This is a genomic window from Brevibacillus sp. TJ4, from assembly GCF_044627595.2.
Taxonomy (GTDB): Bacteria; Bacillota; Bacilli; order Brevibacillales; family Brevibacillaceae; genus Brevibacillus.
Genome location: NZ_CP185865.1, coordinates 3,822,501 through 3,879,657 on the forward strand (window position 1 = coordinate 3,822,501; position 57,157 = coordinate 3,879,657).

The following is a 57,157-nucleotide window of genomic DNA, read 5'->3' on the forward strand; positions in this document are numbered from 1 at the left end:
CTTTTTCCATTTCGCCAGGCACAACTGCAGCATCTCTTGGTCCTTCGCCCGCACGTGCGGCGGCAGCGAGCACAACCTCTCCGGCATAGTTCGATCAACAAAAACAGAATGAATACCAGCCGCATTGGCAAGTTGCACGTCATGGTCCAGCCGATCGCCCACATGTGCTACCACCTCACCGGGCAGCAGGCGGAGAATGGCAGGGTCTGGTTTCCCCGTTCCCGCCATCTCCGGCGTTATCACCTCATCAAAGCATCGCTCCAGCCCCAACGTCCGCATGACAGGAGCCTGATATTTGAAAAAGCCATTCGTCACCGCCGCCAAAGAGTAGCCACACGCCCTGAGCCTTTGCAAGACAAGAGGGATGTCCGGCTCCAACAGATACACCTTTGGCGGAAAATTGTGCTCGTGAACCACATCCTCCACATCTACCGGCTTCTCAATCCCCAGCTTTTCACACAGTCGCTCGAGCATCTCGTCCCAATCGTACGCCTCCACATACCTGCCCTCGCTCATCCGCCGCTCATGTTCTGCTATCAAAGCGGATATAGCGTCGTACGCCATTCCGAGCTTGCCGGAGACTGCAGCCGCAACCTCCGGGAAGACCCATTTGCCAAACGGGTTTTGCATCAACGTGCCGTCCAAATCAAACGTGATCCATCTCTGTTTCATTTAATCGCCCCCGACGTAAGACCTTCAATAAACTGTCTCGATGCAAACAAAAACGCCACAATCATCGGCAAGGAAGAAATCGTCAGACTCGCAAACAACAGATTCCACTCCGTATCGTACTCCCCAAACAAGGTCAATACGCCCAGCGGAATCGTGCTCAATTCTTCACTCTTTAAAAAGATAAGCGGATAGAAAAAGTCGTTCCATACCCCGATCAACTGCACGATGGCGACCGTACCGAGGGCAGGCTTCATCAACGGCAGAATGATCTTGTAGTACACTTGAAAACTGTTGCATCCGTCCAGCCTCGCTGACTGATCCAGCTCGGTCGGCAGCGTGCGGAAAAAGCCGTAGAACACGAACACAGCGAACGGAATTCCTCCAGCCACGTACAAAATGACCAGCGACGTCAACGTATCCAGCAAATGAAGCTGGAGCATGATCATATAGAGAGGCAAAATTGCCAGTTTCATCGGCAGCATCAGCCCGATCATAAAGAAAAACAGCACAAAGGAATTCCAGCGAAACGTAAAGCGTGACAAATAAAACGCTGCCAGGGACGAGATAAACAAAATCAGAAAAACAGAAAGCCCGCTTACATAAATGCTATTCCATACGTATTTGCCGAAGCTCACCTTTTCCCAGACGAGCGCGTAGTTCTCCAGCGAAAAACCGGACGGCAAGCCAAGCGGAGAAGTGAGAATCTCCAAATTGCTTTTCAGCGACGAAGTGATCATCAGAAAAAACGGATACAGCACGGATAGTGACACGAGCGACAAGATCAGGTATTTGGCAAACTGTCCAAGACGTCCCGCCATGTTCTCCTCCTATTGTTCGAATTCCTTTCTTTTGAAGAAAAACAACAGCACCGCCGTGGCGCTGGAAATCATCAAAAAGAGTACGACTGCCAAAGCAGAACCGAGGCCAATCGACTCTCCGCCATCGACAGAACCAAATGCCAAGCGGTAAAAGTAGGTGGCCAATACATCGGTAGAGAAATACGGGCCTGCCTGGGAGCCCTGCATGGCGAAGATCAGCTCGAACGTCTCAAACGCCCCGATAAAGGTAAGGATCGTCATCACCATGATCGAGGGCATCGCCAGCGGAACCGTAATTTTCAACAGCATCGTCAGGCCGGATGCCCCGTCCATCTTGGCCGCGTCGTATATTTCCTGGGGGATGGCCTGCAGGCCGGCGAGGAAGATCAGCATCGCAAATCCAAGGCCGTACCAGCTATTGACGAGGATAATGGTATACAAGGCCGTATCCGGACTCCCGAGCCAGGGACGCGCCCACTCCTCCAGACCGATAAACCGCAGTACCGTATTGAGCGCACCGTAGGTCGGGTTGAGGATCAAGCTGAACAAGAAGCCAACCACGATCACCGACAGCAGCTTGGGCAGAAAAATCACCGTTTTGAAAAATTCCTTGCCGCGAATCTTGCTGTTAATCAACAGCGCGAGCAAAAAGGCAGCAATCATCTTGAAGATGACGGTACCGATAAAAAAGATGACGTTGTGCCCAAAGGCGCGGGTAAATGTCTCCTTGAACGGAGATTCCGTAAACAGGCGAACGAAATTTTCCAGTCCGACAAATTCTCCTCGGCGCATTCCCTGGAAGGAGTAAAAGCTGTTCAGGAAAGCGGAGAGAATCGGGTATACCTGAAACCAGATGAACAAAACGAGCGCAGGCAGCAAAAACAGATGGACGAGCTGTTTCTTCCAGATGATTCGTTTTTTCCTTACTGTCGCAGGCGCTTTTTCTGTCTCCTTTTGCAAAACGGCCATTTTCGTGGCTACCTCCCATGCAAGCAAATTTGTGATCCGCCATCACAACGAAGCAGGGAAAACAGGTACAGCCCAGTGCATCCTGGACTGTACCTCGATGTCCAACGCGTTTTCCTCCCTGCTACTGCGGCTGAAACCACTTGTCGGCGGATGCCTGTGTATCCTCTGCGACTTTGTCGACCGTCAGTTGCCCGATGTACATGCCTTGCAGCGAATCCTCGAACGTCGTCTTCGTAGTCGGTGTGCCTTCGCTGAAGTGAACGAGCATCATGTAGCTGGTCATGCTTTCTTCACTCAGTTCCGCCATTTTTTGCAGCAACGGATGCTTCGGCACCACACCAGGAATCGCGCTTAATCGATTCAGCTCGTCGCTGAACATCTGTCCAAACTCCTTGGAGGCGAGGAACTGCATGAACGCTTTCGCTTCCTCCGGATGCTTGGTCGCCTTGGCAATGCCGTAGGAGCCGTCCACCCAGTTGATCATCGGAGTCGCTCCGCCTTTTTCCTTGGCCAATGCCGGCAGGATGTCCAATGACAGATCAGGGTTGAGGTTTTCAAAGGTCTCCAGACGATGGCTGCCGTTGATGTACATCGCCGCTTTTCCGGTGTAGAAGAGCGCTTGCGCATCCTTGTCGTCGATCGCCACAAAATCGGGCGGGAAGTACGGCACGAGATCATTCATCCGTTTGATCGACTCTTTGAATGCGGGATCGGTAAAGTTGACTTCGCCGGAGAGCAGCTTCTGCACGTACTCCTCACCGCCAAACGCACTCGTTCCGATGACGTTGTGGGTGTAAGAGAGCAGGTACGCTGCCTTGCCTGCCTGCGCCACCGGGATAATGCCTTTTTGCTGGAGCGCTTCGCATACTTGCAGGAACTCTTCCCACGTTTGCGGCGGTTGCAAGCCGTTTTCCTCAAACAGCTTCGGGTTGTAGAAAATGACCGCAGAGTTGATGAAGAGCGGCACCCCGTATACTTTGCCGTCAGCACCGCGAGCAGCGTCCAGGTACGCCTCCGGGATGTCCGAGACGCCCGGAACATCGTCGATCGGCAGCAAGTATCCGGCATCCGCGATCGAGGCAGCACCGGAGTACGGGCGAAGCTGCAGAATGTCCACGCCTGTGCCCGCTGTCAGCGAGTTGGTCAGGATCGTGTTGTACTCCGTAGATTTAAAGGAACGGAAATTGATCTTGATGTGAGGATGTTGCTTTTGGAATTCGGCGATAAATCCTTCATACGCTTCCTTGTCCTCAGGCCGCCAACTGTACATGACCAGCTCGACCTCTTCTTTTCCCCCTTCTGTAGCTGCTGGTTGGGAACTCGTATCACCTGATGGCGGAGCAGACGTCCCCCCGCCGCTGCACGCTGACAGCGCAAGCATCAATACCACGCAAAACAACCAGACTTTCCGCACGCTCACAAACATCGCCTCCATGGAATTTATCAGCTCATGTAGAAATATTTTATAATATTTTGTATATTCAGGAAACATTCTTTCAAAAATTTATCTATCTTTTCTGATAATTTATTTATAAACTCTATCTTCGCCAAAAGCTCCTGTTGCAAAAGTGAACAGCAAAAAGAGGCAGACCTATGTCTGCCTCTCAGATTGCAGACAAACTCCCTCGCTGAACGAACAGCAGAGGGAGTTTGTTTAATAATTTGATGAAAATACCGAAGGTGTTTTGATCGTTCACCTTTTGGCGACCTGATTTCCATAGCCAGGTCGCCATTTTTTTCAAGTTCATGGCAGCGAAAACAAGCATCGCCTGCATCGTGACCTTCTCCAGTCCTCGTAAGGTCGTCCAACGCATGCCATGCTTTTCCTTCATATCAGCGAATACACGTTCAATCGTTTCTTTCCGTTTGCTATAGATTTGTTTGTTTTCCTCGGTATGCCGGAGGTGGTCTACCTCTTCGAGGTAATCAGCCCAGATGTGGCGACTCACTCTCTTTGTGTAGTCTTTACTTTCCGTGCATTGTTTCAAGAACGGACAACTTCGGCAAACTTGAGAATTTGATCGATAGATACGGTACCCATCCTTGTTTGTTGTCTCATATGTTAAGATTTGCTCGTTCGGGCAGATGTAGCAGTCGAAATATTCATCATACACATATTCGTGCTTTTTAAAAAAACCTTCTTTGGTGCGTGGTCTTGTGTAGGGCATAACGGGGCGAATCTGGTCATCAAGGAGTGTTTTACTGATGTAAGGCGTCTTGTATCCCGAGTCCACTGCCACAGCTTGAGGCTGTGCAAACGTCTTTCGCACTTGATTCAAAACATCCTCAAAAACCTGACTGTCATGCACATTGCCTGGCGTTACCTTGGCACCAAGCACAAATCCATTTCGATCACATGCTGTATGAAAACTATAAGCAAATACACGTTCCTTTTCCCCTTTTACAAACAATCCGCAATCCGGGTCAGTTGTGCTGACTTTCACCTCCTTCTTCGAAGTTTCTGTCTTTTTTTCAAGGGGCTTCTTTCCATGTGCAATACGATCCTGATTGATTTCTTCGTCCAGCAGCTCTTGATATTTCTTCGCTTGTTCTTCAACGATTTCTTTCACGTATTTATGCTTATTCGCACTGGCTTTTACATGCGTAGCATCAATGAAAAGCACATCAGGCTTCACGAATCCATGATGAACCGCCTCCTCCAATATTCGAAGGAAGATCGACTCGAAGAGTTGAGTATCCCGAAAACGGCGAACATAGTTCTTGCCTAGGGTCGTGAAATGGGGAATGGGCTGACTGAAATCATAGCCAATAAACCACCGATAGGCAACATTGGTTTCGATCTCTTTAATCGTTTGTCGCATGGAACGAATTCCAAAAATATATTGGATGAAAGCAATTTTAACTAAGACTACAGGGTCAACACTGGGTCTGCCATTGTCATGACAGTAGAGGCTTTCCACCAAGTCATAGATGAACGAAAAGTCGATTGCATTTTCAATTTTTCTTACGAGATGATCTTCTGGCACCAACTCATCTAGCGAGAATGCAGATATCTGATAACGCCCTTCGGCCTCTTGCTTATTAAGCATAATGCCACCTCTAAAAAATAACTTTTGAAAACGTAACATGTTCTATATTCAACAAAAAAGCCTGCAGACCCTGTTCCTTACGGAACTTTGTCTACAGGCTGAGAGGCAGACCTATGTCTGCCTCTTCGTCGAAACGGTTTGGGGAAACCGTTTCTTACATCATTCCCATGCCGCCCATGCCGCCCATGTCTGGCATGCCTGCACCAGCTTTGTTTTCTTCCGGTTTGTCGGCAATGACTGCTTCTGTAGTCAGGAACATAGCAGCTACAGATGCAGCGTTGGACAGTGCGGAGCGAGTTACTTTCGCAGCGTCAACGATACCCGCTTCGAGCATGTTTACATACTCTTCGGTAGCTGCGTTGAAACCGATGCCTACCGCTTCTTTTTTCAGGCGCTCAACGATAACAGAGCCTTCCAGACCAGCGTTGGCCGCGATTTGGCGAACTGGCTCTTCCAGGGAGCGGAGTACGATTTGTACACCTACTGCCTCTTCGCCTTCTGCTTTAACAGCTTCAACCGCTTTGATTGCGTTGATCAGCGTAGTACCGCCACCAGGTACGATACCCTCTTCTACCGCAGCGCGAGTAGAGTTGAGTGCGTCCTCGATGCGCAGCTTTTTCTCTTTCAGTTCGGTTTCGGTAGCAGCACCGACTTTGATTACCGCTACGCCGCCAGCCAGTTTCGCCAGGCGCTCTTGCAGTTTTTCGCGGTCGAACTCGGAAGTCGTATCTTCGATTTGTTGACGGATTTGCGCTACGCGGCTTTCGATGGAAGCCTTGTCGCCAGCGCCTTCCACAACAGTCGTGTTTTCTTTGGTAACAACAACTTTGCCAGCGCGGCCGAGTTGTTCCAGCTTGGTGGATTTCAGATCCAGACCCAGCTCTTCTGTGATCACTTCACCGCCAGTGAGTACAGCGATGTCTTGCAGCATTGCTTTGCGGCGATCGCCAAAGCCAGGAGCTTTTACAGCTACTGCAGTGAAGGTACCGCGCAGTTTGTTTACCACGAGGGTAGCCAGCGCTTCGCCTTCTACGTCTTCCGCGATGATCAGCAGCGGTTTGCCGCTTTGTACCACTTGCTCCAGTACAGGCAGGATCTCCTGGATGTTGGAGATTTTCTTATCGGTGATCAAGATGTACGGGTTGTTCAGAACCGCTTCCATCTTGTCAGTGTCTGTGATCATGTACGGGGAAGCGTAGCCGCGGTCAAACTGCATACCTTCTACTACTTCCAGTTCAGTCAGGAAGCCTTTGGACTCTTCAACGGTGATTACGCCGTCTTTGCCCACTTTTTCCATCGCTTCTGCGATCAGGTTACCTACTTCTTGATCGTCAGCGGAGATGGATGCTACTTGCGCGATCGAGGATTTGTTCTCCACCGGCTTCGCGATCGATTTGATTTCTTCTACAGCAGCGCGAACTGCTTTTTCCATACCGCGGCGGATCACCATCGGGTTGGCGCCAGCGGTTACGTTTTTCAGACCTTCGCGGATCATCGCAGCAGCCAGAACGGTAGCAGTGGTTGTACCGTCACCCGCGATGTCGTTTGTTTTGGTCGCAACTTCTTTAACCAGTTGCGCACCCATGTTTTCGTAAGCATCTTCCAGTTCGATTTCTTTTGCGATGGTTACACCGTCATTGGTGATCAGCGGAGAACCGAACTTTTTCTCCAGTACCACATTGCGTCCTTTTGGACCAAGCGTTACTTTCACCGCGTTGGCCAGTGTTTCCACACCACGGAGCATCGAACGGCGAGCGTCTTCAGAGAACTTGATTTGTTTAGCCATCAATCTCTACCTCCAGCGTTATGTTTAGTAAAACGGATTCTTACTTATGTGAAGAGCTTATCCGACGATCGCGAGGATATCGGATTCACGAAGCACAAGATATTCTTTGTTATCGACTTTTACTTCAGTACCGGCGTACTTGGAGAAGATCACCTTGTCGCCTTCTTTTACTTCCAACGCGATACGCTCGCCGTTGTCAGCTACACGACCGGAGCCGACAGCGATAACGCGGCCTTCTTGCGGTTTTTCCTTCGCCGTGTCAGGCAGAACGATACCGCTAGCGGTCGTTTCGTCTTTGGAGATAGCTTCAATTACCACACGGTCACCCAATGGCTTCAGCACGAAAAACACCCTCCTCAAAAATGTAGGTACGAAATGTTTTTTGTTGTTAGCACTCAGTCTAATCGAGTGCTAACACCCAATTCCTATAATAATCAATCGCTCTCTACATTGCAAGTAGTTTCCCTCACATTTTTCCATTTGCCTGTCACGCTTTTCTTTCATCTAGCAATCTTTTTCTAGCAGGCAGTTCTATCAATCCGTCAACCACATATAATGATACTAGAACAAGAGACAGAGCAAGCCGATCAAGGAGGGAACGAAGATGCGCAAATGGTTCTTGTTGGCTATGGCGGTCGCCGTGATTCTGGGGGCCAATCACTTTTTCAAAGCGGAACACAATTCTCTCGTCCGTGCTTATCCTACTCCGACGACGATCTATTGGGACGGCAGGGAGATTGGTGATAGCATAGATGCAGCGACAGGCGACAAGGCGGGACAAACACTGCCCACGGCACTGGAATACGAAGGCAACCTCTATGTACCACTCTCTCTGATCGGAGAGCAACTGAACAAACCGGTCGGCTGGGATCGCTCCGCTGCGGTCGCCTGGCTGGGGCAGGCTCCGGCTGAGGCGCTGCAGGCCGCAGAGGAAAAAACGGATGCGACACAAATCCCCGGCGGACAATCGCCTTTCGGAATTCCCGGGCAAGCTACGGCAGAGCAGCAGGCAGCCGAACCGAAAACGGCTGCTGCATCCTCCACCGGCAAAGCCCGGCAAGCATCCACTCCCGTCTATGAACTGTTCGGGCTGCGACTGGGGATGACTTCCCAGCAGGTGCTGGATGTCCACGGGAAACCGGCGCGGGTCGAACCGAGCGGACTCGGCTACGAATGGTGGATCTACAACCAGGAACCTGCCCGGTACTTGCAAGTGGGCATCGCCCAGGATCGCGTCGTCGATCTCTACTCCAACGCTCCTTCAGCCAAGCTGGGAAACACGGGTATCGGAGCAAGCCTGCAATCCTTGCAAAGTCAGCATCCCTTGCAAGACGTCCTGTCGCTGCGCTACATGGGCGCTCACATCCAGATTACGAACCAGAAGCAACAGCGTCCCCTCGTGATCGAGGCCGGGACGCCTCTCATCTACTATCTGGACCTCCAAAACGACAACAAGGTGACGGCCCTGCGGATGATAGACATCCAAATGCTTTTGCGCGGCGGCTTCTACGAAATGAAGTGGACCTATCAAGGAAAAGCTCCCGACTTTGATCCACCTTCTCTGAGTGTCAAAGAACGGGAACTGGTCAATGCCGCGTATGAACGGCAAGTCCTCGATCTGGTCAACGTCGTCCGCTACCGCTACAAGCTGCCCCCGCTCACCTGGCATGAGGGCGCCGCAGAAGTGGCACGCGGACACAGCCTGGACATGAAGACAAACCAGTTTTTTGACCACGTGTCAGCGACGAGCGGACTGGACCCTTTTGAACGACTGAAAGCGGCCGATATCCGCTACATCATGGCGGGTGAAAACATCGCCGCCGGATACCCGGATGCGATCGAAGTCCACGAAGGCTGGATGAACAGCCCCGGCCACCGCAAAAACGTGCTGGAAAAAGACTTTGCCCTGCTCGGCGTAGGGGTCGTCAGCGATTACTACACGCAAGCCTTCCTCACCCTGCCCGACGAATAGGCAGTTGCACAACAGCGTCGAATACGGGAGCAGCCTGATCAGGAAAGCCGAAGCTGCTTGCGCAAGGCATCGACTTTCCGGGAAAATTCCATGATTACGGTCTCGTGCTCTTTCGTAATCAGGATCAGCCACGGCGGGCGGCTCCCCTTTTTCGGCATGACCACAAACATCTCGGCGATTTCCACATCGAGCCCTGTCCCCTTGTGCACCATCCTTTGCGGCGGCGCCAGGGGGATTTTTGCGATCATCGCGTTTTCCAGAGACGGGCTGAGCTCCTGCACCCGTCCGCTTACACTGTCCAGAATCTCCTTCGCCTGCTTTTGAAACAGCGAGGAATTGGCAAATGTCTGGACGACCTTTTGCTTGTTCGTATCAAACAGTTCGACCTGTGCCGCTCCGGGCAGCTCTGTTTCCGCATGTACCGTCTGCGCACCGGAGAAAAGCAGCGCCAGGCATACAATCAGCCACATCTTTCCACCTCCCGCTCTACCGTAGTAGTATGTCCCGGAGATCTGGAAGCAAGTAGAAAAATATGGCGTACGGATTGCCGGACATGCAAAAAAGTCTCCCCGCCTTTTGCAGGGAGACCTCTTTTCTTCCTATTGTATGGCTTCTTCTGAATCCATACCGTATTGTCGTTCCCACTCTTCGTCTTCTTTCAACTGCTTTCGGTAGATGATGCGCGACAGCCAGACGCTGATCTCGTACAAGACGAGAAGCGGAATCGTCACCATGATGTCGCTGATGATTTCCGGCGGGGTCAGCGTCACGGCGATGACCACCAGCACGAAGTATGCGTAGCGGCGCATTTTTGCCAGCCGCATCGGATTGAGGATGCGCAGCCGCGTCAAAAACATCACCACGATCGGCAGTTGAAACAGGACGCCAAACGGGATTACCGTATTAAAGAGGAAACCGAAGTATTCGCCAATTCCGTAGTTGGGCTCTGCCCCGATACTGCCTGTCAGATTGGTCATAAACAGCATCAGCATCGGAAAAACGACGTAGTACCCAAAAACAATCCCGATGACGAACAAGAAAAAAGCGAACGGGATAAAGTACAGCGTCCCGCGCCGCTCGTTTTCCCGCAAGCCAGGGGAGACGAACCGCCAGAGATGGTACAGTGCCACCGGGAGTACGACGGTAATGGCAATGAGAACAGCTACCTGCATGTAGACGCGCAGCGCGTCAGACGGATGCAGCGATATGATCGGCACTCCTTCGGCCATCGGTTCCTGCTTCAAGTATTCGATAAGCGGACCGGCGAAGTAAAACCCGCCGATCAGCGCGACAACAAATACGACCAGCACCCAGATAACCCGCTTTCGCAGTTCTGTAAGATGCTCAACCACTGTCATTTCCTGTTCGGTCATGGCAACCACCTTAGCGAGTTATGCTTTGGGCTGTTCCTGCTGGAGTTGCAGACGCTCCTGCTCCAGCTTCTCCCGGATTTCTTTCTCCAGACGCTCGCGCTCCAGCTTTTCGCGAATCTCACGCTCCAGCTTTTCGCGTTCGGACTCTTCCTTTGCTGCGGTTGCCGTGGCTGTCGTAGCCGCGGCAGTAGAAGCAGCCGCTTTGGTCGGGAGTTCTTTGGCCTTGGACTTTTCGCGCTCGTCGTCGTCTTCGTCCAGATCGCTTGTCAGATCGCGAGTGGCGACCTTGAACTCCTTCAGGGTGCGCCCTACGGCACGCCCCAGTTCAGGCAGCTTCTTTGGTCCGAACAACACGAGTGCCAAAATAAGAATCAATATCAGACCAGGAATACCAATTGTACTCATTTCCTTTCACTCCTTTTCGGATGTAGCCTGACACTAGCCATTCTAACCAGCTAGCACTTTCGTAAACCGCCGTAGCCCAAACGCGTCATATCCGACTCTTCAATGCGTTCGCCAGCCAAAATGCGCGGCAAGAACACGTCAAACGAGGTAAACTTCTCGTGCATGACCGCTCCCGGCAAGCCGAGAATCGGCGTATCTCCCTTGTAGGCAACGAGCAGCATGGAGCCGGGCAGCATCGGCGTGCCGTAACGCACCACCTGAGCGCCTACACCGGCAATCGCCCCCGGTGTCCGGTCGTCGGGGTCTACCGACATTCCGCCTGTCGCCAGTACGAGGTCGACGCCTTCTTCCAAAAATGCGTTAATTTCCCGCTCAATCGCCTCTTTGTCGTCCGGGGCAAAGCGCTGTCCCACAACCTCAGACCCGAGCGCCTCTACCTTGGCCCGCACTGCCGGACCAAACTTGTCTGCGATTCTGCCGGAAAATACTTCGCCGCCGGTCGTCACGACTCCGACTCTCTTTTTCAGAAACGGCTTTACCTGGATGATTGGCCCGTCAAACTCCCGGGCAAGCTGCTCCAGCCGGACGATACGGCTCTCCTCCATGATCAGGGGAATAATCCGGGTCGCAGCGACCGCATCCCCCTCCTGCACTACCTGGTCTCCGTAAATCGTCGACAGCGCGATGCCATCCAACGCGTTCAAGGCATGTACCGCCTGTTCGTTGATTTTGGCCAAGCCCATGCGAGCGGCTTTCATCGACACTTTTCCTTCGTAAGGCTCGGTCAAGATCAAGCCGTCGCCAGCGACAGCCCGGGCGATCCGCAGCCCGGCCTCCTCCTCGTGGATAAATCCGTCCGGCATTTCCAGCGCGTAGATATGCTCCTTGCCGATCGAAAGCAAAGCTTCGATGTCTTCTTCGCGGACGACATGTCCTTTTTTGAACAGACGCCCTTTGAACTCTCCTGGCAAAATCTGCGTCATATCGTGCGGGAGCATCATACCGATCGCGTCGCGGACAGGCACCTCCCGCATCTTCGGTTTGTCTACCACCCTAAACCGCCCCAATCCTCGTTGGCCTCGCCTGTTCCCTGCAAGATATGCAGAGCGTCGGAAAGCATGTCTCCAATCGCGTTGAAACAGATTTCCACGCCTTTTGGGGTACCCGGGAGGTTGATGATCAGCGTGTTTCCTCGCGTACCTGCCACGGCACGCGTCAGCATCGCTCTGCGCGACTGCTTCAGACCGGCGCGACGCATCTCTTCGGCCAGTCCCGGCACAGGACGGTCGATGACCCATGCAGTCACTTCCGGGGTCACGTCACGCGGGCTCAAGCCTGTCCCGCCCGTTACGATCAGCAGATCGCATTTTTCCCGATCGACCAGTTCGATCATGTGTTCTTTCAGATCTTCCATGTCATCGGCAACCGTGCGATAGACCGCAACCTCGGATTGCAGCCATTCCCGGGTCAACTCTCGGATGATTGGTATTCTGTCGTCTTCTCTTTCCCTATTTGCGATAGAATCACTTGCGGAGACTACGCCTACTTTCCATTTGCTCACAGGTTCATTCCTCCGTTTATTCACTCGCTTGTATTGTACACCACTTTCTAGTTGCTGTAGATACTGTGGGAAGAAAAGGCTGTTTTTGACACAAAAACGTCACGATTCAAAACATCCGTTTTCAGTCAGAACCGCGTCCAGCAATATGTCATGCGGCTCCATCGGCACGTTCTCGACGATCTGCAGCGAGTAGCAAATGCCAAGCAAATAAGGACGGTGGTCAAGCCCTGCCAAAAAGCGATCGTAGTAGCCGGCGCCGTACCCGATTCTTCCCCCCTGCCGATCAAATCCTACTCCAGGTACGAGTACGGCATTCAGTCTGCGCGTGTCCACAGGCTGCGCTTTGTCCGGGTCCGGCTCCCAGATGCCGTACGTCCCTTGTTTGAGCATCTCTTTGCCCGTGTAGCGGTACGGGATCAGCTCCCGTGTGTCCGGAACGGTGCGCGGCAGCCAGATTTCCACTCCCCTGCGCATCGCTTCTTCAACGAACGGCAGGATGTCCAGCTCATCACCAAACGGATGGAACGCCAGGATCACTTCGGCCTCCATCAGCCGTTCACAGGTGAGCAGACGGCTGCACGCTCGCCTGGAAAAGTCGCGCCTTTGATCGATCGACAACGACTTGCGCTTCTCCAACAATTGCCGGCGAAGCTGTTTTTTCTCCATTTTCGCCCCACTCTCCCATCTTTTCATCCCCGATGTGTCGAGGGACTCTCCCCCAGGCTTGTCCCGTGAGCGCTCTCTAGGCTACACTTGACGTAGCTGATAAAGAGGTGAACGTGAATGATTTTGCTGCAAGCTGAACATATAGAAAAAGCCTATGGCGTCGAAACCATTTTACAGGACATTTCCCTGCAAATTCAAACAGGAGAGCGCGTCGGACTCGTCGGAGTGAACGGGGCCGGGAAGTCTACCCTGATGAAAATACTCGCGGGCGAGCTGAGCTACGACAGCGGTACGATCCGTATTCCCAAAGACGTCACGCTCGGCTACCTGGCGCAAAACAGCGGGCTGGAGTCGGAGCGGTCGATCTGGGACGAGATGCTGACCGTCTTTGCCCACTTGCAAAAGGAAGAGCAGGAGCTGCGGGCGCTGGAAGCCAAAATGGGCGATCCGGCTGTGCTGGAGGATGAAAAACGGTACCAGCAGATCATGGAGGACTACTCCCGACGTTTTGAAGCCTTCAAGGAAAGGGGCGGATACAGCTACGAAGGGATGATTCGCGGCGTTCTCCACGGCTTGCGCTTTGCCGACATGGACTACCAGACCCCGATCTACACACTGAGCGGCGGGCAAAAGACGCGGCTGGCGCTGGCGAAGCTCCTGCTGCAATCGCCGACGATTTTGCTGCTGGACGAGCCGACCAACTACCTTGACATCGAGACGCTCACCTGGCTGGAAGGCTACCTGCAAAACTACCCGGGCGCCATCCTCGTCGTCTCCCATGACCGCTACTTCCTGGACAAGCTGGTGACGATCGTCTACGAGATCGAGCGCACCCGGGCAACCCGCTACGTCGGCAACTACAGCCAGTTCCTCGAGCAGAAGGCAGCGCGGCTGGAGCAGGATCTGAAGCGCTTCGAGAAGCAGCAGGAGGAGATTTCCAGACTGGAGGATTTCATCGCCCGCAACATCGCCCGGGCGACGACCAGCAAGCGCGCGCAGAGCCGCCGCAAGACGCTGGAAAAAATGGACAGGCTCGACAAGCCGATCATGCACAACAAGTCCGTCAACTTTTCCTTCGAGATATCCAAGATGAGCGGCAACATCGTCATGAAGGCGACCAACGTCGCCATCGGCTACCCCGATGCAGTGCTGTCGCGCGGGCTTACGTTCGAAATCGAGCGGGAGGAGCGGGTCGCACTCGTCGGTCCGAACGGGATCGGAAAATCCACGCTGCTGAAGACGATTGTCGACCAGTTGAAGCCTCTGCAAGGAACGATCCAGATGGGCAGCAATGTCACCATCGGCTACTACGACCAGGAGCACCGCAATCTGAACGAGCAAAATACGGTGCTTGGCGAAATCTGGGACGAATACCCGCAGATGCTGGAAAAGGATGTGCGCACGCTTCTGGGCAATTTCCTGTTTAGCGGCGATGACGTGCATAAGCGGATTTCCGACTTGTCCGGCGGAGAGCGTGCACGCGTCTCGCTGGCCAAGCTGATGCTCAAGGAAGCCAATTTCCTGATCTTCGACGAACCGACCAACCATCTCGACATCTACAGCAAGGAAGTATTGGAGAATGCCCTGTACGAATACCCGGGGACGATTCTGTTCGTCTCCCACGACCGCTACTTTCTCAACAAGATCGCCAGCCGCGTGCTGGAGCTGTCTTTTGAAGGCGTGACCAACTATCTCGGCAACTACGATTACTACGTGGAGAAAAAGCAGGAGCTGGCCGAGCTGGCTGCTGAACAGGCTGCACAGCCGACCAAGAAAGCTGGTGCTGCCACCGCCCAGCCGGAAAAGTCCTCCTACGAGCTGGACAAGGAAGCAAAACGGCGCGAGCGTCAACGCCAGCGCCGTCTGGAGGAAATCGAAGCGACGATCGAAAAGAAGGAAGCGGACATCGTCCAATGGGAAGAGGAGCTGTGTCAGCCCGAAGTGTACAGCGATCATTCCGAAGCGAAAAAGCGCAATGACGCGATCCAGGCCGCCCGTGGCGAACTGGAGCAGCTCTACGAGGAGTGGACCCGGCTCTCCGAGGAGCAGGCCTAGATTTGCGACTTCGAGCCTTCAGGCGGAACTTCGCGGGAAGGCGTCTCCCCGAGAGCAGCATAGAGCGCGGGGATGACCAGAAAGGTGATGCAGGTGGCGGCTGTGACGATTCCAGAGTCGTTGAGCGCCAGGCCTGCCAGCGAACCGGCGATAATCCCGGCAAAGCCTTTTACCAAAAACGGGTAGTCGCGGGCGAGATGGCGCAGGTAGCGATCGTTCCAGAGAGCGAGAATACCGAGTACGACCAGTGAGACGACAAATACCTTGCTCCAGATCGAGACGCGAATCAGCCGCAGGTTCATCGCCAGCTTTCGTTCGATCATCTGCCCCACCTCTGCCCAGTCGCCGGAGACGATCTGTTGCGAGACGCGTCCGACATGGGTGAGCGGCTGGTCCGTCAGCAAGCTGCCCGCCATCAAAACGCATACACCGCAAACGAGGCCGCCTGCCAGCAGCAGGAGGCCTTTTTTTCCAAGCCTCCACTCTTCAAGCCGCGAGATCGCAACGAAAAAGGCTACCAGTCCTGCCAAAAAACCGCCCGCGTCCGTCCCCAGATGCGGCGCCACCATGTAATAAAGCACGACGAAACTGAGAGCCACAGCGCCAAGCGCAGGCAAAAGACGGCCCCATCCGGCACGTTCGCGCCTTTTTGCGGACAGTTGGTACAGTGCCGCGATCAATAGCGTCGCGCTCCCGATCAGCACGCCCTCGTACTCATTGCCAAGTCCGTAAAAACGGGCGCCGATCACCGGATCGTACCCGAGGTAGGAGCCGCGCATCAGGCTGCTGCCTGACCAGCCGTCTGCCAGCAAACCGGCTACCGTCACCCCGCAAACAGTCGCCACGACGCGAGGCAGAGGGCTTTGTTCCATGGCGAAGGCGAGCAAGAGTCCAGCCATGATCAATCCCCCCAGGATGACCGGAGCGGAAGGCTGCCAGCTCAGCATGCCCTCGAAGAGCAGCAGGGCGGGAAACCAGAGCATGGTCAACAGTGCCAGCCGGACGCCTTTTCGCAGACGCTCTCTCCCGCTTCCGCCTCCCGCTCGTTTGCCCCAGAGCCAGAGAAAGGCAGCGCTGGCCAGTGTAATCATCTGCAGCATGACATAGGTGTACAGCACCGGAGCGCGAGTGGCGTAGGTGTGGTGAATCTCGTCCACCTGCTCCATCAGCGGCCCGATGCCCGGTTCTGTTCCACTCGCGGCACGTACGGGATGCCCGGCAATGCCGCCGGGGATGGGCACATCCAGCCAGGAAAGAACCGTCGGATACAGATCAAGCCCGCTGACCAGGCCGGGTTGCCGGGTCGTAGCCGAAGTGAGCAGGCCGCTCGCTGAACCGTTCCAGACGAGTATCGGGGAGAGCAGCTTTTTTTCCTCGACTGCCTGGTGGTGAACGATCGGGCTGACCAGCATCACTGCCTGATAGTCTGTGCGCTCTTCCAACACGCGGGTCAAAAAGCCGGACAAATCGGCGAGAACCTGTTTGTACTGCTGCTCAAAACGGTCAGGCTGCATCGCGTCAGCCACCTGGTACAGCCTTTCCAGATCGGGCAGCTGAACGGCGACCAGCCCGGCATCCTGATCTTCCCTGATCCGCTCCAGCAGGTACTGGTAGTTCGTCTTTTGTCCATACGGGTATGCTGCCGCCCGCTCCTGCGTGCGCGGTGAGACGTCTCCATGAGGAACGAGCCCATGCTCGTCCATGGCGAACAAAGCGACGTGGCGCTGCTGCGTCTCGCCAGTATCCGCGTTGCCATAGACACTGACGGGAATCTTGTGTGCAGCCAGCGTACCACCCAGACGTCCGATACTCGGTGTAAAGGGCTTGTCCTGATTTGCCGCGTGGAGTCGGTAGATGCCGGGAAATACGATCTGCGACCCGGTCTGCGGCAGAGGCACGCCAAACGCCGCTGCCTGCTCCCCCGCTGTTTGTCCGCCGTCCAACAGTTCGTCCCGGTGGTGAGCCGTGCCGCTTTTCTCCGTATACAACGCCTGTGCTCCACCGCCCATCAGCAGGTAGGCATTGGCCAGATTGCGCGGACCGGGAAGACGAAGCGAAACCGCTCCAGCGCTTGCCTGGCTGATCCATTTATCCACAGTCGGATCGGTCCGCATCTGCTGCAGATCGGCAAACGTGAGCCCTTCTACAAACAGCAGAAGCATTTGCTTTTCGCGTATGTATCCGTCGCTGCCAGCCGTATTGCCCTTTGCATCCTGCACCTGGCACATGAACAGCGTCACTGCCAGGCATACCAATGCCCATCTTTGTCTCATCTGCGTTCTCCTTCCTGTTGATAAAACCAGCTCTTTATCCACATATTCCACAAATCTATCCACAGTTTCCGGGCGAATTTCCCGGTCGATTTACATAGTTATCACCAGTATTCACAGGGGAGAGATTGTGCAACCAAAAAAGTTATCCATGCCCTGTGGATAAATAGCCAGAGCGAGAAGTTGCGAGAATGCACTGAACCTTTTTCGCAGACCGGACGAATATATAGGTGTAATCAATCAGGAGGGGCCCCAAATGAATGATCAAGATTTACTCCCGTTGACAGAGCAGATGGCCAAGGGCGATGTATCTGCCTTTCGCAAGGTATATGAGATGACGCATAAAGACGTCTATCGAACGGTTGCCTTCCTGGTGTACAACCGGCAAGACATCGAAGACATCGTCCATGAGGTGTACATTCGCATGTGGCAATCCTTTCACAGCTATGACAGGAAACGCCCGTTTCGTCACTGGCTCCACGGAATCGCGATCCGTCAAGTGCAGGATTGGAAACGCAAAGCCTGGCGCAGGATGCGCATTTTTGAGCGGGCAACGCAGTACCGGCAGGACGACTCGGACTGGACCGATGACGCGGTACTGCAATCGGAGACACAGCGCGAATTGCTGACGGCCATTCGCCAGCTTTCCTACAAGCTGCGCGTCGTCGTCATCCTCCGCTACTTCCACGACTACTCCCTGGAAGAAATCGCCGATCTGCTGAACATCCCTGTCGGCACCGTAAAATCGAGACATCATCTCGCGGTAAAGGAATTGAGAAAGAACTATACACATTCGGGAGGCGACTTGTATGTCCCACGACAAACAACTACGCGATGAATTGCAGCGTATCGCGGAAACGATACAGGTGCCTCGCGAACTGGAGCAGCGCATTTTCGCATCATACCAGCACGATCAAAAACGAAAGCGAGGAAATCTCATTATGAAAAAGCGTTTGTTGGCCGGTGTAGCGGCCGTTGCGATCCTGATCCCTACGGCGGCTGTAGCGACGCCTTACCTGGCGGACTACATTTTCGGTTCGGCGGAGTCGATCACACACCATGGAGGTACCCAGGAGGATTACAACGAGATCGAAGCATTTTTGCAGGAAGCAAAAGGGAAGCTGTCGGAAGACGAATTCTCCGAGTATATTGAGTTGATGCGACAGATGATGCAGTTGAAGATGAAAATGACAGACGAGAACGGAATTGTCCACGAAGATCGGCTTTCCGCAGAAGAACAGCAGCAGTGGGAGGAGCTTTCCGAAAAGCTCAATCCCTATTTCAGCAAACTAGCCTCTGAATAAACAAAAGAGCCTGTCCCTTGTGAGGACAGGCTCTCAGATTGCAGACAAACTCCCTCGCTGAACGAACAGCAGAGGGAGTTTGTTTAATAATTTGATGAAAATACCGAAGGTGTTTTGATCGTTCACCTTTTGGCGACCTGATTTCCATAGCCAGGTCGCCATTTTTTTCAAGTTCATGGCAGCGAAAACAAGCATCGCCTGCATCGTGACCTTCTCCAGTCCTCGTAAGGTCGTCCAACGCATGCCATGCTTTTCCTTCATATCAGCGAATACACGTTCAATCGTTTCTTTCCGTTTGCTATAGATTTGTTTGTTTTCCTCGGTATGCCGGAGGTGGTCTACCTCTTCGAGGTAATCAGCCCAGATGTGGCGACTCACTCTCTTTGTGTAGTCTTTACTTTCCGTGCATTGTTTCAAGAACGGACAACTTCGGCAAACTTGAGAATTTGATCGATAGATACGGTACCCATCCTTGTTTGTTGTCTCATATGTTAAGATTTGCTCGTTCGGGCAGATGTAGCAGTCGAAATATTCATCATACACATATTCGTGCTTTTTAAAAAAACCTTCTTTGGTGCGTGGTCTTGTGTAGGGCATAACGGGGCGAATCTGGTCATCAAGGAGTGTTTTACTGATGTAAGGCGTCTTGTATCCCGAGTCCACTGCCACAGCTTGAGGCTGTGCAAACGTCTTTCGCACTTGATTCAAAACATCCTCAAAAACCTGACTGTCATGCACATTGCCTGGCGTTACCTTGGCACCAAGCACAAATCCATTTCGATCACATGCTGTATGAAAACTATAAGCAAATACACGTTCCTTTTCCCCTTTTACAAACAATCCGCAATCCGGGTCAGTTGTGCTGACTTTCACCTCCTTCTTCGAAGTTTCTGTCTTTTTTTCAAGGGGCTTCTTTCCATGTGCAATACGATCCTGATTGATTTCTTCGTCCAGCAGCTCTTGATATTTCTTCGCTTGTTCTTCAACGATTTCTTTCACGTATTTATGCTTATTCGCACTGGCTTTTACATGCGTAGCATCAATGAAAAGCACATCAGGCTTCACGAATCCATGATGAACCGCCTCCTCCAATATTCGAAGGAAGATCGACTCGAAGAGTTGAGTATCCCGAAAACGGCGAACATAGTTCTTGCCTAGGGTCGTGAAATGGGGAATGGGCTGACTGAAATCATAGCCAATAAACCACCGATAGGCAACATTGGTTTCGATCTCTTTAATCGTTTGTCGCATGGAACGAATTCCAAAAATATATTGGATGAAAGCAATTTTAACTAAGACTACAGGGTCAACACTGGGTCTGCCATTGTCATGACAGTAGAGGCTTTCCACCAAGTCATAGATGAACGAAAAGTCGATTGCATTTTCAATTTTTCTTACGAGATGATCTTCTGGCACCAACTCATCTAGCGAGAATGCAGATATCTGATAACGCCCTTCGGCCTCTTGCTTATTAAGCATAATGCCACCTCTAAAAAATAACTTTTGAAAACGTAACATGTTCTATATTCAACAAAAAAGCCTGCAGACCCTGTTCCTTACGGAACTTTGTCTACAGGCTGAGAGCCTGTCCCTTGTGAGGACAGGCTCTTTTTCTATCGTTGCGGCTGAGCGCTAGTGGTCGGTCAAGGACAGACCCGGCACTCCGTTTAAATCCAGACTGGCAAACTCGCCTTTTTGGTAGCGAATGTAGCCGGCTGCCGCGATCATCGCCGCATTGTCCGTACATAGCGAAAGCGGCGGGATGACCAGCGGTACGTTTTCTTCCTGACAGCGCCGCTGCAATCGTTCGCGCAAGCCGCGGTTGGCTGCCACACCTCCCGCCAGGAGCACCTGCTTCGCACCGTACTCCCGCACGGCGCGCAATGTTTTTTCGACCAAAACCTCTGTGACCGAGTCCTGAAAACTTGCGGCGAGATTCGCCGGGTTGATCGTCTCGTTGCGCTGGGCTGCGTTGTGCAGCGTATTCAGCACTGCCGATTTCAAGCCGCTGAAACTGAAGTCATACGAATCTGGCTCCAGCCATGCGCGCGGCAATGGCACATTGGGCTGTCCTTCATGGGCCAGCCGGTCGATGTGAGGACCGCCGGGATACGGCAGACCGAGCGAGCGCGCCACCTTGTCATAGGCTTCGCCCGCCGCATCGTCCCGGGTCTCGCCCAAAATCGTAAACGCGCCGTGCTGCTCCATCCAGACCAGCTCCGTATGGCCACCGGAGACGACCAGCGAAATCAAAGGAAACTGCATCTCCTCCACGAGCCGGTTGGCGTAAATATGACCCGCGATGTGATGGACTCCGATCAGCGGAATGCCGCGTGCCAGCGAGATCGCCTTGGCTGCCGCTACACCGACCAAGAGCGCCCCGACCAGTCCGGGTCCGTACGTGACGGCAATGGCGTCGATCTCCTCCAGCGTCTTGCCCGCCTCGCGCAGAGCCTCTTCAATCGTCACCGTGATATTTTCCACATGGCGGCGGGAAGCTACCTCGGGGACTACTCCGCCGAAGCGCTTGTGTATGTCCGCCTGGGAGGCGATGATGTTGGACAGCACCTCCCGTCCATCCCGCACCACTGCCGCCGAGGTCTCGTCGCAGCTCGTCTCGATACCCAGTATATAGGTCGGTTTCGCAGCGCTTTTCTGTTGTTCATAAGCCTGTTGTACGCGCATTTCGTAGCGCGAAGTAAATGATTTGTTCATCGCAAGGTCACCCACATAATAATCGCGTCCTCGTTATTGTCGGAGTAGTATCGTTTTCGGATTCCGTGTTCCTTGAAGCCGAGCTTGGTGTACATATTGCGGGCTACCGTATTGGAGGGACGCACCTCCAAGGTCATGCTCTGCGCCCCGAACACCATCGCCATGCCCATCATCTGTCTCATCAGCCGCTCGCCCACCTTTTTCCCGCGATAGCCGGGATGGACGGCAATATTGGTAATATGCGCTTCATCCAGGACGATCCACATGCCGCAGTAGGCTATTACCTCATCCTCGTGCAAGGCGACGACGTAGCGGGCATTCTGGTTTTTCGTCAATTCATTGTAAAAGGCATCAGGGGGCCAGGGAGTCGGAAAAGCCATCTGCTCCAGCTTCGCAACGGCCGCAATATCTTCCAATGTCATAAAACGGAAATCAAGCTCCATTTGTTCACCCATGAGTGGTCCCCCCTTTACGAACCCTCCTGCTGCCTGTTCGCCAGCCATTTTGCTTCCGCCTCCGCAAGCTGCAAATATTCCGGAACAAGCCCATGCACCGGACCTGCTTCGTGGAGTCTTGCGAATGTCAGGTGGGCAATATGTGCCGCTCGCGGAAGCTGAAAGGCGGCCGGGGCAAATTGCGCCTGCTCTCCCAGGCTTTGCTCGATCCGCTCGCGATGAAGCCGGACATCCTCGCCAAGAAAGAGAATTTTGTCCCCCTCGGCTGCTTCACGCACATCGGAAAGCCAATCCTCCAGCAAGACGATTCTCTCCTGTCCCTGGATCGAAAGGCGTTCCATCCCGTCCGTCCGGTAGGAGCCCGTATACACCTGCCCCCTTCTCGCATCAAACAGCGGTACGATCAGTCCGGCAAATCCCAGCGCGTTCATCGCCACCGCCTGCAGGCTGGAAACACCGACAGCAGGGATGTTGAGCGACCAGGCGATGCTTTTCGCTGAGGCGACACCGATGCGCACGCCTGTGTAGGAGCCGGGCCCGATCGCCACGCCTACGCCGCCCAACTGCTCCGGGGAGGTATCGGTCGCGTCCAGCAGCTCACTGACACAATCCATCATCCGGACCGAGTGGTTTTTTTGCTGGTTGGTCGTCATCTCCGCCAGTACACGCGTCTCTTCCGCAATCGCCACACTCAATACCAGGTTGGACGTATCAATCGCCAGTACACGCATCAAAATCAAACTCCTCACACAAATTCAAATATCGCTGACCTTGCGGCAAAAGCTCGATCTGCCGCTGCTCTTCGCCGATGTAGCGCAGTACGATCGTCAGGAGATCAGCCGGAAGAACATCCTCAATCAGCGATGCCCACTCCACGACGCAGACGCCGTCTCCGAAAAAATAATCGTCCAGGCCGAGCGAATCGACATCGTCGCCGACCCGGTAGACGTCCATATGGTACAGCGGCAAACGCCCCTGGTACTCTTTTATGATCGTAAATGTCGGACTGTTCACTACGCCTTGCACGCCGAGCCCGCGGGCCAGTCCCTGGGTAAACGTCGTTTTGCCCGCTCCCAGGTCTCCTTCCAGAGCCAACAGGTCAGCGGGCTGCAAATGGCGAGCCAAACACGCAGCAAAGCGCTGTGTCTGCTCAGCTCCACGCAGTGTCCATTCGTATGCCATCATGCGTCACCCTCTTTCAACGGCTCCAAAATGATTAAATCCGGCCTTGGGCAGCTTACGCCGCTCCCCGTCTTGCACCAGGAAAACGCCCTGGCCTTTTGCTTCCACACGCCCGATTACGGCAAAGGGGATGCCCTGCTCGGCAAACCGGCGGGCCACTTCTTCGCTCCGCTCCGCTGCCAGCGTCCCGACCAACTGGTAATCCTCCCCTCCGTACAGCGCCCAGGCCAACGGGTCTTTGCCAACCTTCTGGGCGTAGCTACGGGTCTTGGCCAGAAGCGGAATCCGCTCTGCCTCCACCTGGATCGTCACACCGCTCGCCTCGGCAATTTCCCACAGCTCGGATGCCAGTCCGTCACTGATGTCGTTTAGCGCTGTGCACGCCCCGGAAAGAAGCAGCAGGCGTCCTGCCTGCACCTGTGCCTGCGGACGCTGATGGGCACGGACGAGCGTGTCCCATTCATCTGATTCATCTGTACCGCCTCCTGCCTCTACTGTCCGGTTCTGTTGTGCGAGCAGCAGGTGCAGCCCGGCAGCGGAACTGCCGACAGAGCCTGTCACAAAGACAAGCTCCCCCGACCGCGCCTGTGAGCGGCGCAACGCCATCCCTTTTTCGACCTCTCCTATTACCGTGACAGAGAGGAACAGTGTATCCGGTGCCGACGCAGTATCTCCGCCGATCAGCCGGACTCCGTACTGTCCACAGGCTTCGTACAAGCCATCGTACATCTCGCTGCACTCTTCCGCTGTCCAGCGCGGAGAGACGGCGATGCTGACCAGCGCGAACCGGGGGATTCCCCCCATCGCTGCCACATCGCTGATATTGCTGATCATGGCCTTGTACCCGATGTCTGCAGGCTTCATCGTTTCTTTCAAAAAATGGACAGTCTCTACCATCGCATCGCAGCAGACGACCATTTCCATTCCCGGTGTCGGGGCGAAGACGGCAGCATCATCCCCGATCCCGACGGAAACCCCGTCCTTTTCATCTCCGTGCGAACGGCTCGTCCATTGCCGGATCAGGGAAAATTCATCGTGTGCCACCTGTAGCGCTCCTTTTTTGCATAGTCAGTCCATTATACCGTTGCGCGCCGCCGAGAAGCAAGAAACCGCCCGACCCGCGCTTCCCCGGCTCACACCCCTTGGGCAGCGTACTCGCGCAGCTTCAGCTTGCCGCTGCACTTGCTGCAGCGATAGCGCGCCGGGTTCATTTTTCGCTTCCGCTTGTAGCTGGTGCCGCAAGCCTGGCATACCAGCTCGTATCGATACGGAAGCTGTTTTCGTCCCTCTCCCACTTGCTGGCAGTAGCGGCTGCCTCCGACCTTTTGGAGCAATTCGCGAAAATCCCGGTCTGCATGGCGATAGCCTCGCTTGGCGAGATGCAGGTGGTAATGGCACAGCTCGTGTTTGACGATCGCCACCAGTTCCTCTTCTCCGTGCTCTTCGAGATGACGGGGATTGATTTCGATATCGTGCGTACGCAGCAGGTATCGTCCGCCTGTCGTCCGCAATCTTTTGTTGAACCTTGCCTGATGGCGAAAAGGCATTTCAAAAAAGCGAGTGGAGATGTCCTCCACCAGTCTTTGCAATTCCTGGTCGGTCATCTTTTTGCCTCCGCATGTTCTTTCTTCCACGATAGCAGTTTCCCCCGGATTGCGCCAGACGAATGGTGCACTTGGACGTTTCGCAAAGCACCAACATGCCTGTCCTGCTGTGCGAACGGGAGGGACTGCACGTGAAGCTGGAATTTTACAACGGCGAATCACGAATAAAAGGCACCTCCAGTTCGTCTCGCTGCATACAATGCATAGACGAATAACATCAGGAGGTACCCTTTATGCCACAATGGATGCGAAAGCAATTGCAGCGTGCCTTCAGCGGGAAGGACGTGCGTCAAATCCGCTTGCTGAATACGTGCTGGTTTTTATACTGGGAAAAACATGGCGGCAATCCACAATAAGTGATTGCCGCCTTTTTTGTTGCCGCCTCTAGGCTTCCTCAGGAGAGATCATGCTCAGGCCCACGCGCTGGCGCTTTTCATCGATTTCCACGACCCACACATCCACGATGTCACCTACTGTTACGACATCGAGCGGATGCTTGACAAAGCCCTTTTTCAGGCGGGAGATGTGCACCAGCCCGTCATTTTTCAAGCCGATGTCGACAAACGCGCCAAAATCGACGACATTTCGCACCGTACCTTGCAGCTTCATGCCCGGACTCAGATCAGCGAGTTGCAGAACATCGCTGCGCAGCAATGGCTTGGGCAGTTCCTCCCGCGGGTCGCGTCCGGGACGCAGCAAACTTTCCACGATATCTGCCAGCGTCGGTTCACCGATCCCCAGTTGGTCGGCGACCTGTGCCACATCGAGCGCGAGCAGGCGCTTCCGGCACGTCTCGCTGCCGATCTCTTGCGGTGCCACCTCGATCATGTCCAGCAGCTTGTGCACTGCTTCGTACGACTCGGGGTGAATCGGCGTCTTGTCGAGTGGATTGCTCCCGTCTGAGATGCGCAAAAACCCGACGCACTGCTCGAACGTCTTGGCGCCCAGTCTGGGCACTTCCTTCAACTGCGCACGACTGGTAAACTTGCCGATCTCCTCGCGCTTCTTGACGATGTTACCGGCTACCTGTCGGCTAATCCCGGAGACGTACTGCAGCAGGGAAGAGGATGCCGTGTTCACGTCCACACCGACGTGGTTTACCGCCGATTCCACGACAAATTGCAGGCTTTCAGCCAGACGGCTTTGCGACACGTCATGCTGGTACTGCCCGACGCCGACCGATTTGGGGTCGATTTTCACCAGTTCTGCCAACGGGTCCTGCAAACGCCGGGCAATCGATACCGCGCTGCGCTCCGCCACGTCCAGTTCGGGGAACTCTTCTTTCGCCAGCTCCGATGCCGAATAGACAGAGGCACCCGCCTCGTTGACGATGATGTAGTGAATCGCCTGCTTCAACTCTTTGAGTACGCTAGCGATGAACTGCTCGGTTTCGCGCGAAGCTGTCCCGTTGCCGATCGCGATCAGCGTGACGCCGTACTTTTCGATCAGTTGCTTGACCTTGGCCGATGCTTCCGCCACCTTGTTGACAGGCGGAGTCGGATAGACGACCGCCACCTCCAGCAGCTTGCCCGTATCATCGACTACCGCCAGCTTGCAGCCGGTACGGTATGCAGGGTCGACACCGAGGACGACTTTGCCTTTTACCGGGGGCTGGAGCAGCAAATTGCGCAGATTTTCCGAAAAGATGTGGATCGCCTGCTCCTCTGCCACATCCGTCAGCTCAGCGCGCACCTCGCGCTCAATGGACGGGGCGATCAGCCGTTTGTAGGCATCTTCCACGGTCGTCGCGAGCAAGGAGCGGACCACGGTCTCGTGGCGGATGACCCGCTTCTCCAGCCAGGCGAAAATCTCGTCTACCGGCGCTTCCACGGTCACCTTCAGGATGCCTTCGCTCTCCCCGCGATTGATCGCCAGCACGCGGTGCGGGACTACTTTTTTCAATGGCTCGCTATAGGCGTAATACATTTGATAGACGTTTTTTTCGTCCGCCTCTTCTGCCTTTTGCTCGGTCACGAGCAGGCCTTTTTGCAGCGTGCGCTGCCGCACCCACTGGCGAATGTCGGGATCGTCGGAGATTTGCTCGGCGATGATGTCCATCGCTCCCTGCAGCGCTTCCTCCACCGAAGCGACCCCTTTTTCCGGGTCGATGAAGCGCGCTGCTTCCTGCTTTGGATCGCCTGTCTTCGGCAGCGTCAGCAGGTACTGGGCGAGCGGCTCCAGGCCCTTTTCCTTGGCCATCGTAGCCCGCGTCCGCCGCTTTTGCCGATACGGACGGTACAAATCCTCGACTTCCTGCAGCTTGCTCGCCCGCTCGATCGCGGTTTTCAATTCATCTGTCAGCTTGCCTTGTTCCTCGATAAGGCGAAGGACCTCTTCCTTGCGCACAGACAGATTGCGCAAATAGCGAACGCGCTCTTCAATCGCGCGAATTTGTGTCTCGTCGAGCTGCCCGGTCATCTCCTTGCGGTAGCGGGCGATGAAGGGAACGGTATTTCCTTCGTCCAGCAGTGCAATCGTACGTTCTGCCTGATGAGGCTTCACCCCCGTATCGCGGGCGACTGTCTGGATCAATAGCGTCAGCTCCATGAAATCTCCTCCTACGTCAACTGTTATCCCCAAAAGGCAACTCCCGTATCATCGAGAAAGCCGCCAGACAAAGAAAAGGCGCCTGGCGGACACCTTTTACAAACATGCTTATGGGATCGTCTCGTGATGTTCCATCTGTAAGGCTTCACGCAATTTGTTCAAGGCACGGCGCTGCAAGCGGGAAACGTGCATCTGCGACATGCCGAGAAGATCGCCTGTCTGCTTCTGGCTCAAATTTTCATAAAATGTCATCCGAATGATTTCTCTTTCCCGCATGTCCAGAGAGCTCATGGCGTGATCGATCGTCAGGTCCCGGTCGACGCGGCTGAAGCCTTCGTCCTGGACCCCGACAAGATCAAACAGCGTGATTGTATTGCCTTCACTGTCCGCTTCCAGCTCGCTGTCCATGGAAAGCGAGTGATAGCTGCGACCCATCTCCAGCGTCTCCAGGATTTCCTCCTCGGACACGCCCATGTGCTGGGCGATGTCGGAAATGTGCGGAGAGCGCTGCAACTTCATCGTCAATTCGTCCACGACGTGCTTGATTTTCGGACTTAGTTCTTTCACCCGGCGCGGCACGTGGACACTCCACGTCTTGTCCCGGATAAAACGCTTGATTTCCCCGACAATCGTCGGTATGGCAAAACTCTCAAAGGTTCGCTCGAAAGCGGGATCGTATCTGCTAATCGACGAAAGCAATCCGATCATCCCGACTTGGATCAAATCTTCACGAAGAATTTGACCGCGCGCGAACTTCTGTGCCAGCGTCTCTACCAGCGGGGTATACGCTTCTACCAGAAGTTCCCGCAAAACTTCCCGCTCCGACTGTTTGTACTCTAGCAGCAGCTCCCTGCGCTGCTCGCGGCTAAACGTCCGTCTTGGAGATTGTCCGGTCATCACCAGCCACCCCATCTCGGCGCAAATACTTGGTCATCGCCACGGAGACGCCAGAAGCGGTGTGAAACGAGACCTCATCCATCAGAGTGTGGATCAGGAATAATCCCAAACCTCCCTCTTCAAGATCGTCCTCGTCCACCTCGGCCGCCAGGGGAGCAAGCTGCTTCCCCACAGTGTCGACCGCAAAGCCTTTTCCCTGATCGGCAACGGTAATCGTCAAGCGGTCAGGAAATACTAGGCATTCGAGATTGAGTCTGCCCTCTTCCTGTTCGTATGCGTGCTCGACCGCATTGGTGCACGCTTCCCCTACAGCCAGCTTGATATCCTCAATCTCATCATAGGTAAAACCCATCCGATGAGCCACACCAGAAACCAGCAAGCGGGCCACGCCTAAATACTCCACTCGGTTTGGCAGCGTCAACTGTACCAGCTCTACATCAGATGCTTTGCGCCCCTCCATTACTGCTCTCTCCTTTTTTAGACGGCGATCAAATCGTAAAAGCCCGTGATCCGAAACAACCTCTCCACACGGGGAGAGAGGTTTCGCACCCGTAACTGGCTGCCTGAATTTTTACAAGCCTTCATTGCGGCAATAAAGATTCCGATGCCTGTACTGTCCATGTAATCTACCTGTGCCAAGTCAACCGCGATCTGTTTTACCCCTGGCTCTATTGCCAGCGCCAGCAATGCCTCTTTTGCTTGCGGGCCGGTAAAGGCATCGACCTCTCCGCAGAGGACCACCAGATACCCCGCCTCTTCCTTGATTGTCTCGATTGTCAGGTCCATCCGAATTTTCCCCCCGTGCCACTCAGGTTCTACGTAAAACGATCATGGTGTAATCATCCCGCTGTTCAAAATCGGAGAGCATCAGCAGTTTGTGATAAAGCTCGCTCACCATAGACTGTACAGGTGCCTTTGTTTGCTGGAGCATGTAGGATACGAGCTGCTCCCTTGTTATGTACGTTTTGCCGATTTTAAACTCGGTCACTCCGTCCGTCAGCAGAACCAGCATATCGCCAGGCTGCAAATGTACTTCCTGCTCCTGGTAGTGGCTCTGTGCATCCAGGCCGAGCGCCGCCCCCTGCCCGTCAAGATCGTAAAAACGACCCTCTGCCGCGCGATAGACAAAGCCTGGTTCATGGCCGGCGACTGCGTACCGAAAACGGTGGGTACGCGTGTCATAGCTTCCGAATACCATTGTGACAAACATGCTGGAATCAATATTGCGTTCTACGACCCGATTAAGATGGCGGAGCATGCGGTCGGGATTGAGCAAAATCTCTCCCAAACTGTCCATTGCGTATTTCAGCATGGACATACACATCGCTGCTGCAATTCCTTTGCCGGTGATGTCGCCGAGCGTGACACTGAATTTATGTTCGCCGTAGTGTATGAAGTTGTAGTAATCGCCTGAAATTTCACTTGCTCCCATGCTGACCAGGCCGACTTCGACACCCGGATAAACCGGCACATCCCGCGGCAACAGCGCCTGCTGCATCGTCGAGGCGACGGCAATTTCCGACTGCATCTGCTCATGCCTGCTTCGCCAGCTCCGCAATGCGCGATGTTCGTTGCCGTACTCGATCATCACCTCGGTCAATATCCGAAAGGAAGCGCGAACCACCTCGGGCACTTCGGTCAAACTCTCCAATACCCGTCCGTGCAAATCAATCAATTCCTCGGGAGAAATGTCCCGGCGGAGCAACCATTTGCCCAACTGCTGCGCAGTGTAGAGTTCGTCTTCGCCCTGCTTGCTCAAGTAATTGCTGAGGATTTGTCCATATTCCGCATCCAATCCTCGGCCCATCCTTACGCTCCACCTTTCCCAACTGGTTCACACCACTTCACAACTACGACCTGCGTACCTTCTTGCGGTTTACTCTGTATAAAAAAGTCATCCATCATACGCTTCACGCCTGGAAGCCCTGCCCCCAGCGCGCCGATCGTCGAATAGCCGTCTTCCAATGCTTTTCGTATATCGGGGATCCCGGGGCCAGAATCCTCCGCAGTAATCTGCACACCCTTTTTACCGTTCACCTCTACCACTGCAATCGTAATCGTCCCCGCTTTTGCAAACAGGTAGATATTGCGCGCCAATTCAGAAATAGAAGTGGCAATACGCGATTGCATGACCGCACCAAACCCCAGCCTCATCGCCAAATTTCGACCTGCCTGCCGGGCTGTCACGATATCTGGCTCGCGAGTGATCTCGATGACAATTCTCTCAGGATCTGACTCTGCCACAACCAGAAAACCCCTTCCACTCTTTCCATTTGACTACCATTCAACAACGATTGGCATAACTTGTCAATTTTTGTCTAATATTCTAGTTGCAAATACATTCGCTGCCACGCCCAAAAATTCCTGCACTTTCGCAAAGAAAACCTCGTTGCCCAAACATTTTCAAACAAAAATAAAAAAACCACTTGGTTGCTGCAAGCCAAGCAGTTTTTCCTCTTCTGTCGACGCATCAGAAATCAATGAGTCCCAGACTGATTTGCAGGGATTCATTGACCCGTTCCATCATCTCTTCATCGAGATGAGTGATTTTGTCGGTTAATCTTTGTTTGTCGATGGTTCGTATCTGTTCCAACAAAATGACGGAATCACGATCAAATCCATAAATCTTGGCATCAATCTCTACATGAGTCGGCAATTTTGCCTTTTGAATCTGCGCCGTGATAGCGGCGACGATGACTGTCGGACTAAATCGGTTTCCTATGTCGTTTTGAATCACCAAAACTGGCCGTACGCCCCCTTGTTCCGAGCCTACGACCGGGGAAAGGTCCGCGAAAAACACATCGCCACGTTTGACGATCACTGGTCACACCCCGCTAACTAAGCGGACAAGAGTATGGTCAGCCTCTTCCTCAGCGCCAAATGCCTCCGATGCCATTTTTAGATTGATTTTCGCCATTTCCATGTACCCTTTTTGCATCGTCTCACGGATCGTGCGTTTTTTGCGTTCCTTGAGATACAGGTGCATCGCCTGGCGAATAAACTCGCTGCGATTGGATTTTTCCTTCTCAATCAAGCCATCCACTTCTTGGAGCAAGTGATGTGGCAAGCTAATCATGATGCGTTTCGTATTCGACTTCGACAAGACAAATCCACCTCCAACCATGACCGTAACTTCCATCCGCTGTAGATTGTCACACTGATTGCCAGTATGACACTACCATTATGTCGAAACCACTGCAAATATATACCTGTCGCGCACATTTTCGGTTCCGGCACTTAAGTATAATTCGCGTTCCTCGCAAAAATTCCTGCCGGCTTTCCCTGGCAGTAGTTTCCAGTTACACCGGGACGTTTTTTTCGGACAGCAGATGAACAACAGCTATTTCTTTTCCCTGGCGCACGTAGACACGGGGAATCCGGTGGTTCAGCATGCACGGCACCTCGTAATTGATCGTGCCGATCAGCGCAGCAACCTCGTCGAGCGAGATTTCCTCGTTTCCTTGCTTGCCGTAGAGGACCACTTCGTCGTCGACCTGGGCACTGCCCTGTTCGATGCGGACCATGATCTGGTCCATGCAGACGCGACCGACGATGGGCGCTCTGCTGCCTTTGACCAATACCGCGCCGCGATTGGACAACAGCCGGGAGTATCCGTCAGCGTATCCAATCGGCAGCGTGGCGATCCGCTCCCCTGGCTGGGCTGTATAGGTTGCTCCGTAGCTGACGGTAAACGGCTCTGCGGCTACCTTTACATGGGCGATTCTCGTCTTGAGCGAAAGAGCCGGGTGCAATCTGACAGCCGCTTGCTCTTTCATGTACGAAGAAGGATACAATCCGTATAAACCTATGCCCAAACGGATCGTATCATACCCCCATTCCGGAAAAGCGATAGCCGCCGCCGTATTGCAGCAATGCACCTTGGGCAGCGTCTTGCCTGCATCGCGCAGCACCTGGAGAAAGGACTGAAACGTATCGTGTTGGCGTCGCACATGGGTCGTATCCGCTTCGTCCGCACAGGCAAAGTGGGTGAAAATACCCGTCCAGGCCAACTTGCTGCTTCGCTCCAGCGCCTCGACCACAGACAGCAGTTCGTCTGCCGTACGCACACCCAGCCGTCCCATGCCCGTGTCTGTTTTGATGTGGATACCCACCGGTGGGCAGGCAGCATCCTGCAACCGCTGCTCCGCCTGAAATACCCACTCCTCACTGTAGGCCGTCAGCTCTACCCGCCGATGGCTCGCCACTTCCACCGAATCGACTGGTGTGTATCCGAGTACAAGGATCGGTGCCTCGATACCAGCCTGACGCAGCACAATCGCTTCGTCCAGAAATGCCACAGCGAGCGTATCGGCTCCGGCCAGGAGCGCTTCCTTTGCGACCTGGACAGAACCGTGTCCGTATCCGTCTGCCTTGACGACTGCCATAATTCCCGTCGTAGCGGGCAGGTGCTGCCGAAATGTTTGTACATTCGCACGAATCGCGTCCAAATCTACTTCAACCCATGTGTCACGGCAATACGGTTTCATCCTTATCTCCTCTTGTTCTTTTGGTAATAATAGAGCCGCTCGTTCAGATGGCTCAAAAACTGGCGGGATACCATCAGCGATTCCCGCTTTCCTCCGACGCGATAGAGATGGCGTCCTTCGTAAATCTGCTCCACTTCCGACAAGGGATAGCTGTTCTCCTTGCCCGACATGGAAATAATCAGATGCGTTCGCGTCAGCTTGTATACCGGGCGCAGCACCGCCTTGTAAAAAAACGGGGCAAGTCCTACCACGGCAATCGCGATTGCAAACGCCAATACCTTAAAGGTGGTGTTGTTCTCGGTGAAGAGCTGCGACAAGATGACCATGCTGAAGGCGAATAGGACCGTTTCCCAGATTCGCATTTTCGTACTTTTTCGCAGCAGCAAGTCCTTATAGGTAGATTCTTCCTGATACAACACATCAGACGACGATTTCTTCATCTAGGGAATTCCACCTCGTTGCATAAGTTATCTTGAATGTATCGCGTTACTTCCTTGCTGTCAATGAACAGAGCTTTTTTGATGCAGCCAAAAAAGAGGCTATCCCTCAAGCCGTCCGACCTTTGGAATAGCCCCTCTGCTGGGTTACGTATTTGCTCTTACTCGGCTGCACTTTCTGCAAACTTCGGTTGTTCCCATTCACCCTCTACCTTTTTCGACACGGACTCTTCCAGGCGGGCTTGGCGTTCGTCTGCCTGCTCCTGCGTCAGCTTGCCGGCCTCTACTGCTGCTGCCAGCTTTTCTGTTTGCGGTGCGACCAGCAGATCGATCACGTCTTGCTTCACCACACCTTTGGCTTCTGCGATTTCTGCCAGGGTTTTGCCTGCTGCCAGTTCTGTCCGCAGCTCTTCGGCTTGCAGTCCGAGCAGCGTCAGCAGTTCTTCGCTATGGAAGAAGCCGCCAAAGCCTTTTCCGCCCATTCCTTCACGACCGCCAAAACCCGGGTTGTTTACCTGCTGCTCTACGCGTTCCGCCAGTTTGGCTTTCATCCCATCTGCCTGCTCCTGCGTCAGCTTGCCTGCCTCCACTGCTGCTGCCAGACGTTCTGCCTCGGCCGTAGTCAGCAGATCGATCACGTCTTGCTTCTCTACTCCTTGAGACTCTGCGATTTCTGCCAGGGTTTTGCCTGCTGCCAGTTCTGTCCGCAGCTCTTCGGCTTGCAGTCCGAGCAGCGTCAGCAGTTCTTCGCTATGGAAGAAGCCGCCAAAGCCTTTTCCGCCCATTCCTTCACGACCGCCAAAACCCGGGTTGTTTACCTGCTGCTCTGCGCGTTCCGCCAGTTTGGCTTTCATCCCATCTGCCTGCTCCTGCGTCAGCTTGCCTGCCTCCACTGCTGCTGCCAGACGTTCTGCCTCGGCCGTAGTCAGCAGATCGACCAGCTCTTGCTTCTCTACTCCTTGAGACTCTGCGATTTCTGCCAGGGTTTTGCCTGCTACCAGTTCTGTCCGCAGCTCTTCGGCTTGCAGTCCGAGCAGCGTCAGCAGCTCAGTATTTTCTTTGAAGACGATGCGGCTGGCGAACTCTCTGCCCGGAACCGGCTTTCCTTTTTCCATGACTCTTTTTTCCAACACCTCTGCCGGATTCACTGCTGTCTTCACATCTTCTGCCGCGTATGCACTGGCGAATACACCCAGGCTCAGCACTGTTGCCATCGATCCAAACAGAATTCCCATTTTTGCTTTGCTCAACATATCGTAATCATCCTTTCCTTTTCACCGTTTTTGGTTTCCCGAGGCGAGGGCGCCGCTCTCCCGGGTACATGCTCAAGTGTACAGCTGCTTTCTTTGAATCACGTTTGAGAAACGTGGAAAACTTGCGGGAATGTTTGGGCAGCTTTGTGGCAGCATGATGGAAAAAACAAACAAAAAAGTCCCCTCGCATCGGGGATCGTCGTCTCCGGTACAAGGGGCCATCCTTACTACTGCTTGTCCATTATGATTAGAGCTTTCTACCAGTCTGGTTCAGCGCCATGAATGACTACTTGGGTGCCAGTTGGGCCAGGAAGTGTTGCAGGGATTGTCGTCGTTGTGAAAAGAAAGGCAAACGCAAACAGTACCAATAGCTTTTTCACAAATATACCTCCCTTACTCCTTGATAGCATCATTATGACACATTCTTTCAATTTTTTCCATCTGATCAAATGAAATCGTTCGTTTGTGCAATCGATGATGCTGCAGATACAGACCTACACATTCCATCACGCGGTCCGAATCACCCAACTTTTGATAGTACCCCATGCTCTCAAGCAGGCTCGCAAAGCCTTCGTCAACGAGTCCAATCGAAAGCTGGCAAACCCCTTTACGCTTGTAGTACCTCGCCGCTTGCTTGATACGGTACGGATGGGCGAGAATGTCTGCCGGCAAGAACTGATCCTCGGACACGATCAGCTCTTTGATCCGGTCGTCGTTGCCGCTGTCCAGATAGACCTCGAGCAAATCACTGACGATCGTAATGCGGCGATCCGTCTCTACTTCCTCCAGGCACAGGTGGTACAGGCGAATCGCTTCTTCATATTCCCCTTTTTTCGCTTGCAAGAGAGCACGAAGGTGGTCCTTCCGGTAGTCTGCATATTTGCTTGCTTCGTACATCTTCAAATACACGTCCGCCATGATCAGATCCCCGACATGCAAATACGCGTTGACGATCGAAATCAGCGCAGATGCCTTGGACCTGCTGTCTGTCTCATCGGACCGTATCCCTTTGCTGCACAAGTCGATGCTTTCCGCATAATACTCCAGGATGTAAGCGTGGACTCCCATCCGATAATAAAAATCGATGCGCTCCTGCGGCGAGAGAAACTCGATGTAATGGAGCAATTCCTTTCCCCGCCTGTACGTTTCCTCGAATCGGGAAAAATCATCCCGTTCCAGCATATAGCGCTCATACAGGCTTTTTCCCAGGTAATACGGGATACCCTGCTTCCGGGCAAAATCAATCATCACGTCGTGGAGTGCGAGCTTGGCGTACGACTCTGCCGCTCCTTTTGTCACCTGGAGAAGATGATCCAACGCGAGGAAGGTATCCATCTTCGGTGTTTCCAACAGTCTTTGCGCCGCTTTTTGCATCAGGGTTTTGTTGTTCAGGGCAATGGATTCATCCAAAAGCAATTTAATCGTTGCGGGCTGTTCCGTTGCATCCAAGTAGATTCTGACGACGTGAGCATAGGGAATATTGAGCGTACGCGCGATTTTTTTCCACAAGGCAAAGCCGGGTCTTTTCGTTTCCCCCGTCTCAATCTTGGAAAGCGCCGTTTTGCTTACGCCTGTCCGCTCTGCGAGTGCGCTCAAAGATATGTTCTCCCGTTGCCGGTATGTCAGAATCAGTTCGCCAATCCTTTCCATCCCCATAATCGGAAGCCCCCCACACAAAAAGTTATCCTGTTTTCAATTGAATAATACCACACATACATCCTATATGGTTATCTCTACCATGTGTATAAAAGGGTAACATACGCGACAAGCAGATACATCCATCTGTTGGGCACAAAAAAGCAGGCGAGGGAAACATCCCGCCTGCCCGATGCCACACATTTATTTTCCGCCAACGCCATACGTGGACTGCGCCACATTGACCATCTCTTCTTCCGGCAGATCGCCTGTCAGCGTAAACTCGACGCCATCCAGCTCCCAGGTCAAATGTCGCTGATTGTCTCCTGTTTGGGCCAGTACACCAATCGTAAAGCCGAGGTCGATCGGCATGCCCTGCTCGTAGGAAACGGTTGCCGCTGTCGGACGCTGCTCAATCAGCTTGTAGTTGTACGCACCCGAGTAGGTGAGGACGACTGTGCGCTCGCCGTCGCGCGTGACCGGCTCGATGTCGCGTTGCTGTACGCCTTCTGGCATGTACGTCGGAACGATCACGCCAAACTGGCTGGATGGCTGCTCCGGTAGAGCCTGCATCTCGCCCTGCGCCAATGTCGGAATTGTCAAGAGCGAAGTCGTGTTCATATTGTGCTCTTTGTCGAAGGCATTTTCTTCGAAGGTCGGATTGAAGTCAAATTGGGTAAACTCGATCTTCACCAGCGGCTTCATGCTGGCATCCATAATTTCCGCGTATGTCGGTTTGAAATCTTCTGTCAGCCAAATCTTTTGTTTGGTCAGCGAACGGTTGCCGCTGTAGTTGGCCTTTACTTCAAAGACATACTGCTTGTCGTCCATATTCATTTGCCGTTCCACATCGTCGATAATGCTTCGGGCCAGTGTCTCGTACAGGTAAAGCGGCCCATTGTTCTCAGGCCAGCCGCTCTGGAAGCGGAAGCTCTTCTTCAAATGTGGCGTAAGGACAAATACCCCTTCGTCATTGCGCAGGATAATCTGCGTGATGCCCCGTTGTTTGGAGGTAAGGGCTACCCGGTAGTTGGTCGGTTTTTCGTACCAGACTTGGACATCGTACTCCATCGGTGTTGTGCCTGTCTGCATGGTGAGGATCGCTTGAGACTTGTAGCCAGCCATTTTGTCCAGCGTACCGCTCAAGTCGTTCACCACATCTTCTGGTGTTTTCTGACCAAAGCAGCCGCCGAGCAGCAGGGTCAAGACCAACAATAACACCAGTGGAAAAGCTGCTCGTTTCATTTCTTGAATTCCTCCTTGTCTCATTTTTCGACAAAGAAGGGCACCCCTGTCTATTTCCTGGGAAATCTGTCAGTCTTCCTATCGGACATTCGAGTCAGCGAATTAAAGCATGAAAGTGATGGGAGCGTGACATCGATTCATATCGACAGTAGACGATCACGTTGCCAGAGCAGGTAGTCCCTCCTAATCTACGCGATATAAATCTATGTCCATCCTCGTCCCAATATGCAGACAAGTTTACACTTCCATAATCACCTGTGCGATCGCATGTGTCCGACTATGCGAAATACTGAGATGAATACGTGTCAGTTGTGGGTCCAAACCCAATTTATGAAAAACATGGGCTCCAATTTTCATTTCCGGCTTGCCCTGTTCGTTCGCAAGTACCTCCATATCGAGAAAGCCGACTGTCCCTCCGATTCCCGTCCCCAATGCTTTGGACGCCGCTTCCTTGGCAGCGAACCTGCCAGCGACATACTCGTAACGCGACACCCCTTGTCTGCGGGCAAACCCCTTCTGCTCCTCCTCTGTAAGCAAACGTCGCAGGGCTTTTTCGTTCCGCTCCAGCATTGCCTGAATCCGCTCGATTTCCACCATATCGATTCCGATCCCCACGATCAAACGCGAACACCTCTTTCGTTTCTCTTTCCTTCTGCCACGGTATCATCCTCGTTTCAGTTTTGACAAGCAAAACGACAAAAAACCCCCGCTCATCGCGGGGGTTGCACACTTACTCGGTAGGTTGCTGTTGTTGTGCAGAACGGTTTGCAGACTGCTGATTTTGACGGCGTACCTGGGAGACGTTTGTTTCACTCGCAAATTCGGTAGCAGTGTTTTGTTGCGCTGCGCGATTTGCAGATTGTTGGTTTTGACGACGAACTTGGGAGACGTTTGTCTCACTTGCAAATTCGGTAGCTGCGTTTTGCTGCGCTTGCTGCATGCCAGCCTGCTTGTTTTGCTTAGCCATTGTTCCAATCACCTCCTCGAGATCACTGTACATAGGATGTACCCGCGTATCTCTTTGTATCCTTCCTGATTTCTCCACATCAAAAGAAGGCGGCGTGACCGGATGGATGTCGGGGCATCTTAAAAGTGTTCGAACATGCAGGGTTTCCCACGACGAGGTCGAATACCGTATCTCTGGCTATTTTACAAAAGGAGTGTTTCCCATGGCTGATAAAGTGATTGTTTACACCCAAACAACATGTGGCCCTTGCCAAGAGGAGAAAATGTGGCTGACGCAAAACCAGGTTCCATTCGAGGATCGCGATATTCGCAAAAACGACGACTACTTCCAGGAAGCGATCTCCCTGGGCGCCAGCATGACACCTGTTACGCTCATCGAAAAAGAAGACGGAGAGCGCATCGTCGTACACGGCTTTGACAAAGAGGAATTGCGCAAGCACCTGGGCTTGTAGGCCCCAAAAAATAAATAAGCGCAGGATCGTTACATCCAGCGCTACCCACTATGAATCAGCCAAACGTAGGTGTGTTTACGGCTGATTTTTTCTTGACGACGGTTGACATATCCGGCAATGTTGACAAAATTTGTTTGACTTCAGGGGCGCACTCGTTGTTGATCGAATAAAACACCCAAGGGCCTTTTCGTTTTTCTTTAACCAACCCGTGTGTTTTCAGCTTCGCCAAATGCTGAGAAACGGAGGGCTGGGATGCTTGCAAAATCTCCACAAGATCACGGACACACAAGGTCTGCACTTGCAGGAGGGCCATGATCGTCAAACGCGTTCTGTCGCCGAGCAGCTTATAAACCTCTGACAGTAGCACAACCTGCATCACATCCATTTCCATTACGAACCCACCTTTGCCTTGCGTTGCGTTTCTTTAGAGTTAGTATACTATACCCCATATAAGGTGGGAAAGATATGTTCACAAAAGTTCCTTGAATGTACTACACTTCCAGTTGACGCATCGCGTCGATCAGCTTGTCTGCCGTACGGGCGGCCAGTGCCATCACTGTATTGGTCGGATTTCCTCCCCCTGACGTGACGAAGGTCGCAGCTCCGGCAATGAACAGATTGGGGATGTCGTGGGTCTGTCCGTATTCGTTGACGACGGAAGTATTCGGATCTTTTCCCATCCTGCACCCACCCATCAAATGGGCGGAGTCGGAGATGACGTGCTCCGGAGTTCCCCCCATTGCCTCGAGAATCCGGCTCATTTGTTCGATTGCGTGTCTGTACAGGCGCCGGTCGTTTTCCTGATAGCTGAAGGTTACCCTCGGCACAGGCAAGCCGTATTCGTCCTTCAGATCGCTTAGTGTCACGGCATTGTCGGGATGGGGCAGCACTTCACCTACCAGCGTGACGCGAGCGTACATGTTGTAGTCCAGCATCGTCTCTCGCAGCTTTTGACCCCATAACAGCGAGCCGTCTTCACGCTGCGTTGCGATCGCGGAAGCCATCGCGACCGGCCTGACCCCGTGGGCGCTCAAGGTGTACCCCCGGGCAAAACCGCGGCTTGGGTCCGTCTCGTAAAAATGCTGCGTCAAGGCCAGTACAGGTGTCCCTTTGTAGAGGCGCACCTCCTCCGGCAGACGCCCGTACACGTCGTGGCTGGAGTGCGGCATAATCGCCTTGCCTACCCACCCGCTGGAATTAGCCAGTCCATCGGGGAAATGCGCGTTGCGGTTGGCGAGCAGCAACCGCGGCGTCTCGACCACAAATCCGGCGAGAATGACCACGCGCGCCAGTTGCCGATAGCTTTGTCCATCGTGGTTGAAGACGACGCCGCTAACGCGATCCCCATTCATCAAAATTTCGGTCACCATGCAGTCGGACAATACCTCGGCGCCTTCCTGGATCGCTTTTGGGATGTGGTGGATCAGCCCACTGTATTTGGCGTTGGGCATACAACCCTGGTTGCAAAATCCGCGATTGATGCAAGGCGGTCTGCCGTCAAAGGGCGCGGACAAAATCGCCAACGGTGCGACGACACTGCCATATCCGAGCTTTTCGCACGCCTCGCGGAACAACTGGGAATTGGCGCTGATCGGTTCGCGGACGGGATACGGATACGGACCGTTAAACGCGCCCCATGGAAAATGCGCGGGCCCCGACACCGCGATGTCCCGTTCGATTTTATCGTAGTAAGGAGCCAGGTCCTGATAGCTCAGCGGCCAATCCTCGCCGACTCCGTCCAGTGTTTTTGTGCGAAAGTCGCTCTCGTGAAAGCGCAGAAAGACGCCTGTGAAGTGAACGGTTCCGCCGCCGACGCCCCGTCCGGAGTTGTTGTGCCCAAGGCGCAGCGGGTCCTTGCCATCCACCAGCCGCGTCTCCTGCCAGCCGAGTCTGCTCATGGACAACTCATCACTGGCAAAATCGGTCTGCGGGTCCCAGAACGGACCGGCTTCAATCACCACGACGCGCAGCCCTGCCTTGGCCAGCTCATAGGCCAGTACGCCTCCTGCCGCCCCCGCCCCTACGATACAGACATCAGCTCCGTCTGCGTATTTGCGCTGTTTCATGTTTGCGGAGCGGCATCCGTCATAGTGGACGCTGTGGTGTTTTACGCCTTCCTCATTTGCCATCTGCTTTCGCCTCCCACGGATCAGTCAGCCCTTTTTCCACGCGCACATACCCGCGCGGATAGGCAGGGCCTCCGTAGCCAATATCAGACCAGACGAGCGGGTGTGAATAGTAGGCATTTACGGTATCGTGAAGCATCCGCTTGAAAAAGTCGGCAGGAGAAAGCTGCCCCCAAGCCTGAACATCCATGGTGTCGCCGTTTGCCAGCGCATCCATGATGACAAGCTGCTCCGTCCGCTTCAAGGCGACAAAGCCGGTACGGAAACGCGCCTTGCTTTCCGCGTCAACACCCGCCAGCCCGATGCGATACAAGTCCTGCTTCGGCGGCAGCCCGACCTTTCGCTGAGCCTCGCCAATCGGCCTTGCCAGCGATTCATCCAGATGCTGCGTCACGTAGGTGAGCACTTCCATGCGGTGATCGTCGACGAGCAGGCTGGCGATCGTCTCCACCAGCAGGGACTGCGCGGGACTAAAAAAGCGATGGGCCACTTTCGGCGATTTCCTCTTGCCGACAATTTTTCGCGTATGCTCATCCCACTTGTCGTGCTCCTGCCATACGTCATAAGCGGGATAACGGCTGTATTTGGACATCTGCTCTCACCTCCAAAACAGGGCCAAAAGCCCCAGAACCGAGAGTGCTGACATCAGTATCGGCAGGATGACCGGCGGACCGACGAGAAAATTCTGGCTCTCCCCATAGCCGCCCACTCGCTGACCGACACCAACCGTGTGCAAATACGCACCGTATATTCCCGAGAATGTGCCCATGATCATCCACAAGGCGAATACCCAGCGTATCCAGTTCACATTCAAAAACGCCAATACGAGGGCAGTCAACGCGAACAAGGGAAGCTCCGCGACAGGAACCCACATTGCCCAGTGGCGAAAATTTTGCCGCGAATGCAACAATGTCACTTGCACCGCAAGCAGTACAAAGGCTATCGCTAAAAACAGGATGAGAACGCGCTCGATCGGCCAGCCCTGCCACATGGAAACATCCTCCTTTATCAGTCCGATGCGCCTATTTTTTCCTTCATCTTGCCCGGCTATTCTGGCCGCAGACGAGAAAAAGCCCGCCGGCAGATGAAACCGCCAGCGGGCTTTCGGGATCGGGAATCAGCCAAAGCGTCCCGAGATATATTCTTCTGTACGCTTTTCATTCGGGTTTTGGAAGATAACAGAGGTCTCGTCGTACTCAATCAACTCGCCATTGAGGAAGAAGGCGGTCTTGTCCGAAATACGTCCTGCCTGCTGCATGTTATGCGTCACGATGACAATCGTGTAGGTCGTCTTCAGTTCTTCCAGCAGTTCTTCGATCTTCGCTGTGGAGATCGGGTCCAAAGCGGAAGTCGGCTCATCCATCAACAGGATTTGCGGCTGTACAGCCAAAGCCCGGGCGATGCAGAGTCGCTGCTGCTGACCGCCGGACAATCCGGTAGCCGGCTTTTTCAATACGTCCTTTACCTCATCCCACAGAGCTGCCGACCGCAAGCTGTTCTCTACGATCTCATCCAGCTTGTTGCGATCATTTTGACCGTGCAATCTCGGTCCGTAGGCGATATTGTCATAAATGCTTTTCGGGAACGGATTCGGGTGCTGAAACACCATTCCGATCTCCTTGCGCAGGCTTTCTACTTCAACATTCGCACCGTAAATATCCTGGTCAAATATTTTGACAGACCCGGTAATTCTCGTTTGGGCAATCGAGTCGTTCATGCGGTTCAATGTCCGCAAAAACGTAGATTTTCCGCATCCCGACGGACCGATCAAAGCCGTGATCGTGTTGGCGTCCACATCAAGATGAATATTGTAGAGGGCTTGTTGTTTACCGTAGAAGAGATTAAGGTCTCGCACCGAGATGACACTCATACGGCCATTCGCTCCTTCATCGTCGCAGTCTGATGTTACCCATCCACTATATCAGTGAATTATGATGTTTCCGTATGAAGAATGTTAAGTTTTGATTAAGTTATCGGACAAGGTAAAGTTGTGGTAAATATTAGTCTATCCCTATCGACTCGCGTAAGTCCATGGTCCTACAATAAAGTGAGACATTATCGCGAAGGGGAGAGCTTCTTGATATTCACCAGACTGTTTCTTGGTATTCTTGCCATGGTAGTCGGAATGATGGCAACCGCCACCTATTTCATCAACAATCAGGCGGAAGCAATGCTGCATGAACAGGCGAGACAACATCTGCACGAAGCGGCCAGTTCCACTTTGCAGGAAGCGCGGGGTGGCGTAGATTCCATTGCGACGTCTTTGCAAACCTTTGCTGCCACCTACAAAAACAGCAATTTGAGCAACAGTGAGATTTTCTCGATTTTCACAGACCTCGCAACTGCCAATCCGACAATTTCGGAGTTGCAGGTAGCTTACCCCAACGGTCGTTACTTGACGTTTCCCGGTTCTCCCACCGACGAGTACGACCCGCGCACAACTGATTGGTACACACAGGCATTATCCTTAGGTGATCATCCTGCTTACGTTTCTGAAGTGTTTCAGTATTCCAGCACGGAGTTTCCGAAAATCGCCGTCTCCCTCCCGCTCTACAATGAAGACGGGGCATCGGCAGGCGTGGTCGTCGCTTTCGTCTCTGTGCCCAAACTCAGCGAATTTATCCAGCAGATCAGAATTGGTGAAACCGGATACGCTATGATTATCGACCAAAATGGCACCCTGGTGGCACACCCGGATCAGTCATACGCCCTGCAACGGCCTTCCCTGCACGACAATCCTGCAGTTCAGGAGATGATGACAGGGCAAACCGGGCTTACACGGATGGCCTGGGACGGTGTGGATCAGTTCGCTTCCTATGTATACGATCCGTGGCTGCAATGGGGTATCGTGGTCTTGCAGAATGTAGCAGAGGTAGAACAGGAAAAGCAAAAGCTGCAAATCACGATCCTGACCGTATCGCTGCTCGGAGTGGCTGCACTCGCCGCTCTCTTGTACGGGTACATCCGCAAAATCATCAAACCGGTCAAAGAAGTGCAGGAAAAAATGACTGCCTTCAGCAAAGGCGACCTGACCCAGACGATGCATGTGCAAAGCAATGATGAACTGCGCCAGCTCGCAGACAGCTTCAACAGCATGAGCAGGCAAATCGGCTCCATCATCGACAAGATCCAGCACGTCATGGCGGACGTCAAGCAAGTCGCACTCCATGTCGGCGACGGCTCCCGTCACTCGCATGAGATACAGACCGAAGTGGCCACCGCTTCCGAACATCTCTCCCGCGAGATCGACAACCAGCAGGAGCAAATTCGCGAGATCATCTCCCACGTGGACCAGATCACACAGGAGATCATGGAGATCGGCAAACGGATTGCAACGGCAATGACACGCAATCAGGAATCGCAAAAACAAATTGCCCTCTCTTCCGACTCCATACAGCAGTTGACCGAAGACATGGGGCAGATTTCCGAGGATATGCAAGCCTCGCTTGGAGCAGTATCCGCAATGAAGGAAAACATGAACGACATCCGCGACATTTTGGGGATGATCTCGGAGATTTCCCGGCAAACCAGACTGTTGTCCTTGAACGCGCGGATCGAGGCTTCCCGGGCCGGACAAGCCGGGCTTGGCTTTGCTGTCGTCGCCGACGAAATCAGCGTCCTCTCCGAACGAACCGCCGCCGCAACGGAACGCATCCAGCAGGTAATCTCCTGGGGAGAAAAGCGGATGGATCACGTATCGGAGACGATGACCGCGACCGATCAAGCGACCTCCAATGCCATCGAGACGCTGAATCACTCCATGCAGGTCTTCTCCCAGACGATACAGATCAGCGAAGAGATTACCGGACAATTTGCCGAGATCGGGCAGCTATCCCACTCCATCCAGCAGCATAGCGAATGGATTCAGCAGAGAGCGGACAACCTCGCTGCTTCTGCCGACGAAGTGATGAAGGGCATGCAGCAGACCGTCGCCTCCAATCAGGAAAGCCTGGCCTTGTCCGAGCAATTCCGCAATGACGCCCATAACCTGCGGGTAATCGTCGAAGACCTGGAACAAGAGGTGCGCTTCTTTCAAACAGCACATCAGTAAAATATAGAAGAAAAAAGGGTGTTCCCGAGCAGAGCAAGCTGCCCAAGGAACACCCTTTTTGCGATCTTCAATCAGCCGAAGCGTCCGCTGATGTACGCCTCTGTTCTTTCGTGCTGCGGTGACGTAAACATTTTCGAGGTATCGTCGTACTCGATCAATTCGCCCATCAGGAAGAAGGCCGTTTTGTCGGAGATACGTGCTGCCTGGTGCAAATTGTGCGTCACAATGACAATCGTGTATTCATCCTTCAGGCTCATTACCAGCTCCTCGATCTTCATCGTGGAGATCGGGTCGAGCGCGGAAGCAGGTTCATCCAGCAACAGAATCGTCGGCTCCATCGCGATCGAACGAGCGATGCACAGGCGCTGCTGCTGGCCCCCGGAGAGGGAGAGCGCCGAATCGTGCAGGCGGTCCTTGACCTCATCCCAAAGTGCCGCCTTCTTCAGGCTTCCTTCCACGATTTCATCCAGCTTGCGTTTGTCCCGTACCCCGTGAAAACGCGGTGCGAAGGCGATATTTTCATAGATCGACTTGAAAAACGGGTTGGCGCGCTGAAATACCATCCCGACGACTTGCCTCAACCCTTCGATATTGACCCTCGAGCTGTTTACGTCGATGCCGTCCACGACGATCGAGCCAGTCACGCGGCAGTTGGGGATCAGGTCGTTCATCCGGTTCATGCTGCGCAAAAGCGTCGACTTCCCGCAACCGGACGGCCCGATGAAGGCCGTAACCGAGTTGCGCTGAATGTCCATATTGATATTGGAAACCGCCTGCTTGTCTCCGTAAAATACGGAAACGTCGCGGTTGCGGATAATGGTCTCTTCCAGTACCTGTGTTGTCATGGCTATCATCCTCCCCCTAGTTTGATCCCGACGTCATCTTTTTGTACACCCACGAGCCGAACCAGCGTGCGGAAAGGTTGAACAAAAGGACAGCAATGATCAGCACAGCGGCAGCTCCATCGGCCACTTCACGAGCATCCGGCGCCAATCCTTCGCTGTTTACTTTCCAGATGTGCACCGCCAGTGTTTCCGCAGGACGGAACGGATTGAGCGGAGAATCAGGGGCGCTCAGGTTGAAATTGGAGAAGTTCAGTTCTGGAGACGACATACCGGCTGTAAACAGCAATGCTGCCGCTTCCCCGAACACGCGTCCGGAGGCCAAAATCGCACCAGTGAGAATCGCAGGCAGAGCAGCCGGCAGGATGACGGAAACAATCGTCCGCCACTTCGTGATCCCCAGGGCCAGACTCGCTTCCTTTTGGCTTCTCGGAACATTGCGGATCGCATCCTCTGTGACCCGCACCAGCAAAGGCAAGTTGAACACGGTGAGAGCCAAGGCACCGGCAATCAGGGTATACCCCCAGCCGGTCATGTTGACGAACACCAGCAAACCAAACAGACCTACTACAATCGAAGGAAGAGAAGACAACACTTCTATACTCATCCGGATAAACTGCGTAAACTTGTTATCCGGCGCATATTCAGCCATATAAATGCCCGCTCCCAGCCCAAGCGGCATCGCGATCAGCATGGTCAGTACCAGCAGATAGAGGGAGTTGAAAAGCTGCGGGCCAATCCCTCCGCCCGCTCTGATCATATCAGGCGGCGAGGTCAAAAAGTCGAGGTTCAGCTTGTGCCAGCCCTGCGTCAAAATGAAACCGAGCAAGCCCACAAGCGTACCGATAATCAGCAGCGCGATCAAGGACAGGACGATCGTAGCAATGCGGTCTTGGATTCTCGCTCTCATTTATTCATCGTCCCCTTTCTACCGATCAGGCGAAGGATCATAATGAATACAAAGGACATAAAGAGAAGCAGAAGCGCCATCGACCAAAGCGCATTGTTGTACGCTGTGCCCTGAATCGTGTTACCCATGTTCAAGGTAATGCCGCTCGTCAGCGTACTGATCGGATCAAGCAGGCTGCCTGGCAGCTTGGTCGTGTTCCCGATGACCATCTGAACCGCCAACGCCTCTCCAAACGCTCTCGCCATACCGAGGACAACCGCTGTGAGACAGCCCGGCAGTGCGGAATGGAGCACGATGTTCCAAATCGTCTGCCAACGGGTCGCACCCAAAGCGAGCGACGCATTTCGCAGATCTTGCGGAACTGCCTGAATCGCATCTGCTGCCACGCTTGTAATCGTCGGCAGAATCATCAATGCCAGGACGAGTCCACCAGCCAGCAAGCTAAAGCCGAGCACATCAAACTGTCCGCGAATAAACGGAACCAGCAACGTCAGTCCGACATAACCGTATACGACGGACGGAATACCTACGAGAAGCTCAATAACTGGCTTCAGGATTTTTTTACCGAAATTCGGATAAATCTCTGTCATAAAAATGGCCGCGCCAATTCCCAACGGAGCGGCGATCAGTGCAGCGAGCGTAGTAACGAGAAAAGAACCCAGAATAAAAGGAAAGACACCATACAGGGATGGCTCACCCTCCGGATCCCATTTCAATCCCGTCAAAAAGTCCGTGATGCTGACACCATTTACAAAAAAGGTAGACAATCCTTTGGAAGCGATGAAGTAGGTAATCGATAATACCACAATAATCAGCAAGGCCGCACAGATCATTGCGACTGTTCTGCCCGTTACGTTTTCTGTAAGCTGCCGCTTGTTGTAGGTCAGCATTTTTTTCGCAATCATCGATTGGCGATCTGTGTCAGAACGATGGCTCATACTGTCCCTCCTCCTAAATAAAAACGGGCAGCAAAACGAGGGGGAAGCGCCCACCCCCCTCTATTTTGCTTTTGTTCCCGTCATGCTGCTTATTTTTGTGTCACGTTACCAGCCGCGTCACGATCTACTTTCATATCCGTGATTGGCAGGAATCCGAGTTCCACTACGACACCTTTTTGCACTTCTTCAGACATGATGTACTCCAGGAATGCTTTTGCTGTACCAGTTGGCTCACCTTTGGTGTACATGTGCTGGTAAGCCCACACTGGATATTCATTTGTTGCAATTGTTTCTGCCTTTGCTTCTACGCCATCCAGTTTCAATGCAGTTACACTGTCATTGAGGTAGGAGAGAGCCAGGTAGCCGATCGCACCAGGAGTTTCGGAAATGATTTTGCGTACGTTACCGGAAGAATCCTCTGTGATGCCTTCTGCTTCTTCGTTTCCGTCCAGAGCGAATTGGCTAAAGGTAGCACGAGTACCGGAAGACTTCGGACGGTTTACCAGTGTAACCTTTACGTCAGCGCCGCCTACTTCTTTCCAGTTCGTTACTTTACCGGTGAAAATATCGATCAGTTGTTGTTTTGTCAGGTTATCTACGCCTACTTCCGGGTTCACAACTGCAGCCATCCCAACAACGGCTACTTTATGGTCTACGAGTTCATTTGCAGGAATATCGCTTTTCTCTTCAGCGAAGATGTCGGAGTTACCGATTGTAGCTGCACCGCTGGCCACTTGGCTCAAGCCAGTACCGCTTCCGCCACCTTGCACCTGGATTTGCGTGCCCTGGTTTTTCGCCATGAAGTCTTTTGCTACTTGTTCTACCAGAGGCTGCATCGCCGTAGAACCTACTGCAGTTACAGGTTCGTTGGAAGTAGGTGCTTCTTGTCCAGCACCGGAATTGCTTTCTTGTGGTTGTTGTTGTGCCGGTTGTTGCGGTTGAGCTGGTGCTGCATTGTTGGTACCACAGCCTGCGATCAAGGCACCGACAAAGGTAAGTGCCAAAACCATTCTGCTGAGTTTTTTCATTGGATGAAAATCCTCCCCTACAAAAGTAGTTTGTATTTGTTGTTTACAAGAGTAACTATACAGAGCGATTGTTGTTGAATTGTGTTGTGATTGTAAAGCTTTCTTAAAGAATCCCGTTTGCACAAAAAAACACGCCCTGTGATTTGTGCACAAGAGCGTGTTTTCTGGCGATTTTGCCGATTTATTCGCGAGTAAAGGGCTTCTCGATTTCTACATGTCCCATGAGAGTTTCGACTTGCTGCCCATCCTCGAGAATGACAATGCTTTCTACTTCCGGGAACTGAAACAGCGTCTTCAACAGTGCTTCCAAAGCCATGCCTTCCCCGTTGGCCCCCAGGTTGTAGATGTTTTGGCTGTCAGCGTCAATCGTCACCTGACCATCTTCAAAAACGACGGAATGGTAGTGAAAATCGGACCACAGCGGAAAATGCTTGTCCTGATCTTGCGGGCTTTCCAAGAGAGCAATCGCTTTTTTGTATTTGTCCAGATCGTCTGTAAAGGAAATCTCCTGCTTTTCTTCCTGCAATTCAAGCAGATCACCGTCCGCATAAAATACGGAGATGGTTTCTGTGGTCATAGACGGCTCAGACGGCGTATCAACGGAAGACCCTGGTGTCACGGGCGTTTCCGGCTGTGATGGGGTCGCCTGCTGCCCGCAACCGGCAATCAGGAACAAGGCAAACAAGACCGCCCACATCATGCTGCGTCTGTACTTCATCGAATGCCCCCTTATTGATAGAGTTGATAGTACTCACGAATCGCTGCTACGAGCGACTTCGCGACTTTTTCCTGGAATTCCGGCGACATAAGCTGTTTGTTCTCTGCCGGATTGGAGAGGAACCCTGTCTCCGTCAAAACCGCCGGCATAGTGGTGTGCTTGATGACGTAAAAACCAGATGACTTGACACCGCGATTCGCAAATCCTGTCGCCTGGTGCAAATGCTTATGGACAACCTCGGCGAACGCCTTGCTGTTTGCGCTATAGTAATAGGTCTCCGTTCCACCCGTGTTTGGATTGGAGAACGAATTGGCGTGAATCGACAGGAACAAATCCGCTCCCATCTCGTTGGCAATCGCTACACGCTCGGATAGTTCCAGGAAAACATCGGTTGTCCGGGTCGGTACGACCTGGAACTCCGGATATTGTTTCAGCAGTTCTACCATCTTATTGGCTACTGCCAGGGTAAAATCCTTCTCCCGATTGCCGGCAACTCCCAAAGCGCCCGGGTCACTGCCCCCGTGCCCGGCGTCGACTACGATCAAATAGCCGGTCTTCTTCGGCTGTGGCTTCAGCTTGACTTCAATTCCACGATTGGTGTACTGCAGTTCATAGCCGCTTTTTTGCTGCAGCTCGATGACGACACGGACCGTGTCCGGCGAGCTGCCGTACTGGCTGTAGCGCAGGCTGGCAATCAGCTCTGACTCTTCCTCTGCTTCCACCTGCACGTCCTCTTGCTCCCGCTCATCTTCACGTTCGTCCGCTTCCTCGTCAAGCACTTCTTCATCTTGTCGCTGTCGCTGTTCATCTTCCGCTCTGGCGATTTCCTCTACAAGCTCTTCATCGAGGACAGTGTGCGGGAGGTCCAGAACGATCCGGTGCGGCCCGGTCAAGACGAAATCATTCGGCTTCACCGGGTATGCCATCTCCAGGGTGACGGTTTCCCCGTCCTGGTACACGCCAGTAAAGGTGTTGATCCGCTCGATCTCGACGCGATTGCGGTCTTCATCCCATGCGATGCTTGCGTCAAGCTCCGATTCCATACGCTCCAGCGGCAATACGAGCTGGCCATCTATCGTCATTCCCCGTTCCGGACGCTTCCAGGTAACATCCTTCTGCCCGGTTGCTTCGGCGACAGCTTGAGCAGTGACGTACATGGTCTCGTCGACGAGATAAAACTTGATCGTCGCCGGGGCTGCTTGTCCATTCAGCAAAACGTGCGGAGTCTCATTGGCAACTACGGTGCGCGTGCTCTCGACCCATCCGACCGTAATTCCCAGGGATTCTCCGACAAACCGCAGCGGCAACAGCATGCGTTGGTTGACGATGGCAGGCGGAGTATCCAACTGCACTGCTTTGCCGTCGACCTGTGCCGTCCGCGAGCCGATCGTCAGCACAAGCTGCTTGTTGTCACGCCTGATGACCGCTTTTTTTGTATTGGGGTCCCAGTCTACCTCTGCCCCCAACTCTTCCGCCACGACCCTGACTGGTACAAGCGTCCTTCCGCCCTGGATGGCTGGCGGAACATCCGGTTCGACAGCTTGTCCACCAATCACCAGGTTGATCGGCTGCGCCTGGGCAGCTTGTGCTCCCATCGCCCAACTGGGGATGAGCCAGAAGGCGAGCAGCGCAAACATCAAGAAAATACCACTTCTTTTCATCCTGACCTCCTCCATGATCTGATTCTATCTCTCTTGAATTCCCCCACTCTCTTAGACGCTAGATGATGCATAAAGTTTGTAGTCTTTTTGAACCAATCTCGAATTTTGTCGGATGAAAAAGAAAAAGACCGTCCTCCTTGCTTTCGCAAATGGACAGTCACCTGGCACCCACTTTTGCAGCTTCCATCATCGCAGAGAAAACAGACGCCTGTCGCGACGGCTCGCAGCGGGCTCCTGCTTCTGTTTTAGCCCCTGCAAACCGCCGTTGGCGATGAACTGCTGAATCATGGAGAGGACAGCCGGATTCGATAAAATTTTCAACGATTCGGCCACTTTCGAGCTCTTCACCTGGGGTAACGCACTGCTTAAATGCGGCAGCAGCGGCAGCAAGTCTTCCAGCGACAAGGATGGCTTCGGTTTTTCCGGTTCGACCGGGGCTCTTCTCGACAGGCGCGGCCGAAGCAGGGAGACGCGCCGCGGCCGCTGGGCACTCCGTCTTTCCTGCAGGCTATTCAGCACTACGCGCATATCCCGCAGCTCCTGGCGCACCTCGCTGATTTCTTGTGCCACCCGCTCGCTGTTGCTTTCCTGGGAAACGGCAAGTTTATTCATCATCTCCAGCAAACGCTTGGAGGTGACAGCTTTTTTCTTTGGTTTCGTCTTGGAAGCGATACAGACACCTCCCTTTACTTGAAACGCTTCTTGAACTTTTCGATCTCTTTCGGGTTAATGCCGTTTCGGGCCAGTTTGTTCAAGAGACTGCCCACGTCCTCATTGCGATACATGCTGCGAAACTGAGCCACATACCGATTTAATTCTTGATCTGTAAAGTTTTTGCCCGAACTTCTGCCCAAATCGCGAATCACTTCTTTCAATCCCGCGTCCGTCTTCAGCTTTTCCTTGGGAATCGATCGTATAATGCTCATCAACTTGCCGATATCCACAGCGTTCCCCCCTGGTTCAAGATGGTTCCTTTCACTCTATGCCAGAGAGGCGCTTGTGGATTGGTCATCTGTCCCACGCGACGGAAAGAAAATACTGCTACAGCCTGAATACCTTGACCGATTCCTGGAGTTCCCCGGCCATTTTCGCCAATGTTTGCGACGCCGCGGCAATCTCTTCGATAGAAGCATTTTGTTCTTCGGCTGCGGCTGCCACTTCCTGCGAGTTGTGGGCAAACTCAAGCGAGATGGTTTTCACTGACTCGATCGAAGTCTCCACTCTATCCGTTTCATCATGCAAAAGCCCCACGGCTCCTGACACCTTCTGAAGCTGCGAGAATACTTCGCCAACAGAACGGGAGATTTGCTCGAAGGAATTTCCGGCCTGCTGGGTCAATTGCGTCCCTTCTCCCACTGCCTGTGTTCCTTCATTCATACTTTCGATTGATGCCTCGATTTCCTGTTGAATTTCCGAGATGATCCCGCGAATCTGGTCAGTTGCACGACCTGATTGCTCTGCCAGCTTTCTGACCTCATCTGCCACGACTGCAAAGCCGCGGCCTTGTTCGCCCGCCCGCGCCGCTTCAATGGCAGCATTGAGTGCCAGCAAGTTCGTCTGCTCGGCAATTTGCGTGATAACCGCAATAATGTTCTCGATCTCCGCCGACTTGCTGCCAAGCTGGGTGACGGTCTGCGAGGTGGCGTTCGTCTTTTCCTCGATTTGCTTCATCTGTTCCACCAATTGTGCGACAACCTGATTTCCGTCGCCGGACGTAGATACCGTCTCATCGGACAACTCCGTAACGCTACGGATCAGCGACGTGATGTTCCGGAACTCGTCCGTCATCGTCGTAACACTCTGTCTGGCTTCATTGGCTGTGACGGCTTGCTGTTCTGCACCCGAAGCAACCTGTTGCGTCGAGGAGGTGATTTGCTCGGTTGCCTTGCTCGCTTCGTCCGCGCTCGCCGTCAGTTGTTCGGAAGAGGCCGCGACCTGTTCCGCCGAAGACGCGACCTGATGAATCAGCTTGCGCAAATTGCCGATCATCGTTTGTACAAACGCGGCAAGCTCGCCGATCTCGTCGCGGCTTTTGACCGTAATCGAATCGCTGGTCAAATCGCCGCTGGCCACCCGTTTGACGTGCTCGGTCACTGCCAGGATCGGCTTGGCGATCGATCCGCTGATATAGAGGGCAATCAGCACAACCACGACGACGACGATCGACATGGCGACCAGCATATCGTTTTGCAGCGCCTTCGCACTAGCCAAAATCGTGTCCATCGGGATGCTGAAGTACAGACCATAGCCCGTCTCCTGCACGGGCGCATAGACCATCAAATATTCGTTTCCTTCGTGCGTGTAGATGTCCGTCCCCGCCACTTGCTTGCCTTTTTCCAGAATGGCCGACACAGTTTCATCGAACCCTGCTTCTTCAACCGTCTGTCCGATAATTTCCTGATCGGAGATGACCTGCAAGCGGTTCAGCTCATCGACCAGGATCAGCTCCCGAGCCGCTTCCTGCCCTTGCTCGCCCTCCTGCGTGACCAGCAAAGTGTTGACCAGCGCTTCAAAGTTCACAGTCGCATACATCAGCCCGATGATCGAGCCGCCTGTATCCTTAACAGGAGCTGCGACGACGACAATGCGGTTCCCTGACGTGCGGGAGCTCAAGATTTCCGAATAGGATGATTCGCCCTGCATTCCTTTTTGAAAGTAGACACGGTCGCTAATATTAATCCCGATCGATGATTCCACCGAGTTCGCCGTAACCCCTCCGTCCAGTTCCGCAAATCCCGCAGCTTCATACACGTCGGACTGCCCTTTGATCTGGATCAAATACGGAATAATGCGCGCCGGATCTGCTGACTGCAAGATTTCCGTCTGAGCCGCAAGCTCAATCTCGGCCTTCCTGCGATCCAGCCATTCGTCCACTCCTTGCGCTACGCTCGTGACAAGGCTCAATGCAGAGTCCTGTTCTTTTTCGATCAGTGCCTTTGTACTTTGTTGATATGTAAACAAGGATGTGACGATCAGCGGAACGAGTGAAACGACCAAGAACCATATAATCAATTTTGCGCGAATACTACGAAATAACGTACCCATTTTATAATTGCCTCCCCATTCATAACCAAATCTCATCATTCACTTTTCGCATCTGTATCAACCTCTTGGTCATATCGTTATCGTGCTGATTTCCTTCCTCGTGTCGTCATGGTGGCAAGAGGATTCGTCGCATGTGCGCTTGTCAATACGAAAAGGGCTATCCGATCGAATAGCCCGATTTATGTGGAAATCGGTCCACTCGTCCGTGAAACCTGGCCTCCTGACACAACGGATACCGCGTTGGACCGTATGCCTGAATCAGCGAACCACGATCGAGTGGACCACCCCCGGGAACCAGCGAGAACAGCTTTTATACCGTTTGCAAAAATGCTCCGAGAAGCTGATTAAAGGACCCTGGATTGTCTACATTCGAAAGATGCTGTCCCTTTGGAACAATGCGAAGCTCGGCGTTGGGAATCTGCTCTGCAATCGTCTGCGATAAGCCGATCGGCGTCTTCACATCCTCCTCCCCGATCAATACGAGGGTAGGAGCTGGAATTTTGCCCAACTGGTCCTCCACATCGATGCGAAAGCACGCCTCGGCACTGGCAGCGTACGCCTCCACATTCATTCCGGCAATTGCTTGCCGCAAGGAGTTGCGGATCGCCTTGGCGGTAGCTGACTCTGACAGGGTGCCGTCGAGATAGGTATACGCGTAACGCTTCATCCCCTGTTCTTTCGCCACTCCTGCCGTCAGCTTGATCTTGTCGTCGACGATTGCCGGATTGATTTTCGCAAAGGTGTCGGCCAATACCAGGGCACGCACCCGCTCGGGATGTGTTATCGCAAAGGCCATAGCCGCCACGCCACCCATGGAAAGACCGCAGACGATCGCCTGTTCCAGTCGCAAATGCTGAAAAATGGCCAGCAAGTCGGACACCCACAAATCTGCGGTTACACCGTCATGGCTCGACGACTTGCCGTGGCCGCGCGCGTCAGGAAGGACGATCGTATACCCTTCCTGTGCAAATTTCTCCACCTGGTACTCCCAAAGATGATGATCTGTCCCCAGGCTGTGCAGGAAAACGATGACTTTGTCCGGATCTCCCGTTTTCAGGTCGTAGTACAATTCATCGTTTCCGACGGTTACGTAGGGCATGTCTTTCCCCTCCTGCAAGATGAAATCAGACGATCTCTTTGGCCATGGACTTGAAGAACTGGCCGACCATCATTTTCGCCACTCCGGAAAGCATGCGTTGACCAACGCCTGCAATCAGTCCCCCCAATTGGGCGTCTCCTTCGTATTGAAGCAGGGTATGTTCCCCGTTTTCTTTCAAAACCAGTCTCGCCGTCGCATCCACGACACCGACCGAACCTTCCGCATGGATTTGCAGCGTGAACTGTTCCGGATATACCTTGTCAGTCAGATTGATTTTTCCTTCATAGACCCCTTTGATCGCAGCAACGCCAATTTCCATTTTGGTCTCATAGGTGTCTTCATCAATCTGGATCAATTCCTTGCAGCCGGGCGTGCAATTTTTCAACGCTTCCGGCGAGTTTAGCACCTGCCAGACGGTCTCTCTGTCTGCCGAAAATTTGGTTTCTCCCTGCAGCTTCACGCTGATCACTCCTTTATCTTGAATACGTTTTGCGCGTTGCCGGACAGAATGTTCGCTCTTTGTTCATCAGTGAGGTCCAGTTTTTCCGACTCCACGACAAGGCGCGGATACGGGTCGCGAATCGGGAACGGAGCATCGGAACCAAGCATCACCTTGCTTGCATCTGTCAGATTCAACAGGAATTGGAGAGCTTGAGGTTCAAATACGACGGTGTCGAAATACAACTGCTTGAACCCTTCCACAGGATCGTAGATCGTTTCCTCGGATTTCAAAAAGTCGTAATTGCGCTTCAGTCGTCCCAAAATAAACGGCAGTGCACCGCCCCCGTGGGAGATGACCAGCTTGAGTCCGGGGAATCTTTGCGGAATACCTGCGTACAGCAACCGGCTCAGCGAAATCGCCGTCTCGTTTGGTCGCGCCACCGCGTTCACCATGCCCCACTTGACGGCGCGAGGGCTTGCTCCGGCAAAAACGGGATGGAGGAACACGGGCGCTCCCAGCTCCGCCGCCGCCTCCCAAAACGGAGTGAGCGAAGGATCGTCCAGATCGCGTTCGGCATGGGCTTCACCGCCGGGAATCCAGGTGCCAATCATCGCGCCCAAATGCCCGGCTTTCACGGCTGCCCGCAGTTCTTCTGCTGCCTTCTCCCCATCTTGAAGCGGAACCGTCGCCAAAGGTGCAAACCGATGTGCATGCTTTTCCTGTTTGAGCCCTTCTATCAGCGTTTCATTGAGAAAACGGCTCCACACGACTGCTTGCTCGGAAGGAAGACTATAGCCGAAAATGTCCAGCCAGCCTGCATTGATCTGCAATCCGATATTTTGGCGATCCATCTCTTCGATTCTGCTTCCCACGTTCATCAGGGCCGGACTTACCGGTCGGGTCCACCCTTCCGATCCGACCTTGAACCGTACTGTTCCGTTGGCCGTATCCTCCATTTGGACAAATGGAAACGCATCGCGGTTTGCCCTGATCTTTTCAATCAACAACGGCGGCAAATAATGAGCGTGAATATCGATCGCTTGCATTGCATCCACTCCTTTTTCTATTATGCTCCCAGACTGTTCAAAATTTCTTGGCGGAGGTTTTCATTTTCATGTACATCGAGCTGTTCAGGGACATGGATTTCCCGGCCGACATGCCCCGGTTTATGGAAAATGAGAATGCGGTTCGCCATTTCAATCGCTTCGTTGATCGAGTGCGTGATAAACAAGCCGGTTTTGCCATTTTCCTTGACGAGAGACATGAACTCCTTGCGCAGACGGGTTGCTGTCAGCTCGTCCAGTGCGCTAAACGACTCGTCACACAAGATCAGGCTAGGGTCCATCGTGAACGCTCTGGCAATCGCCACCCGCTGCCTCATGCCTCCCGACAGCTCATGCGGATATTTGTCTTCCCAGCCAGACAAGCCAAGTCGTTGCAGCCATTCCAAGGCAATGTCGCGCCTTTGCTTTTCCTCGATCCCCATGATCTCCAGTCCTACAGAGGCATTCTCGACCGCTG

Annotated in this window: 61 protein-coding genes (2 of these 61 only partly in view); 7 read left to right on the forward strand and 54 right to left on the reverse strand. The window is 53.4% G+C overall.

Features of this window, described 5'->3' with window-relative positions; all coding sequences use genetic code 11:
* The 7 genes from ACAF76_RS18800 to groES form a co-directional block, all read right to left on the reverse strand.
* Positions 1-672 carry the 5' portion of an HAD family hydrolase gene (locus ACAF76_RS18800; protein ID WP_421617184.1) on the reverse strand. Its footprint begins 117 nt before the window's first position, so only the first 672 of its 789 coding nucleotides appear in the window; the start codon lies at positions 670-672; its stop codon lies beyond the left edge, outside the window.
* Positions 669-1,490 (reverse strand): carbohydrate ABC transporter permease, encoded by an 822-nt coding sequence (locus tag ACAF76_RS18805; protein ID WP_421617185.1) that lies wholly within the window; start codon positions 1,488-1,490, stop codon positions 669-671. Before ACAF76_RS18805 ends, ACAF76_RS18800 begins: the two co-directional genes overlap by 4 nt.
* A gap of 9 nt (positions 1,491-1,499) precedes the next feature.
* Positions 1,500-2,459: a carbohydrate ABC transporter permease gene (locus tag ACAF76_RS18810; protein WP_421617186.1), complete on the reverse strand. Its 960-nt coding sequence runs from the start codon at positions 2,457-2,459 to the stop codon at positions 1,500-1,502.
* A gap of 121 nt (positions 2,460-2,580) precedes the next feature.
* Positions 2,581-3,879, reverse strand: coding sequence for an ABC transporter substrate-binding protein (locus tag ACAF76_RS18815; protein WP_421617187.1), 1,299 nt, complete (start codon positions 3,877-3,879; stop codon positions 2,581-2,583).
* A 184-nt stretch (positions 3,880-4,063) separates the two neighbouring features.
* Complete coding sequence (locus ACAF76_RS18820) at positions 4,064-5,509, reverse strand: IS1182 family transposase (protein WP_400162161.1); 1,446 nt, start codon at positions 5,507-5,509, stop codon at positions 4,064-4,066.
* A 154-nt stretch (positions 5,510-5,663) separates the two neighbouring features.
* Positions 5,664-7,295, reverse strand: coding sequence for a chaperonin GroEL (gene groL, locus ACAF76_RS18825; RefSeq protein ID WP_400164362.1), 1,632 nt, complete (start codon positions 7,293-7,295; stop codon positions 5,664-5,666).
* Between the two features lie 57 nt (positions 7,296-7,352).
* Entirely contained in the window at positions 7,353-7,637 is a 285-nt protein-coding gene (gene groES, locus ACAF76_RS18830; RefSeq protein WP_023556652.1) for a co-chaperone GroES, read from the reverse strand.
* Positions 7,638-7,899: 262 nt separating this feature from the next.
* Here groES and ACAF76_RS18835 point away from each other — a divergent pair, with 262 nt between their 5' ends.
* Complete coding sequence (locus tag ACAF76_RS18835; RefSeq protein WP_400164363.1) at positions 7,900-9,267, forward strand: CAP domain-containing protein; 1,368 nt, start codon at positions 7,900-7,902, stop codon at positions 9,265-9,267.
* A 38-nt stretch (positions 9,268-9,305) separates the two neighbouring features.
* On the opposite strand, the gene ACAF76_RS18840 is transcribed toward ACAF76_RS18835, so the two are convergent.
* The 6 genes from ACAF76_RS18840 to ACAF76_RS18865 form a co-directional block, all read right to left on the reverse strand.
* Positions 9,306-9,737: a hypothetical protein gene (locus tag ACAF76_RS18840; protein ID WP_400164364.1), complete on the reverse strand. Its 432-nt coding sequence runs from the start codon at positions 9,735-9,737 to the stop codon at positions 9,306-9,308.
* A 129-nt stretch (positions 9,738-9,866) separates the two neighbouring features.
* The gene (gene tatC / locus ACAF76_RS18845) at positions 9,867-10,640 is read right to left on the reverse strand and encodes a twin-arginine translocase subunit TatC (protein WP_400164365.1); all 774 of its coding nucleotides are present in this window, start codon (positions 10,638-10,640) and stop codon (positions 9,867-9,869) included.
* 18 nt (positions 10,641-10,658) lie between these two features.
* Entirely contained in the window at positions 10,659-11,045 is a 387-nt protein-coding gene (tatA, locus tag ACAF76_RS18850; RefSeq protein WP_400164366.1) for a twin-arginine translocase TatA/TatE family subunit, read from the reverse strand.
* Positions 11,046-11,095: 50 nt separating this feature from the next.
* On the reverse strand, positions 11,096-12,097 hold the full coding sequence (locus ACAF76_RS18855) for a molybdopterin-binding protein (RefSeq protein ID WP_400164367.1): 1,002 nt from the start codon (positions 12,095-12,097) through the stop codon (positions 11,096-11,098).
* Positions 12,091-12,606 carry a molybdenum cofactor biosynthesis protein B gene (locus ACAF76_RS18860; RefSeq protein ID WP_400164368.1) on the reverse strand — a complete coding sequence of 172 codons (516 nt, stop codon included), beginning with the start codon at positions 12,604-12,606 and terminating at the stop codon, positions 12,091-12,093. Before ACAF76_RS18860 ends, ACAF76_RS18855 begins: the two co-directional genes overlap by 7 nt.
* A gap of 99 nt (positions 12,607-12,705) precedes the next feature.
* Entirely contained in the window at positions 12,706-13,272 is a 567-nt protein-coding gene (locus tag ACAF76_RS18865) for a 5-formyltetrahydrofolate cyclo-ligase (RefSeq protein WP_400164369.1), read from the reverse strand.
* Positions 13,273-13,389: 117 nt separating this feature from the next.
* Between ACAF76_RS18865 and ACAF76_RS18870 the strand changes: the two genes are divergently transcribed.
* Positions 13,390-15,327 (forward strand): ABC-F family ATP-binding cassette domain-containing protein, encoded by a 1,938-nt coding sequence (locus ACAF76_RS18870; protein ID WP_400164370.1) that lies wholly within the window; start codon positions 13,390-13,392, stop codon positions 15,325-15,327.
* Here ACAF76_RS18870 and ACAF76_RS18875 read toward each other — a convergent pair.
* On the reverse strand, positions 15,324-17,600 hold the full coding sequence (locus tag ACAF76_RS18875; protein WP_400164371.1) for a hypothetical protein: 2,277 nt from the start codon (positions 17,598-17,600) through the stop codon (positions 15,324-15,326). The genes ACAF76_RS18870 and ACAF76_RS18875 overlap by 4 nt on opposite strands.
* 253 nt (positions 17,601-17,853) lie before the next feature.
* Here ACAF76_RS18875 and ACAF76_RS18880 point away from each other — a divergent pair, with 253 nt between their 5' ends.
* A complete protein-coding gene (locus tag ACAF76_RS18880) occupies positions 17,854-18,435 on the forward strand; it encodes a sigma-70 family RNA polymerase sigma factor (protein ID WP_400164372.1) in 582 nt (193 codons plus the stop codon).
* Positions 18,407-18,901, forward strand: coding sequence for a DUF3600 domain-containing protein (locus tag ACAF76_RS18885; RefSeq protein WP_400164373.1), 495 nt, complete (start codon positions 18,407-18,409; stop codon positions 18,899-18,901). Before ACAF76_RS18880 ends, ACAF76_RS18885 begins: the two co-directional genes overlap by 29 nt.
* A 33-nt stretch (positions 18,902-18,934) precedes the next feature.
* Here the strand turns inward: ACAF76_RS18885 and ACAF76_RS18890 are convergent, their stop codons facing one another.
* From ACAF76_RS18890 to ACAF76_RS18920, 7 genes are all read right to left on the reverse strand, one after another.
* The gene (locus ACAF76_RS18890) at positions 18,935-20,380 is read right to left on the reverse strand and encodes an IS1182 family transposase (protein WP_400162161.1); all 1,446 of its coding nucleotides are present in this window, start codon (positions 20,378-20,380) and stop codon (positions 18,935-18,937) included.
* Between the two features lie 153 nt (positions 20,381-20,533).
* Positions 20,534-21,616, reverse strand: a complete 1,083-nt coding sequence (gene tsaD, locus ACAF76_RS18895; protein WP_421617188.1) for a tRNA (adenosine(37)-N6)-threonylcarbamoyltransferase complex transferase subunit TsaD — start codon at positions 21,614-21,616, stop codon at positions 20,534-20,536.
* Positions 21,613-22,071, reverse strand: a complete 459-nt coding sequence (rimI, locus tag ACAF76_RS18900; RefSeq protein ID WP_421617189.1) for a ribosomal protein S18-alanine N-acetyltransferase — start codon at positions 22,069-22,071, stop codon at positions 21,613-21,615. Before rimI ends, tsaD begins: the two co-directional genes overlap by 4 nt.
* Before the next feature lie 14 nt (positions 22,072-22,085).
* A complete protein-coding gene (gene tsaB / locus ACAF76_RS18905; protein WP_421617190.1) occupies positions 22,086-22,802 on the reverse strand; it encodes a tRNA (adenosine(37)-N6)-threonylcarbamoyltransferase complex dimerization subunit type 1 TsaB in 717 nt (238 codons plus the stop codon).
* Positions 22,783-23,253, reverse strand: a complete 471-nt coding sequence (gene tsaE / locus ACAF76_RS18910) for a tRNA (adenosine(37)-N6)-threonylcarbamoyltransferase complex ATPase subunit type 1 TsaE (RefSeq protein WP_421617191.1) — start codon at positions 23,251-23,253, stop codon at positions 22,783-22,785. The genes tsaB and tsaE overlap by 20 nt, the downstream gene beginning before the upstream one ends.
* 6 nt (positions 23,254-23,259) lie before the next feature.
* Entirely contained in the window at positions 23,260-24,297 is a 1,038-nt protein-coding gene (thiL, locus tag ACAF76_RS18915; protein ID WP_421617192.1) for a thiamine-phosphate kinase, read from the reverse strand.
* Positions 24,298-24,386: 89 nt separating this feature from the next.
* Positions 24,387-24,857, reverse strand: coding sequence for a SprT family protein (locus ACAF76_RS18920; protein ID WP_421617933.1), 471 nt, complete (start codon positions 24,855-24,857; stop codon positions 24,387-24,389).
* Positions 24,858-25,090: 233 nt separating this feature from the next.
* Between ACAF76_RS18920 and cmpA the strand changes: the two genes are divergently transcribed.
* Positions 25,091-25,213 (forward strand): cortex morphogenetic protein CmpA, encoded by a 123-nt coding sequence (gene cmpA / locus ACAF76_RS18925; RefSeq protein WP_421617193.1) that lies wholly within the window; start codon positions 25,091-25,093, stop codon positions 25,211-25,213.
* Positions 25,214-25,241: 28 nt separating this feature from the next.
* On the opposite strand, the gene ACAF76_RS18930 is transcribed toward cmpA, so the two are convergent.
* The 15 genes from ACAF76_RS18930 to ACAF76_RS19000 form a co-directional block, all read right to left on the reverse strand.
* Entirely contained in the window at positions 25,242-27,404 is a 2,163-nt protein-coding gene (locus tag ACAF76_RS18930) for a Tex family protein (protein WP_421617194.1), read from the reverse strand.
* A 108-nt stretch (positions 27,405-27,512) separates the two neighbouring features.
* A complete protein-coding gene (sigB, locus tag ACAF76_RS18935) occupies positions 27,513-28,301 on the reverse strand; it encodes an RNA polymerase sigma factor SigB (protein ID WP_421617195.1) in 789 nt (262 codons plus the stop codon).
* Complete coding sequence (rsbW, locus tag ACAF76_RS18940; protein WP_421617196.1) at positions 28,270-28,761, reverse strand: anti-sigma B factor RsbW; 492 nt, start codon at positions 28,759-28,761, stop codon at positions 28,270-28,272. The genes sigB and rsbW overlap by 32 nt, the downstream gene beginning before the upstream one ends.
* Positions 28,762-28,778: 17 nt before the next feature.
* A complete protein-coding gene (locus ACAF76_RS18945; RefSeq protein ID WP_421617197.1) occupies positions 28,779-29,087 on the reverse strand; it encodes an STAS domain-containing protein in 309 nt (102 codons plus the stop codon).
* A gap of 22 nt (positions 29,088-29,109) precedes the next feature.
* On the reverse strand, positions 29,110-30,108 hold the full coding sequence (locus ACAF76_RS18950) for a PP2C family protein-serine/threonine phosphatase (RefSeq protein ID WP_421617198.1): 999 nt from the start codon (positions 30,106-30,108) through the stop codon (positions 29,110-29,112).
* A gap of 2 nt (positions 30,109-30,110) precedes the next feature.
* On the reverse strand, positions 30,111-30,545 hold the full coding sequence (locus ACAF76_RS18955) for an anti-sigma regulatory factor (protein WP_421617199.1): 435 nt from the start codon (positions 30,543-30,545) through the stop codon (positions 30,111-30,113).
* Positions 30,546-30,771: 226 nt separating this feature from the next.
* Positions 30,772-31,122, reverse strand: a complete 351-nt coding sequence (locus ACAF76_RS18960; RefSeq protein WP_421617200.1) for a type II toxin-antitoxin system PemK/MazF family toxin — start codon at positions 31,120-31,122, stop codon at positions 30,772-30,774.
* A gap of 3 nt (positions 31,123-31,125) precedes the next feature.
* Positions 31,126-31,425, reverse strand: a complete 300-nt coding sequence (locus ACAF76_RS18965) for a CopG family ribbon-helix-helix protein (protein WP_421617201.1) — start codon at positions 31,423-31,425, stop codon at positions 31,126-31,128.
* 175 nt (positions 31,426-31,600) lie between these two features.
* Entirely contained in the window at positions 31,601-32,788 is a 1,188-nt protein-coding gene (gene alr / locus ACAF76_RS18970) for an alanine racemase (protein WP_421617202.1), read from the reverse strand.
* Positions 32,789-32,790: 2 nt separating this feature from the next.
* The gene (locus tag ACAF76_RS18975; RefSeq protein WP_421617203.1) at positions 32,791-33,228 is read right to left on the reverse strand and encodes a hypothetical protein; all 438 of its coding nucleotides are present in this window, start codon (positions 33,226-33,228) and stop codon (positions 32,791-32,793) included.
* A gap of 158 nt (positions 33,229-33,386) precedes the next feature.
* Positions 33,387-34,478: a hypothetical protein gene (locus ACAF76_RS18980; protein WP_421617204.1), complete on the reverse strand. Its 1,092-nt coding sequence runs from the start codon at positions 34,476-34,478 to the stop codon at positions 33,387-33,389.
* A gap of 393 nt (positions 34,479-34,871) precedes the next feature.
* A complete protein-coding gene (locus ACAF76_RS18985) occupies positions 34,872-36,134 on the reverse strand; it encodes a helix-turn-helix domain-containing protein (RefSeq protein ID WP_421617205.1) in 1,263 nt (420 codons plus the stop codon).
* 183 nt (positions 36,135-36,317) lie between these two features.
* Positions 36,318-37,358: a DUF4367 domain-containing protein gene (locus tag ACAF76_RS18990; protein WP_421617206.1), complete on the reverse strand. Its 1,041-nt coding sequence runs from the start codon at positions 37,356-37,358 to the stop codon at positions 36,318-36,320.
* A 237-nt stretch (positions 37,359-37,595) separates the two neighbouring features.
* On the reverse strand, positions 37,596-37,979 hold the full coding sequence (acpS, locus tag ACAF76_RS18995) for a holo-ACP synthase (protein ID WP_421617207.1): 384 nt from the start codon (positions 37,977-37,979) through the stop codon (positions 37,596-37,598).
* Positions 37,980-38,088: 109 nt separating this feature from the next.
* Positions 38,089-38,325 carry a gamma-type small acid-soluble spore protein gene (locus tag ACAF76_RS19000; RefSeq protein ID WP_421617208.1) on the reverse strand — a complete coding sequence of 79 codons (237 nt, stop codon included), beginning with the start codon at positions 38,323-38,325 and terminating at the stop codon, positions 38,089-38,091.
* A gap of 202 nt (positions 38,326-38,527) precedes the next feature.
* Between ACAF76_RS19000 and ACAF76_RS19005 the strand changes: the two genes are divergently transcribed.
* Positions 38,528-38,776, forward strand: a complete 249-nt coding sequence (locus ACAF76_RS19005) for a glutaredoxin family protein (protein WP_421617209.1) — start codon at positions 38,528-38,530, stop codon at positions 38,774-38,776.
* A 55-nt stretch (positions 38,777-38,831) separates the two neighbouring features.
* On the opposite strand, the gene ACAF76_RS19010 is transcribed toward ACAF76_RS19005, so the two are convergent.
* The 5 genes from ACAF76_RS19010 to pstB (ACAF76_RS19030) form a co-directional block, all read right to left on the reverse strand.
* The gene (locus ACAF76_RS19010; RefSeq protein ID WP_421617210.1) at positions 38,832-39,167 is read right to left on the reverse strand and encodes an ArsR/SmtB family transcription factor; all 336 of its coding nucleotides are present in this window, start codon (positions 39,165-39,167) and stop codon (positions 38,832-38,834) included.
* 100 nt (positions 39,168-39,267) lie between these two features.
* Positions 39,268-40,842, reverse strand: coding sequence for a GMC family oxidoreductase (locus ACAF76_RS19015; RefSeq protein ID WP_421617934.1), 1,575 nt, complete (start codon positions 40,840-40,842; stop codon positions 39,268-39,270).
* Between the two features lie 52 nt (positions 40,843-40,894).
* Entirely contained in the window at positions 40,895-41,494 is a 600-nt protein-coding gene (locus ACAF76_RS19020; protein ID WP_421617211.1) for a gluconate 2-dehydrogenase subunit 3 family protein, read from the reverse strand.
* A 6-nt stretch (positions 41,495-41,500) separates the two neighbouring features.
* On the reverse strand, positions 41,501-41,893 hold the full coding sequence (locus tag ACAF76_RS19025; RefSeq protein WP_421617212.1) for a hypothetical protein: 393 nt from the start codon (positions 41,891-41,893) through the stop codon (positions 41,501-41,503).
* A 126-nt stretch (positions 41,894-42,019) separates the two neighbouring features.
* A complete protein-coding gene (pstB, locus tag ACAF76_RS19030; RefSeq protein ID WP_421617213.1) occupies positions 42,020-42,772 on the reverse strand; it encodes a phosphate ABC transporter ATP-binding protein PstB in 753 nt (250 codons plus the stop codon).
* 207 nt (positions 42,773-42,979) lie between these two features.
* On the opposite strand from pstB (ACAF76_RS19030), the gene ACAF76_RS19035 reads away from it, so the two are divergent.
* Complete coding sequence (locus tag ACAF76_RS19035) at positions 42,980-44,953, forward strand: methyl-accepting chemotaxis protein (RefSeq protein ID WP_421617214.1); 1,974 nt, start codon at positions 42,980-42,982, stop codon at positions 44,951-44,953.
* A gap of 71 nt (positions 44,954-45,024) precedes the next feature.
* Here the strand turns inward: ACAF76_RS19035 and pstB (ACAF76_RS19040) are convergent, their stop codons facing one another.
* The 13 genes from pstB (ACAF76_RS19040) to ACAF76_RS19100 all read right to left on the reverse strand — a co-directional run.
* Positions 45,025-45,798, reverse strand: coding sequence for a phosphate ABC transporter ATP-binding protein PstB (gene pstB, locus ACAF76_RS19040; RefSeq protein WP_421617215.1), 774 nt, complete (start codon positions 45,796-45,798; stop codon positions 45,025-45,027).
* Positions 45,799-45,814: 16 nt separating this feature from the next.
* A complete protein-coding gene (pstA, locus tag ACAF76_RS19045) occupies positions 45,815-46,705 on the reverse strand; it encodes a phosphate ABC transporter permease PstA (RefSeq protein ID WP_421617216.1) in 891 nt (296 codons plus the stop codon).
* Positions 46,702-47,643 (reverse strand): phosphate ABC transporter permease subunit PstC, encoded by a 942-nt coding sequence (gene pstC, locus ACAF76_RS19050; protein ID WP_421617217.1) that lies wholly within the window; start codon positions 47,641-47,643, stop codon positions 46,702-46,704. Before pstC ends, pstA begins: the two co-directional genes overlap by 4 nt.
* Before the next feature lie 89 nt (positions 47,644-47,732).
* Positions 47,733-48,671, reverse strand: coding sequence for a phosphate ABC transporter substrate-binding protein (locus ACAF76_RS19055; protein WP_421617218.1), 939 nt, complete (start codon positions 48,669-48,671; stop codon positions 47,733-47,735).
* A 181-nt stretch (positions 48,672-48,852) separates the two neighbouring features.
* Complete coding sequence (locus ACAF76_RS19060) at positions 48,853-49,389, reverse strand: GerMN domain-containing protein (RefSeq protein ID WP_421617219.1); 537 nt, start codon at positions 49,387-49,389, stop codon at positions 48,853-48,855.
* 11 nt (positions 49,390-49,400) lie between these two features.
* Positions 49,401-51,050: an N-acetylmuramoyl-L-alanine amidase gene (locus tag ACAF76_RS19065; RefSeq protein ID WP_421617220.1), complete on the reverse strand. Its 1,650-nt coding sequence runs from the start codon at positions 51,048-51,050 to the stop codon at positions 49,401-49,403.
* Between the two features lie 186 nt (positions 51,051-51,236).
* A complete protein-coding gene (locus ACAF76_RS19070; RefSeq protein ID WP_421617221.1) occupies positions 51,237-51,662 on the reverse strand; it encodes a hypothetical protein in 426 nt (141 codons plus the stop codon).
* 74 nt (positions 51,663-51,736) lie between these two features.
* Positions 51,737-51,994 carry a hypothetical protein gene (locus ACAF76_RS19075; protein ID WP_421617222.1) on the reverse strand — a complete coding sequence of 86 codons (258 nt, stop codon included), beginning with the start codon at positions 51,992-51,994 and terminating at the stop codon, positions 51,737-51,739.
* Between the two features lie 97 nt (positions 51,995-52,091).
* Complete coding sequence (locus ACAF76_RS19080; protein WP_421617223.1) at positions 52,092-54,095, reverse strand: methyl-accepting chemotaxis protein; 2,004 nt, start codon at positions 54,093-54,095, stop codon at positions 52,092-52,094.
* 310 nt (positions 54,096-54,405) lie between these two features.
* Positions 54,406-55,194 carry an alpha/beta fold hydrolase gene (locus ACAF76_RS19085; RefSeq protein WP_421617224.1) on the reverse strand — a complete coding sequence of 263 codons (789 nt, stop codon included), beginning with the start codon at positions 55,192-55,194 and terminating at the stop codon, positions 54,406-54,408.
* 25 nt (positions 55,195-55,219) lie between these two features.
* On the reverse strand, positions 55,220-55,654 hold the full coding sequence (locus ACAF76_RS19090; RefSeq protein WP_421617225.1) for an SRPBCC family protein: 435 nt from the start codon (positions 55,652-55,654) through the stop codon (positions 55,220-55,222).
* A gap of 5 nt (positions 55,655-55,659) precedes the next feature.
* On the reverse strand, positions 55,660-56,682 hold the full coding sequence (locus ACAF76_RS19095; protein ID WP_421617226.1) for an amidohydrolase family protein: 1,023 nt from the start codon (positions 56,680-56,682) through the stop codon (positions 55,660-55,662).
* 20 nt (positions 56,683-56,702) lie between these two features.
* Positions 56,703-57,157: the 3' portion of an ABC transporter ATP-binding protein gene (locus ACAF76_RS19100; RefSeq protein ID WP_421617227.1), read on the reverse strand. Its footprint extends 280 nt past the window's final position; only the last 455 of its 735 coding nucleotides appear in the window; its start codon lies beyond the right edge, outside the window; its stop codon occupies positions 56,703-56,705.

Coding starts and splice junctions, on each gene's coding strand:
- ACAF76_RS19060 (WP_421617219.1), bottom strand. CDS start 49,389: ATGAAGTACAGACGCAGCATGATGTGGGCGGTCTTGTTTGCCTTGTTC.
- ACAF76_RS19020 (WP_421617211.1), bottom strand. CDS start 41,494: ATGTCCAAATACAGCCGTTATCCCGCTTATGACGTATGGCAGGAGCAC.
- ACAF76_RS18835 (WP_400164363.1), top strand. CDS start 7,900: ATGCGCAAATGGTTCTTGTTGGCTATGGCGGTCGCCGTGATTCTGGGG.
- ACAF76_RS19025 (WP_421617212.1), bottom strand. CDS start 41,893: ATGTGGCAGGGCTGGCCGATCGAGCGCGTTCTCATCCTGTTTTTAGCG.
- ACAF76_RS18885 (WP_400164373.1), top strand. CDS start 18,407: ATGTCCCACGACAAACAACTACGCGATGAATTGCAGCGTATCGCGGAA.
- ACAF76_RS18810 (WP_421617186.1), bottom strand. CDS start 2,459: ATGGCCGTTTTGCAAAAGGAGACAGAAAAAGCGCCTGCGACAGTAAGG.
- ACAF76_RS19065 (WP_421617220.1), bottom strand. CDS start 51,050: ATGAAAAGAAGTGGTATTTTCTTGATGTTTGCGCTGCTCGCCTTCTGG.
- ACAF76_RS18880 (WP_400164372.1), top strand. CDS start 17,854: ATGAATGATCAAGATTTACTCCCGTTGACAGAGCAGATGGCCAAGGGC.
- ACAF76_RS19080 (WP_421617223.1), bottom strand. CDS start 54,095: ATGGGTACGTTATTTCGTAGTATTCGCGCAAAATTGATTATATGGTTC.
- cmpA (WP_421617193.1), top strand. CDS start 25,091: ATGCCACAATGGATGCGAAAGCAATTGCAGCGTGCCTTCAGCGGGAAG.
- ACAF76_RS19095 (WP_421617226.1), bottom strand. CDS start 56,682: ATGCAAGCGATCGATATTCACGCTCATTATTTGCCGCCGTTGTTGATT.
- ACAF76_RS18980 (WP_421617204.1), bottom strand. CDS start 34,478: ATGTTGAGCAAAGCAAAAATGGGAATTCTGTTTGGATCGATGGCAACA.
- groL (WP_400164362.1), bottom strand. CDS start 7,295: ATGGCTAAACAAATCAAGTTCTCTGAAGACGCTCGCCGTTCGATGCTC.
- ACAF76_RS19010 (WP_421617210.1), bottom strand. CDS start 39,167: ATGGAAATGGATGTGATGCAGGTTGTGCTACTGTCAGAGGTTTATAAG.
- pstA (WP_421617216.1), bottom strand. CDS start 46,705: ATGAGAGCGAGAATCCAAGACCGCATTGCTACGATCGTCCTGTCCTTG.
- tsaE (WP_421617191.1), bottom strand. CDS start 23,253: ATGGCATACGAATGGACACTGCGTGGAGCTGAGCAGACACAGCGCTTT.
- ACAF76_RS19000 (WP_421617208.1), bottom strand. CDS start 38,325: ATGGCTAAGCAAAACAAGCAGGCTGGCATGCAGCAAGCGCAGCAAAAC.
- ACAF76_RS18920 (WP_421617933.1), bottom strand. CDS start 24,857: ATGACCGACCAGGAATTGCAAAGACTGGTGGAGGACATCTCCACTCGC.
- ACAF76_RS18875 (WP_400164371.1), bottom strand. CDS start 17,600: ATGAGACAAAGATGGGCATTGGTATGCCTGGCAGTGACGCTGTTCATG.
- ACAF76_RS18820 (WP_400162161.1), bottom strand. CDS start 5,509: ATGCTTAATAAGCAAGAGGCCGAAGGGCGTTATCAGATATCTGCATTC.
- pstC (WP_421617217.1), bottom strand. CDS start 47,643: ATGAGCCATCGTTCTGACACAGATCGCCAATCGATGATTGCGAAAAAA.
- tsaB (WP_421617190.1), bottom strand. CDS start 22,802: ATGCGTGTACTGGCGATTGATACGTCCAACCTGGTATTGAGTGTGGCG.
- ACAF76_RS19055 (WP_421617218.1), bottom strand. CDS start 48,671: ATGAAAAAACTCAGCAGAATGGTTTTGGCACTTACCTTTGTCGGTGCC.
- rsbW (WP_421617196.1), bottom strand. CDS start 28,761: ATGGAGGGGCGCAAAGCATCTGATGTAGAGCTGGTACAGTTGACGCTG.
- rimI (WP_421617189.1), bottom strand. CDS start 22,071: ATGGGTGAACAAATGGAGCTTGATTTCCGTTTTATGACATTGGAAGAT.
- ACAF76_RS18945 (WP_421617197.1), bottom strand. CDS start 29,087: ATGGACCTGACAATCGAGACAATCAAGGAAGAGGCGGGGTATCTGGTG.
- tatC (WP_400164365.1), bottom strand. CDS start 10,640: ATGACCGAACAGGAAATGACAGTGGTTGAGCATCTTACAGAACTGCGA.
- ACAF76_RS18985 (WP_421617205.1), bottom strand. CDS start 36,134: ATGGGGATGGAAAGGATTGGCGAACTGATTCTGACATACCGGCAACGG.
- ACAF76_RS18930 (WP_421617194.1), bottom strand. CDS start 27,404: ATGGAGCTGACGCTATTGATCCAGACAGTCGCCCGCGATACGGGGGTG.
- ACAF76_RS18965 (WP_421617201.1), bottom strand. CDS start 31,425: ATGGTTGGAGGTGGATTTGTCTTGTCGAAGTCGAATACGAAACGCATC.
- ACAF76_RS18840 (WP_400164364.1), bottom strand. CDS start 9,737: ATGTGGCTGATTGTATGCCTGGCGCTGCTTTTCTCCGGTGCGCAGACG.
- ACAF76_RS18950 (WP_421617198.1), bottom strand. CDS start 30,108: ATGGGCCGAGGATTGGATGCGGAATATGGACAAATCCTCAGCAATTAC.
- ACAF76_RS18990 (WP_421617206.1), bottom strand. CDS start 37,358: ATGAAACGAGCAGCTTTTCCACTGGTGTTATTGTTGGTCTTGACCCTG.
- ACAF76_RS19085 (WP_421617224.1), bottom strand. CDS start 55,194: ATGCCCTACGTAACCGTCGGAAACGATGAATTGTACTACGACCTGAAA.
- ACAF76_RS18870 (WP_400164370.1), top strand. CDS start 13,390: ATGATTTTGCTGCAAGCTGAACATATAGAAAAAGCCTATGGCGTCGAA.
- ACAF76_RS19015 (WP_421617934.1), bottom strand. CDS start 40,842: ATGAAACAGCGCAAATACGCAGACGGAGCTGATGTCTGTATCGTAGGG.
- tatA (WP_400164366.1), bottom strand. CDS start 11,045: ATGAGTACAATTGGTATTCCTGGTCTGATATTGATTCTTATTTTGGCA.
- ACAF76_RS19005 (WP_421617209.1), top strand. CDS start 38,528: ATGGCTGATAAAGTGATTGTTTACACCCAAACAACATGTGGCCCTTGC.
- pstB (WP_421617215.1), bottom strand. CDS start 45,798: ATGACAACACAGGTACTGGAAGAGACCATTATCCGCAACCGCGACGTT.
- alr (WP_421617202.1), bottom strand. CDS start 32,788: ATGAAACCGTATTGCCGTGACACATGGGTTGAAGTAGATTTGGACGCG.
- pstB (WP_421617213.1), bottom strand. CDS start 42,772: ATGAGTGTCATCTCGGTGCGAGACCTTAATCTCTTCTACGGTAAACAA.
- ACAF76_RS18890 (WP_400162161.1), bottom strand. CDS start 20,380: ATGCTTAATAAGCAAGAGGCCGAAGGGCGTTATCAGATATCTGCATTC.
- ACAF76_RS18975 (WP_421617203.1), bottom strand. CDS start 33,228: ATGAAGAAATCGTCGTCTGATGTGTTGTATCAGGAAGAATCTACCTAT.
- tsaD (WP_421617188.1), bottom strand. CDS start 21,616: ATGAACAAATCATTTACTTCGCGCTACGAAATGCGCGTACAACAGGCT.
- ACAF76_RS19070 (WP_421617221.1), bottom strand. CDS start 51,662: ATGAATAAACTTGCCGTTTCCCAGGAAAGCAACAGCGAGCGGGTGGCA.
- ACAF76_RS18805 (WP_421617185.1), bottom strand. CDS start 1,490: ATGGCGGGACGTCTTGGACAGTTTGCCAAATACCTGATCTTGTCGCTC.
- ACAF76_RS18865 (WP_400164369.1), bottom strand. CDS start 13,272: ATGGAGAAAAAACAGCTTCGCCGGCAATTGTTGGAGAAGCGCAAGTCG.
- sigB (WP_421617195.1), bottom strand. CDS start 28,301: ATGACCGGACAATCTCCAAGACGGACGTTTAGCCGCGAGCAGCGCAGG.